The organism is Oribacterium sinus (genome assembly GCF_963553175.1).
GTDB classification, from domain to species: Bacteria; Bacillota; Clostridia; order Lachnospirales; family Lachnospiraceae; genus Oribacterium; species Oribacterium sinus_B.
Window position 1 is genome coordinate 1 of record NZ_CAUVME010000004.1, and the last position, 57,671, is coordinate 57,671.

The 57,671-nt window shown below is 40.1% G+C and carries 56 protein-coding genes and 1 pseudogene (1 of these 57 running past the window's edge); 44 read left to right on the forward strand and 13 right to left on the reverse strand.

The window, feature by feature from the left end:
• Window positions 1-258: 258 nt before the first annotated feature.
• From RYO92_RS01555 to RYO92_RS01565, 3 genes are all read right to left on the reverse strand, one after another.
• The gene (locus RYO92_RS01555) at window positions 259-447 is read right to left on the reverse strand and encodes a hypothetical protein (RefSeq protein ID WP_314834361.1); all 189 of its coding nucleotides are present in this window, start codon (window positions 445-447) and stop codon (window positions 259-261) included.
• 133 nt (window positions 448-580) lie between these two features.
• Window positions 581-724, reverse strand: coding sequence for an ABC transporter substrate-binding protein (locus RYO92_RS01560; protein WP_315369255.1), 144 nt, complete (start codon window positions 722-724; stop codon window positions 581-583).
• Window positions 725-1,077: 353 nt separating this feature from the next.
• Window positions 1,078-2,424, reverse strand: coding sequence for a putative ABC transporter permease (locus tag RYO92_RS01565; RefSeq protein WP_315369256.1), 1,347 nt, complete (start codon window positions 2,422-2,424; stop codon window positions 1,078-1,080).
• A gap of 333 nt (window positions 2,425-2,757) precedes the next feature.
• Between RYO92_RS01565 and RYO92_RS01570 the strand changes: the two genes are divergently transcribed.
• From RYO92_RS01570 to RYO92_RS01585, 4 genes are all read left to right on the forward strand, one after another.
• On the forward strand, window positions 2,758-3,594 hold the full coding sequence (locus RYO92_RS01570) for a 4Fe-4S binding protein (RefSeq protein WP_315369257.1): 837 nt from the start codon (window positions 2,758-2,760) through the stop codon (window positions 3,592-3,594).
• A gap of 257 nt (window positions 3,595-3,851) precedes the next feature.
• Window positions 3,852-4,139, forward strand: coding sequence for a type II toxin-antitoxin system RelB/DinJ family antitoxin (locus RYO92_RS01575; protein WP_315369258.1), 288 nt, complete (start codon window positions 3,852-3,854; stop codon window positions 4,137-4,139).
• Window positions 4,136-4,375: a type II toxin-antitoxin system Phd/YefM family antitoxin gene (locus RYO92_RS01580; RefSeq protein WP_315369259.1), complete on the forward strand. Its 240-nt coding sequence runs from the start codon at window positions 4,136-4,138 to the stop codon at window positions 4,373-4,375. Before RYO92_RS01575 ends, RYO92_RS01580 begins: the two co-directional genes overlap by 4 nt.
• A gap of 12 nt (window positions 4,376-4,387) precedes the next feature.
• Window positions 4,388-4,768, forward strand: a complete 381-nt coding sequence (locus RYO92_RS01585) for a C-GCAxxG-C-C family protein (protein ID WP_315369260.1) — start codon at window positions 4,388-4,390, stop codon at window positions 4,766-4,768.
• A 16-nt stretch (window positions 4,769-4,784) separates the two neighbouring features.
• Here RYO92_RS01585 and RYO92_RS01590 read toward each other — a convergent pair whose 3' ends face one another.
• Window positions 4,785-6,791 (reverse strand): leucine-rich repeat domain-containing protein, encoded by a 2,007-nt coding sequence (locus tag RYO92_RS01590; protein ID WP_315369261.1) that lies wholly within the window; start codon window positions 6,789-6,791, stop codon window positions 4,785-4,787.
• Between the two features lie 116 nt (window positions 6,792-6,907).
• Here RYO92_RS01590 and RYO92_RS01595 point away from each other — a divergent pair, with 116 nt between their 5' ends.
• On the forward strand, window positions 6,908-7,690 hold the full coding sequence (locus RYO92_RS01595; protein ID WP_315369262.1) for a hypothetical protein: 783 nt from the start codon (window positions 6,908-6,910) through the stop codon (window positions 7,688-7,690).
• Window positions 7,691-7,776: 86 nt separating this feature from the next.
• On the opposite strand, the gene RYO92_RS01600 is transcribed toward RYO92_RS01595, so the two are convergent.
• From RYO92_RS01600 to RYO92_RS01610, 3 genes are all read right to left on the reverse strand, one after another.
• Window positions 7,777-8,376, reverse strand: a complete 600-nt coding sequence (locus RYO92_RS01600) for a DNA-3-methyladenine glycosylase I (RefSeq protein ID WP_315369263.1) — start codon at window positions 8,374-8,376, stop codon at window positions 7,777-7,779.
• Window positions 8,377-8,542: 166 nt separating this feature from the next.
• The gene (locus tag RYO92_RS01605) at window positions 8,543-9,181 is read right to left on the reverse strand and encodes a DUF5067 domain-containing protein (RefSeq protein WP_315369264.1); all 639 of its coding nucleotides are present in this window, start codon (window positions 9,179-9,181) and stop codon (window positions 8,543-8,545) included.
• 158 nt (window positions 9,182-9,339) lie between these two features.
• Window positions 9,340-9,900 carry an Ltp family lipoprotein gene (locus RYO92_RS01610; RefSeq protein ID WP_315369265.1) on the reverse strand — a complete coding sequence of 187 codons (561 nt, stop codon included), beginning with the start codon at window positions 9,898-9,900 and terminating at the stop codon, window positions 9,340-9,342.
• Between the two features lie 306 nt (window positions 9,901-10,206).
• Between RYO92_RS01610 and RYO92_RS01615 the strand changes: the two genes are divergently transcribed.
• From RYO92_RS01615 to RYO92_RS01635, 5 genes are all read left to right on the forward strand, one after another.
• Complete coding sequence (locus RYO92_RS01615; protein ID WP_315369266.1) at window positions 10,207-10,689, forward strand: pyridoxamine 5'-phosphate oxidase family protein; 483 nt, start codon at window positions 10,207-10,209, stop codon at window positions 10,687-10,689.
• Window positions 10,690-10,721: 32 nt separating this feature from the next.
• Window positions 10,722-11,405: a class I SAM-dependent methyltransferase gene (locus tag RYO92_RS01620; RefSeq protein ID WP_315369267.1), complete on the forward strand. Its 684-nt coding sequence runs from the start codon at window positions 10,722-10,724 to the stop codon at window positions 11,403-11,405.
• Between the two features lie 249 nt (window positions 11,406-11,654).
• A complete protein-coding gene (locus RYO92_RS01625) occupies window positions 11,655-12,563 on the forward strand; it encodes a magnesium transporter CorA family protein (protein WP_308578556.1) in 909 nt (302 codons plus the stop codon).
• Window positions 12,564-12,673: 110 nt separating this feature from the next.
• The gene (locus RYO92_RS01630; protein WP_007157171.1) at window positions 12,674-13,228 is read left to right on the forward strand and encodes an RNA polymerase sigma factor; all 555 of its coding nucleotides are present in this window, start codon (window positions 12,674-12,676) and stop codon (window positions 13,226-13,228) included.
• A complete protein-coding gene (locus RYO92_RS01635) occupies window positions 13,225-14,046 on the forward strand; it encodes a DUF4367 domain-containing protein (RefSeq protein ID WP_007157170.1) in 822 nt (273 codons plus the stop codon). Before RYO92_RS01630 ends, RYO92_RS01635 begins: the two co-directional genes overlap by 4 nt.
• 148 nt (window positions 14,047-14,194) lie before the next feature.
• Here RYO92_RS01635 and RYO92_RS01640 read toward each other — a convergent pair whose 3' ends face one another.
• Window positions 14,195-14,389: a hypothetical protein gene (locus tag RYO92_RS01640; RefSeq protein WP_007157169.1), complete on the reverse strand. Its 195-nt coding sequence runs from the start codon at window positions 14,387-14,389 to the stop codon at window positions 14,195-14,197.
• A gap of 273 nt (window positions 14,390-14,662) precedes the next feature.
• On the opposite strand from RYO92_RS01640, the gene RYO92_RS01645 reads away from it, so the two are divergent.
• The 5 genes from RYO92_RS01645 to RYO92_RS01665 all read left to right on the forward strand — a co-directional run bounded on the left by RYO92_RS01645 (window position 14,663) and on the right by RYO92_RS01665 (window position 18,284).
• Window positions 14,663-15,163, forward strand: a complete 501-nt coding sequence (locus tag RYO92_RS01645; RefSeq protein ID WP_308578560.1) for a hypothetical protein — start codon at window positions 14,663-14,665, stop codon at window positions 15,161-15,163.
• Between the two features lie 212 nt (window positions 15,164-15,375).
• The gene (locus RYO92_RS01650; RefSeq protein WP_315369268.1) at window positions 15,376-15,795 is read left to right on the forward strand and encodes a hypothetical protein; all 420 of its coding nucleotides are present in this window, start codon (window positions 15,376-15,378) and stop codon (window positions 15,793-15,795) included.
• A 72-nt stretch (window positions 15,796-15,867) separates the two neighbouring features.
• On the forward strand, window positions 15,868-16,083 hold the full coding sequence (locus RYO92_RS01655; protein ID WP_304070570.1) for a type II toxin-antitoxin system Phd/YefM family antitoxin: 216 nt from the start codon (window positions 15,868-15,870) through the stop codon (window positions 16,081-16,083).
• Window positions 16,080-16,511, forward strand: a complete 432-nt coding sequence (locus RYO92_RS01660; protein WP_304070569.1) for a PIN domain-containing protein — start codon at window positions 16,080-16,082, stop codon at window positions 16,509-16,511. The genes RYO92_RS01655 and RYO92_RS01660 overlap by 4 nt, the downstream gene beginning before the upstream one ends.
• A 243-nt stretch (window positions 16,512-16,754) precedes the next feature.
• Window positions 16,755-18,284: a carbohydrate-binding domain-containing protein gene (locus RYO92_RS01665; protein WP_315369269.1), complete on the forward strand. Its 1,530-nt coding sequence runs from the start codon at window positions 16,755-16,757 to the stop codon at window positions 18,282-18,284.
• A gap of 219 nt (window positions 18,285-18,503) precedes the next feature.
• Here the strand turns inward: RYO92_RS01665 and RYO92_RS01670 are convergent, their stop codons facing one another.
• Together RYO92_RS01670 and RYO92_RS01675 are read right to left on the reverse strand one after the other, a co-directional pair.
• Window positions 18,504-19,499, reverse strand: coding sequence for a helix-turn-helix domain-containing protein (locus tag RYO92_RS01670; RefSeq protein ID WP_315369270.1), 996 nt, complete (start codon window positions 19,497-19,499; stop codon window positions 18,504-18,506).
• 199 nt (window positions 19,500-19,698) lie between these two features.
• Window positions 19,699-20,466 (reverse strand): nucleoside phosphorylase, encoded by a 768-nt coding sequence (locus RYO92_RS01675; protein WP_315369271.1) that lies wholly within the window; start codon window positions 20,464-20,466, stop codon window positions 19,699-19,701.
• Between the two features lie 304 nt (window positions 20,467-20,770).
• Here RYO92_RS01675 and RYO92_RS01680 point away from each other — a divergent pair, with 304 nt between their 5' ends.
• The 5 genes and pseudogenes from RYO92_RS01680 to RYO92_RS01700 all read left to right on the forward strand — a co-directional run bounded on the left by RYO92_RS01680 (window position 20,771) and on the right by RYO92_RS01700 (window position 27,062).
• Window positions 20,771-21,484 carry a metallophosphoesterase gene (locus RYO92_RS01680; RefSeq protein ID WP_315369272.1) on the forward strand — a complete coding sequence of 238 codons (714 nt, stop codon included), beginning with the start codon at window positions 20,771-20,773 and terminating at the stop codon, window positions 21,482-21,484.
• 488 nt (window positions 21,485-21,972) lie between these two features.
• Window positions 21,973-23,040 (forward strand): DNA cytosine methyltransferase, encoded by a 1,068-nt coding sequence (locus RYO92_RS01685; RefSeq protein WP_314327892.1) that lies wholly within the window; start codon window positions 21,973-21,975, stop codon window positions 23,038-23,040.
• Window positions 23,041-23,062: 22 nt separating this feature from the next.
• On the forward strand, window positions 23,063-24,718 hold the full coding sequence (locus tag RYO92_RS01690; RefSeq protein ID WP_315369273.1) for a restriction endonuclease FokI C-terminal domain-containing protein: 1,656 nt from the start codon (window positions 23,063-23,065) through the stop codon (window positions 24,716-24,718).
• Between the two features lie 300 nt (window positions 24,719-25,018).
• A pseudogene (locus RYO92_RS11155) lies at window positions 25,019-25,715 on the forward strand (HigA family addiction module antitoxin).
• Between the two features lie 99 nt (window positions 25,716-25,814).
• A complete protein-coding gene (locus RYO92_RS01700; protein ID WP_315369274.1) occupies window positions 25,815-27,062 on the forward strand; it encodes an MFS transporter in 1,248 nt (415 codons plus the stop codon).
• A 61-nt stretch (window positions 27,063-27,123) separates the two neighbouring features.
• Here RYO92_RS01700 and RYO92_RS01705 read toward each other — a convergent pair whose 3' ends face one another.
• Window positions 27,124-28,164, reverse strand: coding sequence for a nucleotidyl transferase AbiEii/AbiGii toxin family protein (locus RYO92_RS01705; protein WP_315369275.1), 1,041 nt, complete (start codon window positions 28,162-28,164; stop codon window positions 27,124-27,126).
• The gene (locus RYO92_RS01710; RefSeq protein WP_315369276.1) at window positions 28,161-28,904 is read right to left on the reverse strand and encodes a DUF6577 family protein; all 744 of its coding nucleotides are present in this window, start codon (window positions 28,902-28,904) and stop codon (window positions 28,161-28,163) included. The genes RYO92_RS01705 and RYO92_RS01710 overlap by 4 nt, the downstream gene beginning before the upstream one ends.
• A 256-nt stretch (window positions 28,905-29,160) precedes the next feature.
• Between RYO92_RS01710 and RYO92_RS01715 the strand changes: the two genes are divergently transcribed.
• From RYO92_RS01715 to RYO92_RS01820, 22 genes are all read left to right on the forward strand, one after another.
• Window positions 29,161-30,447, forward strand: a complete 1,287-nt coding sequence (locus RYO92_RS01715; RefSeq protein ID WP_315369277.1) for a bifunctional glycosyltransferase family 2/GtrA family protein — start codon at window positions 29,161-29,163, stop codon at window positions 30,445-30,447.
• Between the two features lie 15 nt (window positions 30,448-30,462).
• Window positions 30,463-31,839, forward strand: coding sequence for a phosphodiester glycosidase family protein (locus tag RYO92_RS01720; protein WP_315369278.1), 1,377 nt, complete (start codon window positions 30,463-30,465; stop codon window positions 31,837-31,839).
• A gap of 156 nt (window positions 31,840-31,995) precedes the next feature.
• Window positions 31,996-32,523 carry a hypothetical protein gene (locus RYO92_RS01725; RefSeq protein ID WP_315369279.1) on the forward strand — a complete coding sequence of 176 codons (528 nt, stop codon included), beginning with the start codon at window positions 31,996-31,998 and terminating at the stop codon, window positions 32,521-32,523.
• A 211-nt stretch (window positions 32,524-32,734) separates the two neighbouring features.
• Window positions 32,735-33,868, forward strand: coding sequence for a transglutaminase-like domain-containing protein (locus RYO92_RS01730; RefSeq protein ID WP_315369280.1), 1,134 nt, complete (start codon window positions 32,735-32,737; stop codon window positions 33,866-33,868).
• 354 nt (window positions 33,869-34,222) lie between these two features.
• A complete protein-coding gene (locus RYO92_RS01735) occupies window positions 34,223-35,080 on the forward strand; it encodes a YitT family protein (protein WP_315369281.1) in 858 nt (285 codons plus the stop codon).
• A 201-nt stretch (window positions 35,081-35,281) separates the two neighbouring features.
• A complete protein-coding gene (locus RYO92_RS01740) occupies window positions 35,282-35,869 on the forward strand; it encodes a type IV toxin-antitoxin system AbiEi family antitoxin domain-containing protein (RefSeq protein WP_315369282.1) in 588 nt (195 codons plus the stop codon).
• Window positions 35,866-36,150 (forward strand): hypothetical protein, encoded by a 285-nt coding sequence (locus RYO92_RS01745; protein ID WP_315369283.1) that lies wholly within the window; start codon window positions 35,866-35,868, stop codon window positions 36,148-36,150. Before RYO92_RS01740 ends, RYO92_RS01745 begins: the two co-directional genes overlap by 4 nt.
• 132 nt (window positions 36,151-36,282) lie before the next feature.
• The gene (locus tag RYO92_RS01750; protein WP_315369284.1) at window positions 36,283-36,750 is read left to right on the forward strand and encodes a low molecular weight protein-tyrosine-phosphatase; all 468 of its coding nucleotides are present in this window, start codon (window positions 36,283-36,285) and stop codon (window positions 36,748-36,750) included.
• A gap of 198 nt (window positions 36,751-36,948) precedes the next feature.
• Entirely contained in the window at window positions 36,949-38,292 is a 1,344-nt protein-coding gene (locus tag RYO92_RS01755; RefSeq protein ID WP_315369285.1) for an ABC transporter substrate-binding protein, read from the forward strand.
• An 82-nt stretch (window positions 38,293-38,374) separates the two neighbouring features.
• A complete protein-coding gene (locus tag RYO92_RS01760; RefSeq protein WP_315369286.1) occupies window positions 38,375-39,286 on the forward strand; it encodes a carbohydrate ABC transporter permease in 912 nt (303 codons plus the stop codon).
• 26 nt (window positions 39,287-39,312) lie between these two features.
• Window positions 39,313-40,194, forward strand: coding sequence for a carbohydrate ABC transporter permease (locus RYO92_RS01765; RefSeq protein WP_315369287.1), 882 nt, complete (start codon window positions 39,313-39,315; stop codon window positions 40,192-40,194).
• Between the two features lie 95 nt (window positions 40,195-40,289).
• Window positions 40,290-41,258: a BMP family protein gene (locus RYO92_RS01770; protein ID WP_315369327.1), complete on the forward strand. Its 969-nt coding sequence runs from the start codon at window positions 40,290-40,292 to the stop codon at window positions 41,256-41,258.
• 6 nt (window positions 41,259-41,264) lie between these two features.
• Window positions 41,265-42,956, forward strand: a complete 1,692-nt coding sequence (locus tag RYO92_RS01775) for a sensor histidine kinase (RefSeq protein ID WP_315369288.1) — start codon at window positions 41,265-41,267, stop codon at window positions 42,954-42,956.
• Window positions 42,934-43,683, forward strand: coding sequence for a response regulator transcription factor (locus tag RYO92_RS01780; RefSeq protein ID WP_314832854.1), 750 nt, complete (start codon window positions 42,934-42,936; stop codon window positions 43,681-43,683). The genes RYO92_RS01775 and RYO92_RS01780 overlap by 23 nt, the downstream gene beginning before the upstream one ends.
• Before the next feature lie 166 nt (window positions 43,684-43,849).
• A complete protein-coding gene (locus RYO92_RS01785) occupies window positions 43,850-44,896 on the forward strand; it encodes a BMP family protein (protein WP_314832855.1) in 1,047 nt (348 codons plus the stop codon).
• 66 nt (window positions 44,897-44,962) lie between these two features.
• Window positions 44,963-46,492: an ABC transporter ATP-binding protein gene (locus tag RYO92_RS01790; RefSeq protein WP_315369289.1), complete on the forward strand. Its 1,530-nt coding sequence runs from the start codon at window positions 44,963-44,965 to the stop codon at window positions 46,490-46,492.
• Window positions 46,493-47,563, forward strand: coding sequence for an ABC transporter permease (locus RYO92_RS01795; RefSeq protein ID WP_315369290.1), 1,071 nt, complete (start codon window positions 46,493-46,495; stop codon window positions 47,561-47,563).
• Window position 47,564: 1 nt separating this feature from the next.
• Window positions 47,565-48,485, forward strand: coding sequence for an ABC transporter permease (locus RYO92_RS01800; protein ID WP_315369291.1), 921 nt, complete (start codon window positions 47,565-47,567; stop codon window positions 48,483-48,485).
• 74 nt (window positions 48,486-48,559) lie between these two features.
• Window positions 48,560-49,933, forward strand: coding sequence for an extracellular solute-binding protein (locus tag RYO92_RS01805; protein ID WP_315369292.1), 1,374 nt, complete (start codon window positions 48,560-48,562; stop codon window positions 49,931-49,933).
• A 31-nt stretch (window positions 49,934-49,964) separates the two neighbouring features.
• Window positions 49,965-50,876: a carbohydrate ABC transporter permease gene (locus RYO92_RS01810; protein ID WP_315369294.1), complete on the forward strand. Its 912-nt coding sequence runs from the start codon at window positions 49,965-49,967 to the stop codon at window positions 50,874-50,876.
• Between the two features lie 2 nt (window positions 50,877-50,878).
• Window positions 50,879-51,709, forward strand: coding sequence for a carbohydrate ABC transporter permease (locus tag RYO92_RS01815; RefSeq protein WP_007157132.1), 831 nt, complete (start codon window positions 50,879-50,881; stop codon window positions 51,707-51,709).
• A gap of 17 nt (window positions 51,710-51,726) precedes the next feature.
• Complete coding sequence (locus tag RYO92_RS01820) at window positions 51,727-53,553, forward strand: glycoside hydrolase family 2 protein (RefSeq protein ID WP_315369295.1); 1,827 nt, start codon at window positions 51,727-51,729, stop codon at window positions 53,551-53,553.
• 80 nt (window positions 53,554-53,633) lie between these two features.
• Here RYO92_RS01820 and RYO92_RS01825 read toward each other — a convergent pair whose 3' ends face one another.
• Window positions 53,634-55,610, reverse strand: coding sequence for a PfkB family carbohydrate kinase (locus RYO92_RS01825; RefSeq protein ID WP_315369296.1), 1,977 nt, complete (start codon window positions 55,608-55,610; stop codon window positions 53,634-53,636).
• 390 nt (window positions 55,611-56,000) lie between these two features.
• On the opposite strand from RYO92_RS01825, the gene RYO92_RS01830 reads away from it, so the two are divergent.
• Together RYO92_RS01830 and RYO92_RS01835 are read left to right on the forward strand one after the other, a co-directional pair.
• Window positions 56,001-57,128: a BMP family lipoprotein gene (locus RYO92_RS01830; RefSeq protein ID WP_315369297.1), complete on the forward strand. Its 1,128-nt coding sequence runs from the start codon at window positions 56,001-56,003 to the stop codon at window positions 57,126-57,128.
• A 78-nt stretch (window positions 57,129-57,206) separates the two neighbouring features.
• Window positions 57,207-57,671, forward strand: the start of a protein-coding gene (locus RYO92_RS01835; RefSeq protein ID WP_315369298.1) for an ABC transporter ATP-binding protein. The gene runs 1,164 nt beyond the window's last position; 465 of the gene's 1,629 nt are visible here — the first part of the coding sequence; its start codon is at window positions 57,207-57,209; the stop codon falls past the right edge of the window.

The window sequence follows — 57,671 nt, forward strand, 5'->3', positions numbered from 1 at the left end:
CATTTTTATGACAAGCTTTTACTGGTTTCTAAGGAATTAAATACTCCTTCAGCCAAGAAGATGGCGGAGAAAAGGGATAAACTCATGAAGGATTTTCTGAAGGAGTGGAGAGCGGAAATGAATTAAACATTGAAACTGTAAAATAGTTTAATTTTCCGGTTCATTTTTTAAATAATTCTGAATGAATTCCAAGACGGTAGAGCATAAGGACAAGCTTAAAATCTTTCTTAAACAGATTAGTAAACTTGACTTCGTATTTCATACTTCCAAAGCCGCCTTGAGATCATCCATAGTTTTATAGGATTTTACGCTACTATCTAAGGCAATACGCCGCCCCTCTTTAATGGCGGCTATAGTTACATCATTTAGTCTAAGCTCAGAAAAAAGCTGATTCGCCTGTTCAGGATTTTCTTTATTACTTTCAATATTTAGTTTTGTGTTCGCCATTGAAGGAACCTCCATTCCAACTGCACATTGTTAGTTTTAGGTTCTTAGCTTTGCAGAGCATATTCTTCACCGAATGCATCAGCACCTTTCGCATTACCGGAGACAATTTCTATATCTTTTAGAGAAGACAGGATTAGAGATTATATTTCTCCTTTAATTTGCGCATGGTCTCGGCTCCATTTTCGGTATTTCCCTCTTTTAGATTCTTAAGCCCCTCTAAAACATCTTTTGCTTCATACATCTTTTGTATGGTTTTCTCATAGTATTCAATATCCATAAGCACAAGCCCTCGTAACTGTTTTGCAATTCATCCCTATTTTTTCCTTATTTTCCGGATTGTATCAGCTCCACGCGAAGTCAGAACTTTTTTGCAGACTCTTTATAGGATCCTTGTCCACCCAGTTTTTATGGGTTTCCAGAATAAGCCCTTCCACCTCGTTTTTTTCGCAATCTCAGCCAAGTTCTTTAAATCCATATTGCCATAGCCAAGTTCCATTTCATCTTCTTTTAAAATCGGGTAATATAGGGGCCCTTTTTTCTGGAACCTCTGTTGGTGATATGCCAAAGCTTCATTCGGCTTCTCAGTTTTTCCATTAGGATAGGAACATCTACTTCGGTATCAGCCGTTGGCTATTCGCCAAGAAAATTCATATTAGGCCAAAGGGCACGGACTACATTTTCCGGATACTCCTGATCTATAAAGCTTTCTATAGCATTTCTTGGCTCCGGATGTTCTTTTCGGTCCGTGGCTCTTACCATGACCATGGCGGTAACCATGGAGTCGGAAAGGAAGAATAGGGTAATGGCTATTGCCAACACGGAACCTAAGATAGGCGGTATCTTTTCAATAAATCGGGAAATAGGGGGATAGGCGTAATGAAACCAAAGCACGGAAACAATACCCCAAAAAATCATAAACAAGAGATTGGTTCTTCCATCTATGTTAAATGGCATGTAGGAATAGTCCCAAAACTTCATACCGAAGAAAACTTCAGTGAATACGGAGCAGAGATATTCAAATGCTCCACCAAAGAAGAATCCGGCAATGAAGATGGAAAGATTATTTTGCTTTTTGACCTTGCTAAGTACCAGCGTTAGGATAACCGCGCCTAAACCCCAGACAATACTGAATGGACCGAGCACCAAACTAGAACGCCGCATCAGGACGTGGGCTGTCAGAAAGACATAGACGGTTTCGATGATATCTCCCATAAAAGAGGTAATGAGAAGCATCCAAATCAGTTTATAAAAGTGAATTCCTTCGGCAAAAATAATTCCTTGTTGTTGCAGGCGTTGATCGGAGGCGGCAATTCCTGCAGATGGAGAAGCTCCATGCTCTACAGAGTTTTCTTCATTTTCTGCTAAAAGACTTGGATATTGGCGGTAAATTCTATTCCAAATACCTCGGGAAATCCATTCTCCTAATCGCAGTTTTCTATTGTGAGCCAAAATTTCTTCCCGCTTTATGTAGTATTTTCTGGGAAGAAGATAGAGCAAGACAATATCGGAAACAAGGGAAAGCAAGAGGAGAGCAGCAAGAAGGTGAACAAGAGAAAGTGGAAGCAAAGAGACCACAGAAAAAAGAAGCGGGTGGAAGCTCTTTAGCAGGACATATCCCGGAATAGTAAGGAGTATAGAGTAAGCAGCAGAGATTTTCAGATTTCCCTTTGGGAAAATTTCCCGGCTGTTCTTATTTTGATAAAATTTATGTAGAAAAAATAAAGATATGTTGTTTGTAAAAATACCATAAAGAAAGGTCATAAACAGTAATCCCGGAGTGCTGACCCTTTTTCCGGAGGATAGGAAAATCAAGAAAATCATGATTAGTGCAGGTTGAACCAAGATTGGAAGATTTAAAATTCCAAAATTTCTGTAGCACTGTTCCTTTAGGCTTACAAAAATAGTGGCGGTAATCCAGGCCAAAAAGCCATAAAAGAAAAAATATAAGACCAGGTCAGTTCCTGAAAATAATGGCATACCCCTTACACTCCTTTTTGTTTATTACTTTTAAAAATTTTTTAAAAGATTACTTTTATACAGTTTAGATATTCCCCAGTTCATAAATTATATGAAATAGAATAATATTTGTCAAGACATCGTAGTGTTACCTATTATAAGGATTTGGTTTAGTAGCTTTGGGATTCCGGTGTTTATTCGCTAGAACTTGAAAATAAGAAAGAATAGGCATACACTTTATCAGGACAAATTTTCTGCAATATATTTTGTCCTATAACTCAGATTAGTCCTATAGCTTGGTTTTAGCCTTTAGGACGCAAAACAGAATGGATTTACACGGGAGAGGAGTTTTATTTGCGCAATTTCTTGAAAAAATATGCTTTGGTGCTTCTGATTGGCGGTGTTTTCGAAGCTGTGGCAATTAGCCTTTGGCTTACGAAGCATAATCTTTTTTATCTTTTCAACTTTAGTTATATCGGAATCTCCTTATCCTTAGGAATTTTTCTGCTCGGAAGAAAATATCCCTATGCCCGTCGTGTGGTACAGCTTCTGGTTGGACTCTATATGCTCGTTTATTTAGGGCTTATCAACCGGGAAAATATGCAAATTGAGGGATTTTGGTACTACTTGCTCACCGGTGTTTTCGAGGCGGCTACCATTCATTACGCGGTGGCAAAAATCTTCGGACCTCTGATTTTCGGAAGAGGCTTCTGCGGTTATGCCTGTTGGACTGCCATGGTTTTGGATTTTCTGCCTTATAAAACAAGAGAGCTTCCCCGGAAAAATATCGGATGGATTCGTTATCTGACTTTTGCTTTATCTTTCCTCTTTGTTTCCGCCCTGTTTCTGATGAAAGTGGGGAATCTGGAAAGGATTATGTTTTGGGCATTTCTCCTTGGAAATCTTGCTTATTATCTTGTGGGGATAGCACTGGCCTTTCTTTTCAAGGATAATCGGGCTTTCTGCAAATACATCTGTCCGGTTACCGTATTTCTAAAGCCAATGAGTTATTTTTCTTTGGTACGAATTCGTTGTGATGAGACGAAATGCATTTCCTGCGGAAAATGCAAGAAGGTTTGCCCCATGGATGTGGAGATGACCGACAATTCCAGGAAGAGAAAAAACGGGACGGACTGTATCCTGTGTATGGAATGCGTAAAGGTCTGCCCGAAGGGAGCGCTGTTAGGATAATGCCTTATCTTATAATTCACTGAAACCATTTATTAAAAATAGAAATGCAACAGTATGATATGCAAAAGTATGTTATTGCATAATACGATATTGCATTTTGTTCTGTTTCATGGATTATCTAATTTAAAAGTGCTTTATAGTTTTGATTTTTGCTTACAAAGCACTGAATTTATTATAGAAATGAATGCTAATCATTGCGAAATGCATTCATTATTGTTATATTTCATATAGAAGAATGTAGATAGGAGGTGGAAACAATGGCTACAATTACAGTACGAATTAATGACGAGGATAAAAAAGTATTAGACCAAGTGGTAGAAGAGATGGGCTTGAATTATTCCACATTTTACAGTATTTATACGAAGAAAGTTTTACGAGAAAGACGAATCCCTTTTGAAGTATCTGCCAGTGTGGATCCATTCTATTCAGAAAGCAATATGCGTTCAATGAAAAAATCTATAAAGGAATTGCGTGAGGGGAAAGGCAGGGCGCATGAGCTCATAGAGGTGGATGATGAGATAAGAATACAAGGAGATAAGCAATGACTTCAATCAGTATTACCAAGGCAAGAGCAAAGCTTAATCAGATTGTTTCAGAAGTAAATGAATCTTCTCAGCCAATCACGATTACCAACAATAGAGGGAAAAATGCGGTATTGATTGGAGAAGAGGATTGGAAAGCCATTCAGGAAACTTTGTACTTGAATAGTATTCCGGGTATGAGCCAAAGTATTTTGGCATCAAAGGAAGAAGAAATTTCCTATCGTTCATCCTTTAAATAAATAGGAGAAATCATGAAACAATCTTTAGAAGAAAAACAGACATTAGCGATGGAAGGCTTAGCGGCAGGAAAGAACTGCGGTCAGCTGGTGCTGCTTGCCTATCAAGAGGAATTAAATCTTTCTGAGGAGCTTCTGCTTTCTCTATCCGCAGGGCTTATTGAGGGATTGGGAACATTAGAGGGAACCTGCGGCGCACTCATTGGAGCAAATTTGGTTTTGGCTATGAAAAATAAGGGAAATCCAATGGTGCAGGTGGAGGCCGCCCATCTTTTTCAGGACTTTGTTGAGCGTTGTGGAGCCAGCATTTGCAAAGACTTAAGAGGCATAGGTAAAGAAAAGCCTCTTTGCAGCTGCGAAGATTGTATCAAAGAGGCGATTGCTTTACTGTATTAAGTTTTAGAGAAGTTTATTAAAACTGATCCACAATTTCCACGCTATCCGGCAGGAGCTCCATATTCACAATGGAGTTTCCGGATAGCTTTACTTTTTTCAGATTGGGTAAATTCCGTAGTGCACTGATATCGGTAATATAGTTATCGGAAATGTCCAGCTCTTCCAGAGTGCTGAGTCCCTCTAAACAATCCAGATTCTCCAACTTATTTCCACGAAGTCCAAGCTTTTTTATCGCTTTAAAATGGGAGAGAAAGGCTTTGGCATTGGCCGTGAAATTATCGGAATCATCATCCAGGTTTTTGATTTCTGCCTGGGTGAGAATCAAGGTCTCCGTAGTGTTGTTATCTTCCATCTTACTAAGGGATAGGGGAATCTGAGGCGTGTGAGCTGAATCAATGACATTTTCATCAAAAATCAGCTCCTTTACTTTGATACCGGAGAATAGCCCGCGATAGTCTCTCGAAGTATCTAAAGAATCTCCCAGAATACTTAGTTTTTCAAGGCTTGGTAAGTCTTCTAAAACATTTTCCCAGTCGTTAGAAATATAATCCATGGAACCGGAAATTATCAGAGTGCTTAAAGAGTTCATTCCACGAAGGGGTTCGGCGCTGATCTCGTCACCGTCCAGAAAACAGTAGAGACTCTTAATCGAGGGCATATGAGCAAAATGACTGAGATACCTGGAGTTACAAAGGACTTCTTCCAAGGCAGTTAAATTCTGCAAATCCGGCAGGGAAAAGTCGTAAAGGAGAACGCCCAGGTGCAGGCTTTGTAAAGCGCTGAGACCGGCAATGGCCTTTCCGTCCGTTAATTCATAACAGCTGTCAATGGAAAGCGTGTTTAATGAGGGGTGGTTGGCTAAACCGTCTAAAGAGAGTATCGGTACGCTCTCGAGTTCAAGAGACTTTAACTTAGGCATATTTTGGGTAAAGTTTAAATCCTTTACGGACATTACATGGGATAAGCTGAGATTCTCTATCTGGGGCATGCCGGAGAGGACGGAGATATTTTCCAAGGGGGTATCGGAGGGACCCGACAGACTCAGAGTTTTACAATTGCTTAAAGTGGCTAAAGGAGCTAAATCCGCAGAGGTGTAAAGGGATAAATTCTCTAAGTTAGGAAAGTGTCTTAAAAAAAGCAGTCCTCCCTCATAGTCAGAATCCACCCTGATGGAAAGGCTTTTCAGGGAAGAAAAGGGTGTGAAAATATCCGTGATATCTTTTGTTTCGTCAGAGGAAATGCTGTAGGGAACAACGTCATCACGGAGGTAAATACCGCTAAGACCGAGTATCTGTTCCGGATTTGCCAAGCTTAGCAAAAGCTCTCTGAAACTTTCCGAATTGTTTCCTATAGCGGCAAAGTATTTTAACTCTTTAAGATTTTTTAAATCCTGATTATCGCTACTGTCACTATCAAAGTCCAGGCCTTGTCCCAGTGCCAGATTCTCCAAACCGGTGAAGGGCTGAAGCTCCTGTCGAGAAATGCTTTCCGTAGCAGGAAAATAAAGGGTCTTTTCTTCCACGGGATTTCCCTCTTCATCCAGCTTCTCCGCATAAGAAAAACACCAGTTTTCTTCATCTAAATCTTTTGAGATGGACAGGAATTTTAAGGAATTATAGTCTTCCCCTGTAACTTGAGAAAGATTCTTGGAAAATGCCTTCTCCACAAAGGAAATCACTACCGGATCCTGCACCGTGCTACGATATTGGTCGGTGGGAAGCTCTATACCGCTAGGAGAAAAGACTGTTCTTAGTAAAACAAACAGAAGGATTGACATTACCACTACTACAGTGCCCACTGCACAGCTTTGCAAAACGTATTTGCCTCGTACATTGTTTGGAACAGTTCTTTCCTTATTATAATTCACATTTTTTATGGTGATATTTTGGGTAATATCCGGCTTATGAGGCTCCAAATAGACCTTGGTATTACAGAATTTACACTGTACAAAGCCTTCCTTCATTCCCTCAGGAACGGATAATTGACCATTGCAGTTAGGACATTGGATTTTGGTGATTTTCATGGATTTTCCTCTTGCTATTTTTAACTTATATTTTGTAAAATGAATATTATTTTATAAACAAATTAAGTTTACATAATGACTAAGTGATAAGCAAGAGGAGAATAGGAGGAAATCAAATGAGAAGTGTTTTGGGGGATCGTAAGGCGGTATTTGATGCGGGAGGACGGAAGCTTTGTATTACGGAAGAAGGAATTTCAGTGGAAGGGAAGAAGCCCTTTACTCTTTCTTTTTCCGAGGTGGGAGCCATTCTTCCCATGCGATATTGCAACTCCAATATGCTCTATTCTCTGATTTTTAGGGATCTTCAGGGGAAAAATATCAGTCTTCCGGATTTAGAGACAGATACCAAGGCAAATGGTAGAGGGCATAATATTGCGGAAACCAAGACGCTCTTACTTGCATTTGCAAGAAATAAGCTGGGGGCTGAATTTCCCAATAGCATCGATAGCCTGGATCTTCCCATCGGCTTTAATTTAAAGGAAAAGGAGATTCGCCTTTCCGGAGGACATATTACCGGAGCAAAGCATAGCATTCCTTTAACTGCGATTAGACGAGTGAAAATGGTGACCAACGGTACCATTTCCAACTTAGGCATTTATACCAAGGAAAAGGGCGGCTTCTTTGATTTTCCGGATATGAGCATTCCTGCAAATGAATTGACCCTTCCTATCTTGGAGGCTGCCATGACCAGAAATACAGGAGTCGGTATTGACTTTAGTAGGGGAGACGGATTTGCGCAAAAAACTTCCGAGTTTATGATTATTCGTTTCTTAAGTGCCGATTTTTTCATTAATGAAGATGGTAGTTTCTCCGCTGAATGGCAAGAGAGGGCATATGACAGAATTTCTGCCTACGGATATGAGGAGGATACCTTGCTGGAGCAGGCTATATTGCTCTAGAAAGATATTATTTTGGGAAAAACTTGTGTTCATAGCTATAGCCTGCATACAAAGATAGCATTATGAGAGTAGTATTACACCACTTATCAGCAGGAAAATGTCTCCTCCACCTCTTGATAGGGATATGCCCTGCGGAGTACCTGATAGCAGGGGCAGTCTTCTTCGTGGTCGTTAATGACACCGCAGGCTTGTAAAAATGAATAGACAATGACGGGGCCGGTATACTGAAAGCCCCGTTTTTTTAAATCCTTACTGATTGCTTCGGAAAGAGCATTTTTGGCAGGCATTTCTCCCTTTTCATGTCCTTGATAACAAAGACTCTTTCCGCCGGAAAAGCTCCAAAGGTAAGCGTCAAAGCTTCCCTCTTCTTTTTGCAGGGCTAAAAATGCCTTGGCATTTTGAATCATGGCTCTGATTTTTCGCTCCGATCGAATCATATTTTCCGTATGCATGATTCTTTCAATATCTTCTTTCGTGAATGCTGCGAGCTTTTCCGGGGAAAAGTTTGCAAAACAGCTTCGAAGAGTTTCTCTTTTTCGAAGAATCAAGGCCCAGCTAAGACCGGCCTGCATGGATTCCAAAAGCAAATATTCAAAGAGCTTTTGATCATCATGGGTGGGTACGCCCCACTCCTTATCGTGATAAGAAATCATTTCCGCACTGCTGTTTTTCCATTGACAAGCCATAATGCCTCCTTTTTATAGGATTATAACAGAATCCGGTTTAAAGTTGATAGGGAAGTGCAGTAATGGTTTGAATACAAAAGGATGTTGCCCCCTTTTAAATAGAGAGCAACATCCTTTTGTATTCAAGTTATTTTGTTTAATACAATCTATACAGATATCATTTCCATTACTTCTGTAAATCAAGAGTTGCCGTTTGTGTAGGAAATTTATCATTCCAACTATGCTTTCGAACGTAAAGACTAACAGGACTTCTGTCTTTTAATTTAAATGCTCTATAAACTTTTGCACTGTATCCATTTTGGACTTTGGCACTAAGATCCCAGGGATAGGATATTTCTGAAGAAGATATTCCGGTAGTTTCTAATTGCACTCCATTTTGATATGCCTCAATTTCAATACTAGACCATCCCGGGGTTACAGGTTTTTGCTCTTTGTTGCTAAACTCATAAAGAAGAACAAGAGATTCTTCATCACTGAAATTTTCCTGTATCCAATGATCTACATATTTTACTGTGTATTCATCCATTTGGTAGTCAAAAAGTGGTGCTTTTTCATTAATCCACGCGCCATCTGCTCCAACTTTATAACCATCCGGAGTGGTGGTATTTGTCAGCATATAGCCATCTGCACCAAGATAGTAGTCCTTGCCGTTATCCTTATACCATTCATTTTTCTTGTAAGTTCCATCGCCATTGTCTACCCACCAGCCTTTTGCATCTTGTTTCCAAACTGTAGCATAACTACTTATGGATACAAACTGTGATAAAGCAATAGCTAAAGCAATACCGGATATGCATTTTTTCATATAAGCCCCCATTCAATAATGAATTTTCTTAAATAATAATACATGCTTGTACAAATATCAATACATTAGAAAAAATAAATCTACTTATATGTTAGATTTGTAGTCTCTAAGCCTTATGTAGCTGTTTTTTCAAAAGGAAAAGAAAGGTAAAGTAGGGCCTATTTTAGCCCTACTTTTAAAGTCGCCTTTTCCGCCTCTTTCTTTGTAAACCCTTCATTCATCAGGGCATCTATTAAATCTTCTTTGGAGGTCACTCCGTCCTCCATGTATTCTTTTGCAACAATCTCAGCTTGTTCTATCCAGTTCACGTTAATGTGGCTCAGGGCAAAATCCGCTTCCTCTTCTGTGAAGTGGTCGAAGAGCAACTGTGCTTTTAGTTTTTCTTTGGAAAACCCGATTTTATGCTTGCAATATTCTTTCGCTTTCTTTCGTGCCTCTTGATTCCAATCTATATTGAGATACTCTAGGGCGAACTTTGCATCTTCAGAATCGATATTCTCTACAGAAAGCATTTGCAATAATTCTGTTTGAGATAAGTGCATAGTATCAAGATAGTCTTTTGCAGTTTGGATAGCCTGTAATTGATTTTCGTTTAGGCTTTCCAATGGGGGCTTGGTAGTTTCTTCGCTTGATGATTCCTTACCTGTCGTGACATTATTCTTACTCATTTCTTTGGAATCCGCAGAACTCTTTTCCGGGTTAATTTCTTTGGAATCCACAGAACTGCTCTCTATGCTTTCTGAAGAGACCTTCGAAGAACTCTCTACAGTATTCCCTTCTTGATTCTGCTTTGTACAGGACATCATAATGAAGAGAAGGAAAATCGGAGCAAGTCGGGCGAGGTATCTGGAAGCATGACTCATTTTTATAATTCCTTTCGTGTGAGAGAATAGAGAGGTTTCTTCATTTTCATAAGAACAAGTTATATGAATTACGGTATAATGTTCTTATGGTAATCTTTACTTTCTTATTAGGCAAGAACAAGTGTGGATGTAAAAAAGAGTTTTGAGAGAAATGGAGAAACAATGGAAGAATTTAAAAAAATGAGACGGTTTAAGCAGGAAATTTCTAAAGAAGAGTGTATTAAAGTTTTACGGGAAGCTCCCAGAGGAGTCATGGCTTTTCATGGGGAAAATGATTATCCCTACGCTATTCCCCTAAACCAGTTTTATGATGAGGAAGACGGAAAGCTCTATTTTCACGGTGCGAAAGAAGGATTGAAATTGGATTTGCTTGCTAAAAACAATAAGGTTTGCTTCACCATCATGGACTCCGGATTCAAAAAAGAAGGAGAATGGCCTTGGTATATTCGTTCCGTACTTTGCCTTGGAAGGGTGGAAGCTGTAGAGAATCAGGAGAAGGTGATAGAACAATGCAGAAAGCTGGCGGAAAAATTCTATCCGACGAAGGAGTCTATCGAGAAAGAAATAGAAAAAGCCGGGGCAAGAGTCAATATGCTTTGCATGACGATTGACAGAATGACCGGAAAGCTGGTGAAGGAATCTTAAGTCGGGTTTGAATTTTATGGAAGGAGGAGAAAATGAGTCGAAAGGAAGAAATTCAAAATGCCTATCAATCCGTGGGCAATCATACCGGCTTTTATGACGGAATGATGACCTATGGAAATTTGGCAGGAAAGTTATTATGCCGATTGGTATGGAACATGGATAAGGAGAAAAATCTTTATTATCGGAATAAGGTCTTATCCTCCATTCCTAAGGACTTTTCCGGAAGGCTTTTGGAAATTCCTGTGGGTACGGGAATCATGACTCTTCCCTTATATAAGGGGCTTCATAATGCAGAGATTGTCTGTATGGACTATGCGCCGGAAATGATGGAGCCGGCAAAGGATAGGGCGGCTTTACTGGGTATAGAGAATATTCATTTTCAACAGGGAGATGTGGGAGACCTTCCTTTTCAAACGGAAAGCTTTGATATCGTTTTATCCATGAATGGTTTCCATGTTTTTCCGGACAAGGAAGCGGCTTATCAGGAGGTGTTCCGCGTATTAAAACCGGGAGGGATTTTCTGCGGTTGTTTTTATGTGGAAGGGGGCGTAAAAAGAGCCGACTGGTTTGCCAAGCATATTTATGTTCCAAAAGGTCTGTTTACACCACCCTTTGAGACGGAAGAAAGTTTAAGAAAGCGGCTTATGAAAAGCTACACAGAGGTTTCCGTAGAAAGAGTGGAAACGGTGGCCTGCTTTTCCTGTGTAAAAAAATAAATTCATGATTGTGACCATTCCTTTCTGTTCTCCGTCTTAATGGGAGAAGGGAGCTAAGGCAAGGCGGAAATTTTGTCTACAGAAGATGTGGATTTTGGCGTATAATGGGGAGGTATAAAAATGTTTTGTCCTATCGCCGGAAGAGCATAGGAGAAGTCGGGAAAACTTAAGTTTGTCTCAAAGCATGTCTCCAAGAATGGAGAATAGCAGAAAGAATTCCTGATTTTTAGAGTAGAAATAGGGGAAAATATGCTTGTTACGAAAAAGCTAAGCAACGATAATACATGGATTAATATTAACTCGGATGAAATTACAAAGCATTCCAAAGTATACGAGGAATATGATATTGATCCGAAAACGCTGGAGTATGCTTTGGATGAAAATGAGCATGCCCACATGGATTATGATCGGGAGGACGGAACCGTTACCTTCATTTACAGTGTTTTGGATCTGGAAAAGGATAAGGAATATTATGAGACGGTTCCTCTGACTTTTATTGTGCAAAAAAATCGACTGGTGACCATCAGTAATGAGGACAATGTATATATCATTCAGAAGATGTGCGATTATGTGGATGGAAAAGAGAATCTTTCGATTTATACCTTACTCTTTGCAAGCTTGGAAATGATTTCCAATGCCTACTATCCGATTATTGAGCGTTTGGATAAGCAGAAGGATGAGATTAACCATTTGCTTCGGCAGAAAACCACGAAGAAGAATCTCTATGCTCTTTCCGACTTGGAGGTGGGCATGATTTATTTACGATCCGCCGCTACGCAAAATCGTCTTTTGCTGGAGCATATCCAGGCTCATGCCATTTATCGTAGCTTTGATGAAGAGGAGTCTGCACAGTTTGATGATGCCATGGTGGAGGCCAGACAGCTGGTGTCCATGACGGAGCTTCTTTCTACCGTGGCTCGTCAGCTTTTGGACTCCTACAACAACATTTTGAACAATGACTTAAATAACAACTTGAGCACCCTGACTATTTTTGAAATTTTGCTGAGTGTCCTGGCGGTAATTACAGGCTTCTTCGGAATGAATGTTCCTCTCCCTCTGATGAATGAGCGAAAAGCCTGGGTATTAATTTGTGCTGTGAGTGCACTCATTTGGATAGCCCTAACCTGGGTAATGCGCTGGATTATTAAACGCAGATAAATGAATGGATAGAAAGTAAGGAATAAAACGTATTTGAAGCCGGGATTGGGAAATGAAGCATTGGGAATATAGCTTTAGGAACGTAAAATCATAGATAAGGATTCAGAAGGATGGAAGACCAAAAGATTATCGCCCTGTATTTTCAAAGGGCGGAGACTGCGATTTTAGAAACCAAAAAGAAATACAGCCGCTTACTCCTTTCCATTTCCTATGGCATTTTAAAAATCATGGCGGATGCGGAGGAGTGTGAGAATGACACTTATTTAAAGACCTGGAATGCCATTCCGCCGAAACAGCCGGAGAATCTGCCGGCTTTTTTGTCGAAGATCGTCCGGAATCTTTCTTTAGATCGTTACGACAGTTTGCATGCGGAAAAGCGTGGGGGAGGAGAAGTTCCCCTGGTGCTGGAAGAGCTGTCGGAAGTCCTTCCGGATAAGGGGGCGATTCCGGGAGAGGGTAATGAGCTGTCGGAACTAATGGACTCTTTTTTGCATACATTAAAGCCGGAGAGCAGAAATATTTTTATGAGAAGATATTGGTTTATGGATTCCGTATCCGAGATTGCGGAGGCATCCGGTTTTGGTCTTAGTAAGGTGAAAATGAGTTTAAGCCGCACACGGGAGCAGCTTAAGCTTTTCTTAGAGCAGGAGGGATATCGTTTATGAAAGAGGACAGCAAGCGACTGCTTCGGGGAATGACAGAGGTAAGTGAGCAATATATTTTGGAAGCGGAGGCATTTTACCAAAAGAAGGATGAAAAGAACGTTGATAGAGAAAACGCAGTAAAAGAAACTAAAGAAAAAGAAAGCATAGAAAAAGAAAAGAAGATTATCAAAATGCAGGAAGCTAAGAAGAGGAAATTTATTACCATTCCTCGGGTTTTAGGATTTACTGCTTCCATAGCTGCGGCCTGCTTTGTTTGCTATATCGGAGTATTCATGTTTTTAGCTCCCAGAGCAGCCAAACCAAGCTCTGTAATGCTGGAGGGAGCACAAGGGGAGGACTCCGGTGGAACACAGGATAAAGCGGAAGAATTTGCCGCAGAGGGCGGAGAACTGAAAGAGAACTCTGCCGGGATCACGGCTAAGGGACGGAGCGTAGAAGAAGTTGCGTCCATGCAGCAGGCTACAGAACTTACCGGTTTTACCATGCGTATTCCTGAGGGAAAAGCTCCTTATACAGAAAAAACCATCAGTGTAATCGGAGAGGATATGATTGAAGTGGCCTATTCTAAGGAAGAGCCTTCTGCGGTAGGATATTCCATCCGAAAAGCAAGAGCTGAAGGAGACATTAGCGGAGATTATACGGAGTATACAGAAAGCAAAGAAGTGGATTCCGAGGGAAGAAAAGTCACTTTAAAGGGTGAAGCCGGAAGATATTCCCTGGCATTATGGGAAGAAAATGGCTTCAGCTATGCGGTAAATGCACAGGAGAAGCCAATGACGGAAGAGGAGATTTTAGAAATTGTAAAGGCGGTGGAGTAAGAGACTCGTCAAGGCAATGGAGGAGCGTAAAAAATCGGACGGCGAATTTTCACCGTCCGATTTTTTATGAAATATTGTAGAAGCTAAACGTTTCTTAAAGCAATATCATCCTTGAGGCTATATTGCTTTTGATACTTTGGCACTATCATTAGCCCCAGAAGTAATGTCCGGTAATTAAAGAATAAATGCCCATAACTGCTACAACGGCACAAGCTATAATTTGCAATGGACGAATGCGTACGCTTGTTCCGTTTTCATGAGCTTGTTTAATCATAAGAATCTGCCCTACGCACATTACCAAGCAGACAAGAGTAACGATAATAGTCATGGTTTGCTGGTTCATTTTACTTCCCCCTAAAAATTAAAGTGATTTGTTTATTCCCTTAAAAAAGAAAATATTAATTTTAATCCTTAAGAATTGTAAGCAGAATACTAATGTCTGTCAAGAGAAATCTTAATCTTTTACGGAAGCTAATTGACTTCTTAGATGATGAATTTATAATAGTTTTGCATGTATAGGATAGAGAATTTTTCCTATCCCGTAAGTGAGATTATGGAGAAGAAGTAAACGTTACTGTTTATCAATATTTGTAGCAGCTTTCAGGAGGAAAACAAGATGAATCAGACTATTATGATTGTAGCCGGTGTGGTAGTTGTGTGGGCAGTTTTATTTGTTGTCATGATGAGCTTTCAAAAAAAGCGTAAGGCAGGGGAACAGCAATTTAATGCGGATAATGCGTATAAGGCACTCTTACATTTGTACTGCGATCATGTTGCTATTGACGGAAACAGCCTTTCCGCATTTTCCCATACGCAGGGAGAATATATGCAGACTATCGTAGCCTTGGAGCCGGGTCAGCATAGATTGGAAGGTATTTTCCGCTCTACAGAGGCAGGCGTTACAGGCAATAAGAATTTGGTCAGTGAAAAGCTTAGTATTGATATCGATTTGGAAGCAGGGCATGTTTATTCTGCAGCTATGTATTTTTATTCCGCAGAAGATAGAAACGAGTATTACAAGGGGCAGACCGGAAAGGCTATTGCAGAGGTTCCTCTTTCCATTGTTAAGGGCAGTGACCAGGTTAAGGCCTATGTCATTGTGTATGAAGAGCAATAAAAGTAGCTGGAGAAAGTGGTGGCTTCATGTGGAAAATAAAGTCTAATACTTATTTAGATGAAAATGGATCCTGCCACTGGCAAATTAGGTACTATTCGCCCAATCCGATTTCTTCTTTCTTTGGTCTTCTTTTCTTACTGGGAATATTTTTTCTGATATATAGGCAATTGGGCTTAGATAAGAGTGTGTGGCTTCTGTATGGACTGCTCACTATGTATTCCGCCTTTTGCGTATGGGATATCTACAAATGTTTCTTTCTTACTTATATTGTGGAAGCAATTCTGTATGAAGAGGAGATAGTACTTCTCTACCATAAGGGGGAAAGTCGGAGGATTCCCTATACGGAAATAGGATTTGTGGATTTTCAACTCCATGAGGGGGTGGGAAGTAAGATACATTTTTCGCCCCACTTTAGCCTTTACAAGAAGGACAGCACGTCAAAGATTCTGGATTCCGTGTTGTATAAAAACGGGTATTTGCTTTTTACAGGAGAAGTAGAGCTTCTGGAGGATTATCTTAGGATTAAAGAAATTCTGGCGGAAAAGGGAAAACATTGTGTGGAACCAAGAGAAACCGAAGAGTGTTTTCGAAGAGGAAGGCTTACTATACAAGCTAGAAGAGATATTGGATAAGAAAAGAATCGTACGATTTTCATTGCGGAAATTGTACGATTCTTTTATACTAAGAAAAAAGGAGGAACAACGATGTCTATTACTGCAACGGAGCTAAAGTTAAATTTAAGTAAGTACTTATTACTGGCGGAGAAAGAAGATATTTGCATTACAAAGAATGGCAGACCGATTGCTAAATTAGTTTCACCGTATCAAGACAAATTAAAACTCGTAGACGAGTTATTTTCCAGTGTACCTTCTGATTTAAACTTAGAAGAAGCTCGCAAGGAGAGAATGAATCAGATATGAAGATATTATTAGATACCTGTATCGTGATAGATTTTTTGCAGGGAAGGGAACCCTTTGCAGAGGATGCCTATCAAATTTTTCGCCTTTTAGCAACAGAGATATTCTCCGCTTATATTACTGCAAAGTCAACAACAGACATTTACTACTTAACAAGACGATGCACACATAGTGACGAAGAAGCGAAGGACAAGTTGAATCGTTTATTGGGAGTTTTAAGAGTGGCAGATACTTTGTCTGAGGACATTTTTAATGCCTTGATTTCTGAGACAAAGGATTTTGAAGATGCGGTAATGATGGAGACGGCTCTTCGAATAAAGGCAGATGGTATAGTGACCAGAAATACAAAAGACTATAAGAACTCTTCCGTTAAAGTATATACACCGAAAGAGTTTATAAAATGTTGTGAGGAAAGTTTTTACAAAACTTAGAAATAAAAAGAATACTTTAGTTCTATTTTAGGAGCCCAAAAGGCTTCTTTTTTATGCCTAAAGAATATTAAGTGAAATAATGAGGACATTTTGTATTGTAGACGTAATAAAAATCTAAAAACGGATAAATATGCAATAAAATGCAAATTCATACATTTTACACATTTCATACACAAGCTGAACATAAGTTTCTGCGATAGTAGGGCGTGTAAAGAGCAACCTAATCACAGAAAAGAGGACAGTATGAAAAAGAATAAAAATAAAATGAGTATATGGCTGGCGGCAATGGCGATGAGCATGTCCATCGTAGGATGTTCCAATGCAAAGACTGCTACAACAGCGGCAGCAACTACGGCCCAGAGCACAGAGGCGGTGGCAACGAACACCTCCGCAAAAACAACGGCAAGTTATTCCGAGGAAGACTTAAATACTTCTTATTCCGACTCGGATACCAAGATTGAGTTGAGCAGCGGAAACGCCAAGATTACCGGAGAGGGTGCAAGCTACACGGATGGCAATATTGTCATTACCAAGGCCGGAACCTATGTCTTTAGCGGAGAGTTCAACGGACAGATCATTACGGAGGTGGGAGACGAAGACCTGGTACACATCGTTTTCAACGGCGTAAATATCACAAACACGACTTCCTCCGTCATTAACGCAGCTACCGGACGTAAGATTGTGTTGACCTTAGTGGACGGCACTACCAACACCATAACAGATAGCGCAACATATAATTACGCGGAGGGAGAGGATGAGCCGGATGCAACCCTCTTTGTAAAGCAGGATTTGACCATTAACGGAAACGGAACTTTGAATATCAGCTCCAACTATGCAACAGCCCTTAAGGCAAAGGACAATCTCATTATCTTAGGCGGAAAGCTGAATATTGAATCGGGAGGAAAGGCCATCAAGGGAACCGACTCCGTTACCATTGAAAATGCGGATATCACCATCAATGTAGAGGATGACGGTATTACCACAGACGGAGCCTTGGTCATCAACAGCGGAACCATTAAGATGGAGAAGGTTGGAGAAGGATTGGAGGCTGTTACCATTGATATTAACGGCGGAACCATTGATATTGTGGCGAGCGATGACGGTATCAATGCCCGTGGTCTGATTGACGACAGCGCCACCGATGAGGAAAAGGAAGCTTACGGAGAAGAAAATCAGGCAGATACTTATTTCCGTATTACAGCCGGTACGGTAAATGTGACAGCCGGCGGAGATGGAATCGACTCCAACGGTCAGGTCTATATCGAAGGCGGCACCTTAAATGTTTCCGGACCTGCTTCCGGACCGGATGTGGCTTTAGACTTTAACGGAAAGGCAACCATTACCGGCGGAACCTTTATCAGTACCGGTGTGCAGGAAATGTTTGAATCCTTTGACAGCAGTTCCACCCAGAACTTTATCAATGTGTTCTACTCTACTGCAGTAAGTGGCGGAACAGAGGTGAAGGTGACAGACAAGAGTGGAAATGTGGTACTTAGCTACACACCGACCAACGACTTTACGGCAGTGATTCTTTCCTCTGATAAGCTTGTGACAGGAGAGACCTATACTGTAAGTGCGGGCAGCAATAGCGAAGAAATCACGATTTCTGCAGGAGAGAATACCATAGGGGAGCAAAGCAGCGGCATGGGCTTTGGCGGTGGAAACGGTGCTCCTCCAAGTGGAGCTCCCGGGGAAAATGGCGGTACACCACCTAGCGGAAACGGCTCTATGGGACAGCCACCGGAGAAGCCGACAGATGCTAATGGAAATTAACTGACTATGCCGGAGCCACCAAGTGGTCAGGGAAGTAATAGTGAAAGCAACTAATATCGTTTAGGGAAATAAATACCCCCGAAATACTTATAATCCAATACTTTGGAGAAAAGTATTCCGGGGGTGCTTTTTAGAAAAGAATATAGACTGAAGAAGGGATGAAAAATGGGATTTCCTCGAATCAGTATATTCTCAAAGAAGAGCTATTTAGACAAGGCACTAAATCTTCGATCTAAAGGAATTGACAATGCCGCGTATTGCGCCATAGCCCACTCCGGCTACCGGCCAAATAATCCAGCTGATATCCCAACGCCGTGTAATAAAGCTGTAGGCCAGATAGATAGCCGTTACCGAGCACCAGTAAATTTGCCCGACGGTTTCATTTTTGTGCTCGTCCATCTTTTTCTCTCTTCTATAATCCCCTTGCTCTAAAAGCATGTTCATGGAATCCCAAATAATATTCGTTTTGACAATCAGAAACACGCCAACGGCCACAAAAAGCAGAAGGAAAGGCACGGCAAGAGCGGTATGGAGATCATCTTCTCCATAAATAATCATACTGATAAAGATGGGACTTGCCGCAATGATGCAAAGAAAAATACCTAAAATCATCTGAGAAGTATAAGTTCCCTGGTAACGGGATTTTTTCTCCTGCACCATACCATTTACCCCGTAAGCAGTATTCAGAAGCTCTTTTTCTATATAATGGAATCGATCCCCTTCAATGGAGTTTTTGATAAATAAGGCTACTCCTGCTCCTGCCAAAAGAAAGAGGAAGAGCACACCGATACCTACGGATTTTCCTTCTGAGAGAGGAAGAAGAGAACTTTCCTGAAGAGTGCTTAAAACAATCAATAGGCTGGGGGAAAGGATACAAAGAAATACGCCCAGAGCAATCTGGGAAGCTGCTTGATTCTTGTGTTCCAGAAAGGCATTGGCCTCCTCCATGGAAACAGGAACTTCCTTTAGGGAGGATTCCGTATCAATCTTTGGAGCTTCTCCCGGGCTGTCCAGCTCAATCTCATCCTTTAAGAGGTAATCCGTACTGACGGAAAAGACCTCGGACAACTTCAAAATCTTATTCATATCCGGAATGGACTGGGCGCCCTCCCATTTGGAAATGGACTGTCTGCTGACCTCCAGCTTCTCCGCCAGATCCTCCTGAGACCAACCGTTTTTCTTTCTTAATTCTATAATCTTGTCTGCCAGTATCATACTCTGCTCCTTTTATGATTTTCAGTGTTTACCGGAATTTCCCTTCTCGGAAAATGTCTTGGTTCACTCCGTCTTTACGTCTCCCATACTAGTAAAAAATGCGGTTGCAGGGAAGAAAGAGGGCTTGTCAATTTGACAACCGACGGTTGCAAAGCCTTGATTTTCCGTGGAAAAACGTCATTTTCCGGAAAAGCAAGTTCTACATTTCCAAAACCGATTCAATGCTTAGACGAAGGGCGATTTCCCGGGAACCAATACCGAAGGAACGCATATCGTGTTCCTCTACATTTGCCAAAGAATCTCCGGTGTAGAGCAGACTACCCCATTGAATATCCCGCATCTTTGCCACGGCTGCCAGGGCGGAACACTCCATTTCCACAACGGTACAAGCTTCCGACTTTCTATATTCCACCTTTTCTTTGGTTTCCCGGAAAAATCCGTCGGTGGACCAGGTAATTACCTCTTCATAGGGCAAATGATGGGAGCGCAGAATCTTTTCGATAGCCTTTCTTGGGGCTTCCTCTATGTCCACGAAGCGGGAGGGAGGAAGATAATGGTAGGAAGTGCCTTCGTCTCGCAGTGCTTTTTTCGGAACCAGAAAAACGCCTTCCTCCTTATGAACCAATACACCGCAGGAACCACTGCTGATGACTTTTTTCACTCCATGGGCAATGAGCCAATCCAGAATCTGTGCGGCAGGGGCTGCACCTACAGGGGCCTGCACCAAGAGGAAGGGAATTCCATTTTCCTCCAATAAAAAAATGGGATATTGCATGGTGGCGGAGAGAAAATGGGTCAGTACCTTTCCGCCATGCTGTAAGGCATATTTTTCAACCGTGTCCTGTAAAAAGGCAAAAACGGCCCTCTCCGGAAAATGCACATCCAGCACTTCGTGACCCGGCTCTAAAACAGCACTGGGATCGGAATCAAATTCTAAGATGGGGATTTCGTGTTTTTGAATACTCATTTTGGCCTCAATTTTCTCTTTTTAAAAGTGTTTTATGGTAAAATAATAGCAATATTTTTTTATAAAGTCCTAGTATACATGGGAAAATAAGATATTCGCAAGAAGGAAAATGCTAAGGAAATTTAAATATTTAAATTGTAATGGAAGCATACGTGTCTTGGATAGAAAAATACTTATCCGACTATAACACGGACTTTTATTATCAGTCTCGAGAGTATATTGCTTTGTGCTATAGAGAAGGGGAAATTGTGGAGTAGAAAAGGCTGTAGAGCAGAAAAGCTGTTGAGTAGAGGAGTGGGATAATATGAAAGTACTGGTCATACCGGATGTGCATTTAAAAACTTGGATATTTGATAAGGCGGAAAATGTCTTAAAGTCGGGTAAGGCAGATCTGGCAGTCTGTCTTATGGACATGCCGGACGACTGGGATATGGAAGTTCAGATTGATCGGTACAGAGCAATCTACGACAGGGCTATTGCATTTGCCAAGGACTATCCGGATACCCTTTGGTGCTACGGAAACCATGACCTAAGCTATCCCTGGGGACGACTGGAAAGCGGCTATTCTCCTTATGCAGAGCGGACGGTGATGGAAAAACTGGAAGAGCTGGAAAAGAGCCTGAAAGATTCCTCTCAGATCAACATTATGCATAGAATAGGTCGAGTTTTGTTCTCCCATGCAGGTCTTAGCACGGAATTTGTAAAAAGTCTAAACAAGAAACTCTTGGATGCGGATATAGATGAAGTCCTTCATTCGGTAAATACTGCTTCTCAGGATAAGCTATGGAATGATGAATCGCCCCTTTGGCTAAGAGCATTGGATGTACGGAGAAAGGCATTTCGAGGGGGAAAATATAAGCAGGTTGTGGGTCATACTCCGGTGGAAAAAATCATGGAGCAGGGAGGAATGATCTTTACAGATGTTTTCTCCACAGATAGGGAAGGTACGCAGATTGGGGAATCTGCCATGGTGGTGATAGATTCTGAGACGGGGGAGTATGAGGTGGTAGAGGTCTAAGAAAAGAGCTGGAAAAAAATAAATGCTTTTCTAAGTAATATAGGCCTGAAATCGAGGCACGCTCTCGCTAAACTCGCCCAACGGGTAGGGTACTAAGCGAAAAACTGCTGGGCATTCGTTTTTCGCAAGTACCCGCGGGCTCAGATTGCCCCTCTTTCAGGCCTATATTACCGAAAAGCTATTTAATATTGATTTTTCACAGTCCTTTTCTTATCCTATGAGGACCTTGCTGGGAGTAAATAGGCAAGTGAAAAGACTAAAGTTAATAAAGAAAATAATATATGTGTACGAATTTTTGGAGTTTATCTTTTGAAAATAAACTTAGTAGTAACTACGATATGTTGTTTTTTGTTCGGGTGTGAAATGATACAATGAAAAAGCATCTTTGAATTTCAGTATTATTTAAAAGGGTGCTTTTATCTATTAAATGCCGGCGGCATTATCCGCTGTGAACGTTGGGAACACGTATAAGCCTAGGAGGAGACAAAATGTCAAAAGAAGTGTTTAGACTGGGAGAGTTGTTCTGTGGCCCAGGAGGAATTGCTTGTGGAGCACATAATGCGAAGAGTGATGATGGTGAGAAGTCTATAGTTCATGCTTGGGCAAATGATTTTGATACAGATACATGTGAAACATACATAAAGAATATATGTCATGGAGATGGGGCTTCTGTATATTGTAGGGATGTTAGAGAACTTGATATTCCGGCTCTGGGACCAATAGATGCTTTTGCATACGGATTTCCGTGTAATTCGTTTTCTCATGTGGGAGAACATCAGGGGCTGGAAAACGATAAATTTGGGCAACTTTATACATATGGGGTTGAAGTACTAAAATATTATCAACCTAAGTGGTTTCTCGCCGAAAATGTAACAGGTATGCGATCAGCAGGGGATGGTAGTCATTTTCAAATAATATTAAATGACTTGGCTAAAGCTGGTTATAAGTTAGTAACAAATATGTATAAATTTGAGGAATATGGAGTACCACAAACACGTCATAGGATTATTATTGTTGGGATTCGTAATGATTTGGATGCTAAAGGAATCAAGTTCAAGGTGCCGTCACCAGAATTATATAGACATTGTGATATTACTTCCGGAACTGCATTATCAAATATTCCTGATGATGCTCCAAATAATGAAATTCGTAAATTACAGGATACTGTTAAACTGCGCCTTTCTTACATTAAACCGGGACAAAATATATGGCAGGCAGAAAATATACCTCCAGAGTTAATGATTAAGACAAGAACAAAAATCAGCCAAATTTATAGAAAACTTGATCCGAACAAGCCATCTTATACTGTAACAGCTGCAGGTGGCGGTGGAACTTATATGTATCATTGGTCAGAGGAACAGAGAGAACTTACTAATAGAGAACGTGCTAGGATACAGACGTTTCCAGATGATTTTGAATTTATTGGAAAATATTCTTCAGTTAGAAAACAGATTGGAATGGCTGTGCCTCCAAAAGGAGCTGAGATAATATTTAGTGCTATTTTAAATACTTTTGCCGGAATAGATTATCCGTCTGTAGAACCAAGTTTCTCGTAATTTATGACTAGAGGAGATGACTATGCTGAATTATTGGTGGGTGACGCGACCTAAAAGAAAACTTGATAGTGTACCGGAAGTTCTTGCTACCTTTGCTGATATTTCTTTGAATCAAGAATGGTCTGGGCAACGTGGTACCCAAATGGCATATGAGGATGCACTTGAAAAAGCAGGTCTAAAACGTGTTGGAGCTCGCCGTGACCAATCTGGTTCTGGCGGTAGAACCTATGTGGCGTGGCTCGTTTCATTGGGATTGATTTTCAATCATGCCAAGACGGGAAATATTAAATTAACATTGGCAGGAGAAGCCATCATGAATGGAGATTCTCCTGTAGATGTTTTAAAACAGCAGGTACTGAAATATCAGTTTCCATCTTCTTTTTCTATGGGAAGAGGCGTTCAAGTAAGTGAACGCTTTAAAATTCGTCCTTTCCGCTTTTTACTAAGACTCTTATCAGATGATAGATTAGAACGCTATTTGACACAGGATGAAATAGCTAAGATAATTGCAGTGGATGCAGAGAATGAGAAAGAATCAGTTTATGAGATGGTTGTTCAAAAGATTCTTCGATTTCGTGAGGTAGGCGATAAATGCTTAGATTCCAATTTTTATGAACTATATAAGCCTAGTCGTGGGGAGGTTAACCCTGACCACCCTTTCAGCCATTTACAGGATATGGCTAACACAATGATAAATTGGATTGAGTATATTCAGTTGGCAAAACGAAATGAGGATAGAAATTTAGTTATTTTAGAAGAAAAACAGGCTGAAGTGGATGCTATCTTATCATCTCATTTGCCTTTTATAGATAGACCAACAGATCATGAATTTTTCCAAAGAAAATATGGACTTGACCCGAAACATCGTAAAGACATTAGAAATTTAGAAAAGACTCAGACTGTAACTGCTCGTATAATTGCTGAACAGAAAATTAGAACTGCTTATATCAAAACATCACTTATGAAGCCCATTACTGGAATAACGCCAGGACTAATTTCGGAAATAACTGAGGAAACGGGTATTTCATCAGATTTAGTTGAAGAGATCTTAAACAAAGTATATCCTCATGGTGCTGTGGGAGCTTTTTTATCGTCATATTTTGAAATGGCATTTAAAGGACGTGAAGAATGTACAGAATTTGAAGTGGCCACAACAGAACTATTTAAAGATGTATTTGGCTACAATGCAAAGCATCTTGGACAAACAGGGAGTAAATCTGCTCCTGATATTTTGTTACTTTCTGATTCTGAAGGCTACCAAGCGATAGTTGATAATAAGGCATATAGCAAGTATAGCATTAGTGGAGACCATCATAACCGTATGGTGCATAACTATCTAAAACGTATTCAGTCTTATAGTTCTAGTCCATTTCCTATTGGCTTTTTTACGTATATTGCAGGTGGCTTTGGAAAGTCTATTGATAAACAGATACAAGATGAAGTGAAGGAAAGTGGTATACATGGCTCCGGTATTACCATATCTAATTTTATCAAGATGATTGAAAACCATCAAAATGGAGTACGTAAGTACAGTCATAGAGATTTAAGAAGTATTTTTAGCCTTGATCGTCAAGTGGCGTTAAAAGATGTATGTGAGAATAGTTTTACTAATGATGTATATGGACTAGAGCTTTGGAAAAATACAAAAGTTGCTGATTCTTCTGGGTTTATACACTGATATTAACTTTGGACATTTTTTGTTCCTGATTTCATGAGACTTAATTTGTAGGAGCATTAGGAGCATACAAAATCAGACCAAGTTTAAGTAAGGAAATGTACTAAATGTCTACTCGTTTTAAAACAGTATTATTGGTAGGTGTAACCCATTGACGAATAACCGTAAAGGTCAATATGCAGTTGATTTAGTTCATCCGTATAGAATGGTATTTGAAAAACATGGTAATAAGATACAGGTAGCTCATATTATGGAGATAGTGGATTACCATTAGAAAAGTGAAATGGAATAGGGGGTAGCACTATGGTGAGAAGTCGTAGCGTTATTGCAACACCGCCCGGAGCGACGATAAAAGAGCAGCTTAAGGACAGAGGAATGAGTCAAAAAGAGTTTGCTGCGGGAATGGATATGTCTGAAAAGCATATCAGTAAGCTTATCAATGGAGAAGTACAGTTAACTCCGGAGGTAGCTGTTAGATTGGAGATGGTGCTTGGAGTACCTGCAAAGTTTTGGAATAATTTAGAGGCGATATACAGAGAAAAATTAATAAAGCCCGAAGCTTAAAAGTATGCTTGCAGAGTGCGGAATTGCACTTGTTTTTTTGCCGCATTTACAAGGCTCATTTTTACAAGGAGCTTCCTTTATGGACGGGAAGAAGATTGTTGTAGGATTAACTGCGAGAGGAAAAGACGCGGATAAGTTTTGGTTCAGTCTATTTCATGAACTAGCGCATATCGTTTTAGGACATATAAGTCAATTGAATGGAACATCAGAGGATGATGAGAAAGCTGCAAATTCTTGGTCCGGGGACACATTAATCCCGGGCAATGATTTTGCTGAATTTGTTGACCGTAAGAGCTTTTCCGCATCAAGTATACGTGCGTTCGCTGAGAAGCAAGGCATTGCACCTGGGATTGTGGTTGGAAGATTGCAAAACGAAGGATGCATTAAGCATAATATGTTGAATGAATTAAAGGATCATTATAAAGTCGTTGTATAGTTTTTAAGAGAAGGCTATAAAATTCCTTATCGGGATTATACTTTTAATAAAATACTATTGTCGGGTATTGTGGAAGAAAATAGGTATGCAGAGGGAAATATGACAACAACAAAACTTTGGAATCGAAATTTCAGCTTGGTGATTCTTGCGTCTACGATGGGTACTATCGGGGGAATTGCAGGAGGTTTTGCGCTGGCATTCCTGGTTTTCGATGAAACCGGGAGCACTTTGGCATCCGCTCTAATTCTCGCAATACAGCTTCTTCCCTTCCTGTTTATTCCTATCGTCATTGCGCCTATTATGGATCGACTTCCGAGAAAGACTTTTTTGGTCATGGGAGATGTTGCAAATTCCTTTTTGATTTTCGGCATGGGACTATGGTTATTGTTTTTTGACTTTTCCTACATTGGGTATCTCGCGCTGTCTTTGCTTCTGGCCTGTCTCGGATCGGTAGACGAGTTGGCCTTCACCAGTATTTATCCGGAATTAATCCCGAAAGGAGCTGAGCAAAAGGGTTACGCGGTATCTTCCATGCTTTATCCGGTTTTAACGGTGATTATGACTCCGTTTGCCGCGGTACTTTTGGACACGTTCGGTGTGGCATGGATTCTGATTGCGCAGGGCGGACTATCGCTTCTTGCCGCTATCACGGAGAGTTTTATTCGTCTGGATGAAACGGAACGTCATGATTCTACGACCTATTCTCTTCAGGCATGGGTCTCGGACATACGGGAGGCGGTACAGTATTTAAAGAAAGAACGCGGCCTTTTAGGTCTTTATGAATATATGGCGGTGAGCAATGGTGTTACCTGTGCCTATTCTCCCCTTCTCATCGCTTTTTTCCGTACTTTTCCGGGATTCACGGCGGCAATGTATGCCGCATTTTCCGTGGTAGAGTTTATAGGAAGGTCCATCGGCAGTGCATTACAATATCGAATTAAAATTCCGGATAAGAAGAAGTTCGGTTTTGTGTTTTTTGTCTATCAAACATATTCCGCGATGGATATGTGTTTGCTCTGGCTTCCTTATCCTTTGATGCTTTTAAACAGAGGAATTTGCGGCTTTCTCGGGAGTAACAGCGCCATCATAAGAGATGCAGCAGTACAGAGGTATATTCCGGAGAGACTCCGGTCTCGGGTCAATGCTTTCCAGGGGGTTCTGGTTACAGCCGGCTGCAGTGCATTTTCTTTGGTGATGGGCTTTCTCGGAGAGATTCTGGATTATCGGTGGTGCATTATGATTGGTGGAACGTTCACCTTACTGGCCGGTTTTGTTCTGATTTTAGTCAGGCAAAAAGAGGTTCGCAGGCTCTATGAGCCGGACATCAGTGAGGGGACTGGAAATTAGGGACGTTTTAAATTCGGGCCAAAGCTATTTCCAATAAAGCTACAAATTATATTTTCCAGTGCTATTCTTGAAGAATTTCAATTGCTTTTACGACATGAGCAAAGCCTTGTATATCAAATTTTCTAAGTTTTGACAGTTTTGAATACTTAGAGTTTCCTATTTCTGCTTTTATATAGGATGGATAGTCTTCAATTGCTTCATAAGGGATATTTTTTAAAAGACATGCTGCTATATGCATGACTTTACAAGCCATAACTGCAGCTTTTTCTGCAGAAAAACGTTCAGCATATACGTGTGTGACAATGCTTTTTATTCCTCGCAAATACTTATCGTAATCTTTTCCGTATTGACCTCTTGAGGCAATGGATACAGCGGCTTCCAGTGTATCGCGAAGAACATTTTCTTCGTTGGTAGCGATTCCTCTATACTGTATCTCAGATAAAACGGTTCTAGTGTAAGATTTACGGATATCTTCAAAGTTGTCGATAAAATCCACCAGTGTTGCTACATCATACATTTGCTTAATGATTTCCAGTTCTTTATCTACGCCGAAAGGAATTCCAGTTGTATGAGGAGCAAATGCTGTTAGTTTATCTCCAAGAATACAATCTATGCTTGGAACTCTAACTTCATAGTAAGGCTCTTCCGTAATAATCAAATTATTTTTTATTGGCTTCTGAATAATATTGGAATAGTGATTTTCCTCAAATAGGATGTCTAACAAAATGTAAAAAGGAGCCTCGGATTTGAGAGGAGAGTTATAGTAGTATTTATAGTGTCGTTTTTCAATGCTATTTTTTCCTTTTCGGATTTGACACTCAATTTTTTTAAAAGGAAATATTTTTCCGGCTTCATCCAGATAATGCTCTATATCTATTCCCGGAGAAACGATGATATCGATATCCGTAGATAAACGCCTGGGGTGATCCAAGAGCAGCATCAGACTGGTTCCTCCCTTAAAGACAAAGGGCATCTTAACCCTGCATAGAGCTTCAAGAAGTCCGAAGGCATAAATGCTTCTTTCTAAAATGAAACTGTCCACCATTTGATTTTTCTTTAAACTAAGTACGTGTTCCAATGTGAAGTTATCTCTTGTTATCATACATCACCAACCTTCAGCTCGATGTTCGTTTTATTTTGAAGGAATTCCCGTAGTTCTCTTTCTTTGTTTCTGCGTCGTGCGTACCGAAACATTTTTACTTGATCGACTTCGTATAATGAAAAAATAGCCTCCAAAGCCGCCGGATAATCTCCGAAAGAGAGCATGTCCTTTAGCCGCTTGTTAGCAAATAAATCAACTATCAGTTTTTCAATTGCCAGTTGATGCTGATTATTCCTTCCTTTTGGAGATTCACTAATTAGACGATCGATGATTATGCTGTTATCGATGCCATAGCGAAGAATCTGGTTTAAATCAGGTTTTAGAAGTACTTTTCCCGCAAATTCAGATACTATTCGTTCGAATACAAATTCGCATCCGTCCTTTTCTACCTCAAGGAAGATGTAATTGCGGCCAATCTGATGATTGAGAAATTCATTCAGCCAGCTGAATTCCCAAATTCTGTATTCAATCAAAGGAAATTCCTCATCCATAATAGAAATTATTTGCAAGGAAATATCGGAGTATTGATTTTCATATTTTATCGTATTCGCTGAATCTATGACTTTTCTATATTGGTTTCGTCCGATATGTTCGAGTTTTGAATTTTCAATCATGTATGAAAGTAATCCTTTAAGTTGCCCTTCACGAAAAAGAGGATTGCTTTTTTGTGCCAGCTTTAAGATATCCTGTCTTGAAATGGTATAGTCAGGCAACGTATCCCTAAGTAAATAATCCTTCATTCAGACCTCTTTTCTATAGCGGCAAATTCTTGTTTTTTTGCCGTTATGGTTCACTATATAATATATCGTTAACTAGTGAGAACACAATACCATATCGGCAAATTTTATTTTTTTTGCCGATATGGCTAAAGCTGATTTTTTTCTTCTTTTTCAGCTTCATTTCAGTTTTTTCTCCTATACTCCAGCCATGAAAGGAATTGAAGCAAGTGCTTCCAACTTTCATTCAGGAAACTAAAGCAGACAAGGAGGGATAAGCATGAAAAAGAGGATTGCCTTAATACCGGCTTATAAACCAAATATACAGTTATTGGAATTTGTAAAAGGAATTGAAGAACATGGAATGGATTGCCTGATTGTAAATGATGGTTCGGGAGAGGAGTATTTGTCTCTCTTCCATAAGATAGAAAGGGAAACGGAGGCCAGAGTGCTGTCCTTCCCGGAAAATAGAGGAAAGGGTGCCGCTTTAAAGGCGGGACTGGAATATTTGCAGAAGGAAAATGTGGGACTGCAAGGGGATTTCACCATTATCACCTTGGATGCGGACGGACAACATTTGCTGAAGGACGCCCTCAACTTACTTTCTGTAGCAGAGGAAAAAAAAGATACTCTGATTCTTGGCAGCAGAACCCAGTCCAAGGATTCTCCTCTTCGTTCCAGAATCGGAAACGGAATTACCAAGGAGGTTTTCAATCTGTGCACAGGGGTAGAGGTAAAGGATACCCAGACAGGGATGAGAGCGTTTTCCGGCAAGATGATTCCGGAAATGTTGGATATTCCGGGGGAACGTTATGAGTATGAAATGAATGTGCTTTTGTATTTGGCAAAGGAAGGAGTGCCTATGGAAGAAGTACCTATTGAAACGGTATATATCAATGACAATGCGGAAAGCCATTTTGATACGGTGAAGGATTCCTATCGGATCTACAAGCAGATTTTAAAATTCTCTGCCAGCTCCTTAGTATCCTTCCTGGCGGATTTCTTGCTCTACAGTTTCTTCTTCCTGATTACAGGAGGACTGTTTGTATCGAATTTCCTGGCAAGAGTCATTTCCCTACACATAAATTTTTTCTTAAACAAGACCATGGTATTTTCCACGGATGGAGAGAAGGAAGATATTGCAGAAAGCAAAAAGAGGATGGAAAACGCTAGAGCGCAGAAGGGAACTAAGTGGAATCTATCCGCACTAAAGAGCTTTAAGAAGGAAGAGTACCTTTCCTATCTAGGACTGGCGGCATTTATCTTCTTAATTAACAGCTTTATTTTATCGGGAATTGTAGGAAGCTTGGGAATGAATCCTTACCTGGCGAAGATTTTAACGGAAGGCTTGTTGTTCTGCCTGTCCTACTTCGTGCAAAAGAAATGGATTTTCGAAAAGAAAAATAGCAAGAAAGCAGGGGTGAAGGAGAAAGAACTTATGAGATCCCGTGGATTAACAAAGATAGAAGATTCTACGGCATTTTCTGAAAAAAAGGATGAGGAATTAGCAGTTTTTGAAGAAGTCGTAAAAGAGAAAAACAAGCAGATTATGCAGGTACAGGCATAAGGAAAGGATAAAATAATGAGAAAGTTTAACGGAAAAAAAGCAGGAATTATATGCGGTGTGGCATTGGCTTCATTTACCTCCTATGCCCTCCTGGATACCTTCGTAATCCCTCACCCTATGCAGACGGTGTCGGGACAGAACTTAGATTCCAACGGGCTGTCTATAAATGAAGAGGAGAGTACAGAGGCGGAAAATGCCTATGCAGCTAATCAGGATCAGGACGGTTTAAGTTCCAATAACTCCGGACAAAGTGGCTTTAATCAAGATGATTCCGGGCAAAATGGATTTAAGCAAGACGGCTATCATCAGGATGGCGAGAATAACGAGAATTACGATGAAAACAGCTCCGATCAGAGCTTTGGCGGAAATGGTGGATTCGATAATGGACAGGGCTTCGGTGTACCCGGAAATGGCGGACCGGGCGGACATGGTCCAGGTGGCCCGGGACGGGGAGGACAGGGTAGACCCGGTGGCGGAAAGAGAAATTCCGCGAATAATTCTTCTAACAACAGCTCAGGAAACTCTTCCAAGAATAATTCCGGTAAAGCAAATTCTAACGGAAACTCGGGCAGCACCGGATCCGAAACGAAATCTACTACGAAATCCACTACGAAATCTGCTACGAATTCCTCCGGTAGTACAAGCAGCACAAGTTCCGGAACGGTAATCGGCACGTACTCTGATAGTAAGAGCAAAATTACCGTAACTCAGTATAGAGCCTATGATAGTAATATTTATGTGGCAGATGTGGAGGTAACAGACGGAACAAGTATTCTTTCCGCATTTGCAAATAATACCTATGGAAGAAACATTACCGACACTACTTCCGATATGGCAGAGGAAAACAATGCGGTTTTAGCGATTAACGGAGACTACTACGGGGCAAGACAGAGCGGGTATGTGATTCGAAACGGTGTGGTGTACAGAAGTCAGGGAAGTAACGGAGAAGATATGGTGATTTCTAAGGACGGAAGCTTTTCCTTCATTTCCGAATCCGACACCACTACAGACTCTCTGATACAGAAGCAGGCTTGGCAGGTTCTTTCCTTTGGACCGGTTTTGGTAGAGAACGGACAGGTAGCCGTTTCGGAAAATGATGAGGTAGGTATGGCGATGGCCAGCAACCCAAGAACAGCCATCGGCACTGTGGCTAAGAACCATTATCTCTTTGTGGTATCTGACGGAAGAACTTCTGAAAGTGCGGGATTAAGCCTTTACGAGTTGGCGAACTTTATGAAGTCTTTAGGAGCGACAAATGTCTATAACTTGGATGGCGGTGGATCCTCCACCATGGTGTTCCAGGGAGAGGTAGTCAATAACCCCACCACCAATGGAAACAAGATTTCCGAGAGAGCAGTCAGCGATATCTTATATATCGGAAAGAGCTCATAAGATAGGGAATTCTACGGAAACCAACATAATGATATGAAAATCAAGTTAAAGTTATAAAAGTGGTTAAGATACGAAAATCAGTAAAAATACGAAATGTAAACTAAAGATATGGAAATCAGTATAAAGATATGAAAATCAGTATAGAGGAGATATCAAATGGAAAAGAATCAAGTTATTTATTATCATTCGGCAAGTCGTCAGGACAATGCTGAAGAAAGGATGGAGACGATGCAGAGCAGGCAGAATATTTCTGACAATGGAACGAGTCAGTTATCCTGGAAATCGCTTCTTCCCATTACTTTGACCACGGTTTTTGTCTTTGTCTTCGCAAAGATTTACGGACTTTTCTCCCATGGAGTCAGCTCAGCTTTCATGAGCTATGCCTTTTTACTCCCATTAACCCTCATTTTCCTTCCAAAGTTTATCAACCTATGCACAGGCAATCGCCTTTGGAATTTTTCTTTGGAAAATGGGGATGAGGCAGGGGAAAAGAAGCTATTCTTCACCTCTTTGGCATTCTTCCTTTGGAAGAGCGGCGTGGCGGTACTTACGGTAGGCTCCATCTATAAAGGGGTATTGGACATATACGGAACCAGCGGCACTTTTGAATGGATTTACTTGGTGGTGGGAATTTTGGCATTAGTGTCCGGAGGAATCGGTGCTTTATTGGCAAAGAAAGAATAAGCTGTAAGGGAAAATGGAAAAGGGCTTGTCGTGTAAGATAAGCTCTTTTTTCGCGGTGGCAGTGTGGTTTAAGACTATAATAATGGATTGGTGTTTATAGGCCTATGCAATAAAACTGATAATTTATAAAATAATCCAATTTCTCTCCTGTGGTTCTCTGGCGTATACTCTTCTTCGTTACAGCTTAAAAGAGTGGCTTAAGGAGGAAAAAATGAGAAAAAGCTTAAAGTTCGTGTTGCTCTTGGGAACAGTAGGAGTGCTGATGGCTGCCTGCGGAAATAAGGCATCAAGTAATGTGGAGAGCACTGCAAAGGGTACCGAGCAAAGTAAGGAATCTGTTGCTGCTACAGAGAAGAGCACAGAGAAGGCAACAGAAAAGGCAGAGGTTTCCGAAAAGAAGATGGTAGAGGGAACGGTAAACAATACCATTGACTTATCCAAGTATGAAAAAGGAAAGAAGGTTCGCCTTTGGATTCCTGTGCCGCAAAGCAGTGAGTATCAGACTGTTGAGGACGTAAAGTATGATGCCGGAAATGCTAAGGCGGAAATGAATACAGACGACTGGGGCAATCAGATGCTTTATGTGGAATGGGATGAAAATGCCGAGCCCGCCGATAGAGTGGTTAAGCTGGATTTACAGGTAAAGAGAGAAGAAATTGTTAGCCCTGAATTCAAGGAGGATGAGAAGGCGGAGCTTCCGGAGGATGTGAAGAAGTATCTGGAGCCTTCCAAGAACCTTCCCTTAAATGACCAGGTGAAGAACAAGGCCGCGGAAGTAACCGAAGGAAAGACCACAGATTTAGAAAAGGCAAGAACTATCTATGACTGGGTTATTGCCAATATGAATCGAGATGAGAGCGTGAAGGGTTGTGGTGAGGGAGACGTTTGTGCTCTTTTGGACACAACTATGTCCGGAAAATGTACCGATATCAACTCCATGTTTGTAGCCCTTTGCCGTGCATCCGGAATTCCTGCCAGAGAGCATTTTGGAATCCGTATCAATGCGGAGGATATCACCAAGAATCAGCACTGCTGGGCAGAGTTTTATTTAAAGGGAACCGGTTGGGTTTCCGCAGATCCCGCCGATGTGTTAAAGGCTGTTTTAAAGAATAATTGGACAAAAGATCAGGCAGAAACCAAGGAGAAGCAGGAATACTACTTTGGTAACTGCGATGCAGAGCGTATGATTTTGTCCGATGGAAGAGACCTTACCTTGAACCCTGCACAGGATGGAGAGGCTTTAAATGATTTCGGCTATCCATACGCAGAGGTTGACGGAGTAAAGCTTGATAACTACACTCCGGATCAATTCGTTTATACCTACAGCTTTGCAAAGAAGGCATAATCGGGGAAAGAAAAGCGTACAAATCAGAATGCTTCTATTGAAAAGCTTCTACTGAAAAGCTTCTACTGAAACACTTCTGTTGAAACACGCTACTAAACAGTATCAAAAACATGTAAAAAAGCATTTCCATTTTCTTTCTGTATAGAGGTTTTGGAGATGCTTTTTTCTTTTTAGAAAAGTCTTGGAAGAGATGCCTTTCTTTCAGAAAGTGAATATCAATAGAGTAAAGATTTTTTCAGTTGATAAAGAAATAAAAAAAGAGTAATCAATACCCCTTCGTGAACATTCGCAGGTCTTTTTTCCGCTACAATAGAGTGCTATACTGGTAGCAGAATTCCAAAGGGGGACGACAAAATGAATACAGCGCTTTCTGCAAAAGTGAAGGATATTATCATGGTGAATGTGGGCATAGTCATAGTGGCTGCCGCAGTCTTTTTCTTTCAGGTGCCCAGTCATGTGGCAGTATCTTCGATTTCCGGTCTGGCCATTGTGCTTCATCATTTTCTACCCTTTTCTGTGGCGACTTTAGTGATGGCTTTAAATATTATCCTGCTGATCATGTCCTATTTTTTTGTGAGTCACGCATTTGCCTATAAAACAGCCTATGGCACCATCATGCTGCCGGCGGTGTTGCTTTTATTTGAAAAGCTTTTTCCCAATAATCAATCCTTAACAGGGGATGTTTTTTTAGATGTGGTAGCTTACATTTTCTTTGTCAGCATCGGACTTTCTATTCTCTTTAATCGAAATACCTGTTCAGGAGGCTTGGATGTGGTAGCAAAGATGATGCAGAAATATCTACACATGGATGTGGGACAAGCCATGGGACTTGCGGGGCTTTGCATTTCCCTCCTATCCATCTTTGCCTTTGATGCAAAAAGCGTGATTTTATCGGTGTTAGGCACCTACTTTAATGGCATCCTTTTGGACCATTTTATCTTTGGACAGACCATTAAAAAGAGAGTTTGCGTGATTACCACCGAGGAAAAGGCGGCTATTCTTACAGAATTTATTTTGAATCGCATCCATAGCGGCATGAGTATCTATGACATTATGGGAGCCTACAGTCATGAGATGAAGAAGGAGATTGTGGCGGTAGTGGATCGGCAGGAATATCAGAAGCTGATGGCCTTTTTGGAGAAGGAAGATCCGAAGGCGTTTATTACCGTTTATAATGTGGCGGAGATTCATTATACGCCGAAGAAGTGGTAGGAAAAATAGTAGAGTTGATGAGTTGCAGGCAGGGGAAATAAGAATTTCTTAGACATTTCACTTAGGCATTTCAACGCTTATTGACACGGAAATATAAAAAGACTAATATGAATTTAAACAAAATGCGGCACAATCCAAAATATGCCGCATTTTGTTTAAAAAAAGATATGCATATGGATAATAGATGTAGAGGTAGTTGAGATGGAAAAATATTCAAAAGTTTCCAACGACCAATTGATTTTTTCAATTCAAGAACTAAAAGATAAAGGCTTGTCATATTACAAAATCAGCCAATTGGTTAAACAAGGAATCTTCATAAAACTAAATAAGAAATATTATGAAAATACGAATTTTGATGGAGAAGAGTCTGACTTCTATTATGCTTATGCGTATGTGCCAAATGGCGTTATTTGTCTTCTGAGTGCCGCTGTTTATTATAACCTGTCTACTTATCGTCCGGATGCCATAGATATAGCAATTCCAAGAAAAGCAAGGGTGTCGACTCTTCCGGAATGGCCGGTATTAAATATATACTATTTTACAGAGGAACGTTTTTCTGTAGGTGCAGAAATCATAGAAGTTGGTAATAATAAGTTTCGTATTTATGATATAGAGAAAACAGTTGCGGATATCGTGTTTTATAGAGAAAAAACGGGTGTTGAGGAAACAAAGGAGGTTCTTAGCAATTATCTTCATAGAAAAGATCGTAATTTAAATAAGCTGATTAGATATGCAGAAATGCTTAAGTGTAAGGATATTATAAACAAGTATCTGGAGGTACTGGTATGATAAGTGCAATATCGGTAAAAGACAGGTTGAAGAAGCAGGCGATTAATCACCGTGGTACTTCGTTTGATGATATTGCTGCTTTTGAGAATGGATTCACAGATGATGAAACAAGGCTGATGAGATGGAATTCATTTGTGAAAAAGAAAAAAGCCTTAGTAAAACTTGGTTTTGAAGAAACTGTACAATTGTTAAAAATTCTACTGTTCCCCATCGTGGATGCTATAAAAAAGGATGAGTTATTTGAGCATTCTTGGAGTCACGAGAAAAAGATGTGGAGCTAATTGTGCCAAAAAGTGACATCTTGCACTAATTTACCTTATTTCTCTAATATTTCAAAATAATGTAGTTTTTGAGAAAGCGCAGAAAACCTTGCAAAACAGGGCAATCCACGGCACTTTAGGAGGGAAAACACTATGTTAAAAATCTGTTTCGTCTGCCACGGCAACATTTGCCGCAGCCCTATGGCGGAATTTCTGTTTAAAAGAATTTTGGAGGAGCATGGGAGAACAGAAGAATTTCAAGTATCTTCCAAAGCCACCTCTTCGGAGGAAATTTATCGTGGACAGGGGAATCCTGTCTATCCTCCGGTACGGGAAATTCTGGAAGGCCTGGGAATTGATTGCAATAAAAAAAGAGCCTGCCAATTGCAAAAAGAAGACTATGAAAATTATGATTATTTCATAGGGATGGATGAAAGAAATCGGGAGAATATGAGTCGGATTTTAGGCGGAGACCCCAAAGGCAAGGTTTCCCTCCTTGGAGATTATACCGACCATCCTCATCCCATTGCCGACCCTTGGTATAGCGGGGAATTTCAGGCCTGTTATGAAGATATCCTAGAGGGATGTAGGGGACTATGGGAACAGATTAAAGAGAAGTAAAAGAAGCCGGTGCTGTAGAAATACAGTGCCGACTTCTTTTATTTTTTGTTTAAACCTGTGCGAGTTGTGTTTGCTTGTGTGTTTTGCCTAAAATACATGGGAATATTTTGTATTTTTGCTTATTGAAAACTTACATAAGTAGGGTATAATGCAGATAGTTATTTGTTCAGAATATACAAGAAAGATGGGAGGAAAACAATGAAAAAGAGAGTTTTATCCGCGGTATTGGCCCTTTCCTTAGGGGCAACTTTACTGGCTTGCGGAGCAAAGACAGAGGGAAATGCCGGAGATGCATCTGCTAAGGCGGAGGAGGGAAAGTCCGAAGCCGCTGCGGGAGAAGAGAAGGCAAAGGGCAGTGGAGAAACCTTGACTGTTCTTTATATGTCCGGCGTTTATGCAGATGCGGCTAAGTCTATGGTGGCTGAGTTTGAAGAGAAAACCGGTGCTAAGGTGGAAGTTATCGACATGCCATACACCGAGCTTCACCAGAAGATGCTTTTGGACTTTACCAGCGGTGCAGGAACCTATGATGTGATTGATGTAGCCAGCCAGTGGGACGGAGAATTTGCGCCTTACCTTACAGACTTACAGCCTTATATGGAGAAGGACGGCGTAAAGGCGGAGGACTTTATTGACAATGTTATTGCAAACTCCGGAAAGTGGCAGGACAAGTACATCGGAATTCCCAATGCTTCCACACCACAGCTTTTTGCTTACCGTACCGACATTTTCCCGAACGGACTTCCGGATACTTGGGAAGCGTACAGAGAAGAACTAAAGAAGGTAACCAAGAAGGATGAAGGCTTCTACGGTGCTTCCATCTCCGGTATCACCGGGCAGCTGGGCGGCGTTTTTGACTATGTGCTTTGGTCTAACGGTGGTGCATGGGCGGATGAGGATTGGAAGGTTACCATTGATTCTCCCGAAACCAGAAAGTCCTTAGAGCATTTGAATGCTTTACAGGAATCTTTGGATCCAAACTGGTTAAACTGGGGAACCGATCAGTCCATTCAGGCTTTCTTAAACGGAGATGCAGCAGTTTGTGAGACCTGGCCTACATTAGGTTTGGTACAGGATGCTGACAATCCTGAAAAGTCCAAGGTAGTAGGAAAATGGGCATTGTCCGTAATTCCAAAGGAGAAGACAGGAATCACCCTTCTTTCCGCATGGGACTGCGCAATTCCGGAAGGCTCCAAGAACAAGGATTTGGCTTGGGAGTGGATCAAGATGTACACCAGCTTAGACAAGCAAAAAGAATTCTATGACAACCACGGCATTCTTTCTCCAAGAAAGGCTTTCTGGGAAGAGGATGGCATCAAGGGAACTTATATGGATACCGTTCGTGAGGCTTTGGACACTGCAAATATGTGGTGGAGAGTGGCTGCTTCCACACAGGTGGACACCAGCTTTAACACTTTGATTTCCGCTTACCTTTCCGGACAAAGCGATTTGGATACTACCGTAAAGGAAATGAAGGCTGCCGTGGAAGAAGCATTGCAGCAGGCACCTCCTGAAGAGGGAACCAAGAACTATAATCATTAATCTATTTTGTAGAGAAGTATTTTTGCTTGTCTCAAAAAAACAGTTTTAAAAAGAATATGCTAGAAAGTTAGAGGAATACAGTATGAATGGCACAGAAATAAGAAAAGGAAATAGGGGTAGAGGAGAAAGGCTGTGGTCTTGGCTTTTCCTGCTTCCTACCATTTTATTCTTAGGCTTTACGGCCTTGTTACCCCTACTGTATTCCCTCTATCTCAGTTTATTTCAATACAAAATCAATCTTCCCAATGCCGTTCCCAAGTTCATCGGCATTGGGAATTATCTTCGGATGCTTCAGGACAAAAACTTGGGGGTGAGTGTGGGGAACACGGTTCTTTTTGCGGTAGTTTCCGTATCTTTAGAGTTGGTTTTAGGGCTTTTGGCCGCTATGATGCTTTGCGGTACCAAAAGAATTTATCGCATTTTTACTTCATTACTCTTGATTCCCATGATTATGGCTCCGGTGGCCATCGGTACTTTATTTCGAATGATGCTGGACGGCAGTACGGGAATCATTAATTACCTCTTGCATTTTGTGGGTGTACCCCAAATGAACTGGTTGAGTAATCCGAAAACTGCTATGCCTGCGGTGATTTTTGTCAATGTGTGGCAGTTGATTCCCTGGGTATGCATCATTACCATGGCAGGACTAAAGTCCCTTCCCCAAGATGCGCTGGAAGCTGCCAGGGTGGACGGGGCGAAGAATCGCCATATCTTTTTCCAAATCGTGCTTCCTATGATTAGTCCTTTACTGATTATTGTACTCATGCTTCGCTTTGTAGATGCCTTTAAGGTGTTTGACACCATCTATACTATGACCAACGGCGGTCCGGGAAATGCTACGGAAATGCTACCGAACTACATTTACAAGCAAGGCTTGAAGTTCTTTGATGCCGGCTATACGGCGGCTCTGGCTATGGCCTTCGTTTTCTCTATGACCATTATCAGTTTCCTTTTCCTTCGTTGGAGAAGACATGTGGAAGAGAAAGTTTTGTAATCTGAGAAGTAGAAAGGAAGAAGATTATGGCTAGAAAGCAAAGAATGGATGCAAATGATTCTATGGTGCATGAAATATTGGGAAATGTGTGGGGAAGGCCTTTTCGTATAGTGTTTACCGCTGTGCTGATGTTGCTGGTTTTATTTCCCTTATACTGGCTTTTTTCCAGTGCTTTTAAAATTAGGGCGGAGTATTTGGCGAATCCGCCTCTTTTGATTCCCCATGTTTTCACCATGGAAAATATTAAAATGGTACTGTCCATGAATGGTCTTGGACGACAGTTTATGAATTCCATGATTGTCAGTCTTAGCTCCACCGCTATTTCTTTGCTTTTTGGCTCTATGGCCGCTTATAGTCTGGTGCGAGGAAAGTTCTCCAACCTTACCCGTCAGATTTTTGGCCTGTGGTTTATGATTCAGAAAATGTATCCGGCTATTGCTACAGCAATTCCCATCTACCTTGTGATGCGAAAGCTACAGCTTATTGATACCCTGCCGGCTTTGATTATTATGAATACCAGCTTTAACCTGCCATTGGTTATCTGGCTGATGATGGGCTTCTTCGCCCAGGTGCCTATTGAGATGGAGGAATCTGCCAGAATTGACGGATGCCATTTCCTAAGTCGCTTCTTCTATGTGGTTTTTCCGGTAACAAAGTCCGGCATTGTGGCGGCAGGAATCCTAGCCTTTGTGGGAGCCTGGAATGAATTCCTCTTTGCAGTTATTTTAAGTATCAATAAGTCTAAGACATTGCCTGTGGTTATTGCGGGATTTATCACTGATAAGGGCTTGGATTGGGGACCAATGGCGGCAACTTCTCTAATTAGCTTGTTACCGGTTTTGGTACTGGTATACCTTTGCCAGAAACAGTTCGTGGAAGGACTGGCCATGGGAGCGGTGAAGGGGTAGAAGAAGGTGAATCATAATACGAGCGGGCAATAAGGTGGATATTCTTTATGAGAACTAATAGTCGAAAAGTGATGATTAAATATTTTTGTGCATTAATGATTTTGACTATTTTGTTTCTTTATCTTATTTGCTATCGATTTTCTGTACAAAGGACTTATTCACAAAAAGTCATTGTCCTCCTCTCCGGTTCTGAGGAGGATATGAGCTGGAACAAGGCAAATATTGATGGCATTAAATCCTATAATGCAAAAAATGATCAGCGAATAGAATATATCGAGAACATAGCAGAGAAAGATTTTGAACGTAAGGTTTTACAATATGCTGATCAGGGATATGGTCTCATTATCGGGGCAGGCGCACAATTTAATGATGTTATAGAAGCTACAGCGCCTCAATATAAAAATACCTTGTTTTGTATTATCAATGGTTCGTTTTTAAATCAAAAGAATATAGTCTCTGTTCAAATTAAAGAGGAGGAAGCAGCCTATATTGCTTCCTGTATAGCCGGGAAACTAACGAAAACAGGAGTGTTTGCAAATATTGCAGGATTTCCGAATGAGCCAATGAAGAAAATGTTGGACATTTATGAGAAAAATGCTGTTCGCGTTGCCCGGGAAAGAGGGCTTGGTCAGGCTCACTGTCTAAGGGCCTATACCAACAGTTGGGATAATATTGACTTAGGATATAAAATTACAGAACAAGTGTTAGAAGAAAATGCAGACATTGTTCTGGTATATGCTAATAAGGTTTGGCAAGGAAGCCTTCAGGCGCTTCAAGAAGAACCGGGCAAAGCAAATATGATTGGAATTGCTACGAATCAGTGCTCTATAGATGAGAATATTGTTTTGGCATCTGTTATATTTGATTTTGATAAAGTTTACGCATGGATTATGGACGAATATAAAAAGGGACATCTTGGCAAGCAAAGGGTATATTCACTGGGAATGAGCCAAGATCTATTTCACGTGCAATATAGTAAGAAAATACGAGGACAAGTAATAGAGGAAATTGATACCGTACAAAAAGACTTGAAAGCAGGACGGATTAACTTGGGCAAGGAGTAGTAACAAATGAGTCTTTGGAAAAAAATGTCATTCACAATTATTGCGGTTATTGTACTTATTACCGGGCTTTGTGGAGTGATTTCTTACAGAACGGTACAAAGTGTAATTATTCAAAATAAAAAAGAAGAAATGGGAAATATGCTGAACCTTATTGATATGAATATAACGCAGCATATAGAAACATTAGATAGATTGATTGACGTTATTAGTGATTTGGTGTTTGCCCCCAATAAAATGATTAATGAGACAGGAGTAAAGATATTTGGAGAAACGGAGCTTTTTATTTTAGAACAGGAAATTAATGTTTTTCCTTCGGTTAAAAATTTATATGCTTTGAATCAACAAGATGAAATTTTTTACCAATATAAGATGAGTCAAATTTCTTTAGAAGAACTTTTCGTTCAATTGGGTGAGGATAAAGTAAAGCAAAATAAAAATATATGGATCAGCCTAGAGGACGGATCCATCTTTTTACTTAGAACTATATGGGTGGAAGGGGAAAAGAAGGGATCAATTGTTCTGGAGTTTAACCCCGAAATATTTATGCAATTACTGATTAATAATTTAAGTACTTTTCATCATCAAATTACTCTTATTACAGATAAAAATGGGAAGGTGATTTGTTCGAATACCAGTGTGCCGGCAGAGTATCTTAATATAGTAAAAGAACGATATGATACCGGAGAACATACCTTTCAATTTAACTGGAGTAACGTTAGCTATTTTGCTTGTGGTCAATACAATGGCATTACCGGATGGAGGCTATTTTCTATTGTTGCTACGAAAGACATTTTTCCGCAATTACAACTGTTAAAAAATAGAGTAATCACAATTACTGCTATATCCGTGCTTATGGGATTTCTAATCAGCTTTCTTCTTGCATGGACGATAACTAAGCCATTGAAAGAGCTTTCCAAGGCCATGGAGAAAGCACAAAGTGGTAACTTTGACATTCAGGTTCATACGAATCAAAAGGATGAAATTGGAAGCTTAATTCAATCCTATAATTTTATGCTGGGTGAAATTAAAAGGCTTATTCATGTGGTTACGGAAGAAAAGATGGCGCAGAAGACAGCAGAATTAAATGCTTTGCAAGCGCAAATCAACCCTCATTTTTTGTACAATACTTTAGATACTATCAATTGGATGCTTTTAGCAAGAGGAGAGGACGATATTAGCGATTTAATTGTTCGTTTGGGAGAATTGTTAAAGTACTCTATATCAGGTGCAAATACATTAGTGCCTTTGCAAGAAGAAGTAAGATACATTAGAAATTATTTAGAAATTCAGAAGTGTAGAATGGAGGAGCGTTTGGAATATGCTATTTCCATAGAGGAAGCATGCAATGCGTATCCTTGTCCTAAACTTCTCTTGCAGCCTCTTGTAGAAAATGCAATAAAACATGGCTTAGAACCTTTGGTGCGGGGAGGTAAAGTTTGTATTATTGCAGTAATAGATCAAGGAGAGTTGAAAATTTCTGTTATTGATGATGGGCAAGGAATGGAAGCAGAAAAGATACAAGATATACTTTTGGATAAGGGTGTTGGTCTTAATAATGTGGAGAAACGAATCAAATTAATTTACGGACAGAGCTATGGTTTGAGAATTCATTCTCAAAAGAATAATGGGACCACAGTGGAAATTCATCTGCCGTTAATAGTAGAGGAGATTTTTCATGAAAATTATGATTGTAGATGATGAACCTAAAATTAGACAGGGACTCAGGACTTTACTTTCCGGTCAAGAAGGAATGGAAGTAGTGGGGGCTTATGAAAGTGCTATTTCTGCATTGCTCGCCATTTCGGAGAAAAACCCTGATGTTCTCATTACAGATATAAGAATGCCTGAGTGTAATGGATTGGATTTTATAGAAAAAATAAGAGAGAAAGATGAGCGCATAAAGATTATTATCCTTAGTGGCTATAGCGAGTTTTCTTATGCACAGCGGGCTATCAAATATGGGGTATATAGATATCTCACAAAGCCGACTAATCCAAGAGAACTTCTTATGGCTTTAAGAGAGCTTGGTTTTAATACACGAAAGAATGATGGAGAAGCAGTTGGAAAAAATGTATTTTCAGAAAATTTTGAGGTGGGAAATTATTTAGTTAGAGAAGCGATGAATTATATTGAAGTGCATTATGCAGAAAAAATAGGACTCAAGAGTATAGCAGATGTTTTGCATATTTCTCCAAACTATTTATCGGACTTGTTTCGCTTACATTTGAAAGATAATTTTTCAGATTATCTTTTGGCTTTTCGATTAAAAAAAGCTTGTTTGTTTTTGGAGTTGCCACAATATAAAGTGGCAGATGTTTCTCAAATGGTTGGGTTTAAAGACGCGACTTATTTTAGTACAGTATTTAAAAAAGCATACAATGCTACTCCATTGGAGTACAAAAATACTGCAAAAAAACCATATTAATGATATATTTTTCGAAAAATGTATACATAATATATGTAAAATAAATAAAAGTGATAAAATATATGTAGAAAACAAATAAAATCAGTAACTTATCATGTATTCAATAAAAAACAAAATAGATATACTGTTCATAAATACAAGTACAGAAAAAAAGGAGGGTTACCTTATGAAAAAGAATCGTTTGTTTTTTTCTGCAACCTTAGCATTATTGGCATCTATGATGGTTGCTTGCGGCGGTGGAGCTGCAAAATCTGAGTCGAAGGTCGAGAATGGTGAACAACAGAATGCCGAGAAGACAGATTCAGAATATTCTGACATGAAGATTGTTTTAATTCTTCCCGGAAGCATAGATGATCAGAGCTGGAATGCCAGCAATAATGCCGGAGCAAAACAATGCGATAAAGAACTGGGAACCAAGATTGAGGTGGTTGAGTCTGTTCCTGTAGAGGAATTTGAGCAGACCTTCACAGAATACGGTGAAAAGGGATATGACCTGGTAATGGCTGCTGGAAGTCAGTTTGATGAAGCTTGTGCAGCAGTAGCGCCTCAATATGAAAAGACAGTTTACACCATTATCAATGGAACCAAGAGTGATTCGGATAATATGGTTCCGGTTTTCCCAAAAGAATATGAAGGTTCCTATATTGCGGGAGTCATTGCCGGATACACTACGGAGAATGGAAACTTTGCAACTATGGGAGGAGAGTCTAATCTGGCCATGGTACACCTTTTGGATACTTATGAAGGGATAGCTGTGGCAACCGCAAAAGAAAGGGGATTAGCGGATGCAAAGGCAAATCGTTCATTCTTGAATACCTGGACCGATGTATCCATCGGAAAGGCAATGGCTTCACAAATGATTGATAATGGCGCTGATACAGTGTTCTGCTACTCCAACGAGGCGACTTCCGGCGCAATTCAGGCAACAGCTGAAAAAAAGGCAAAATTCGTAGGATTTGCAGCGAACAAGAATGAGGAAAGTGATTGTGTAGTGGCATCCGTAAGCATGAACTGGGCCAATGTATATCCTTGGATTATTAAGGGCATCAAAAGTGGAGAATTAAAAGGTGCTCAAGAGGTGGGAGTAAAAGAAGGTGTGTTTGAAACTATCTTTACTGACCAGTGCTCTGAGGAATGTAAGAAGGCAGTTGAGAAAGCTACAGAAGAAATTACAAATGGAAAAATAGACTTTAAGCAGTATTTTTCTGAATAGATTTATAAAAAGGCAGTGTTAATCTAACGCTGCCTTTTTCATAAAAATCCTTAGGAGATGCATTATATGGGAAAAAATATTATTGTTGAATTAAAACATATCAACAAACGTTTTGCCAAGGTTTTGGCAAATGATGATGTATCTATGGTGATTAAAGAGGGAGAAGTAGTTGCTCTCTTAGGGGAGAATGGTGCCGGAAAAAGTACCATCATGAAAATCTTATACGGACTTTACCATGCCACAGAAGGAGAGATTTTCATTAATCAGAAAAAGGTAGAAATTCGCTCTCCTAAAGAGGCGATGGCTTGTGGAATTGCTATGATTCAACAGCACTTTTCCTTGGTAGAGGCACATACGGTTACCGAGAATATAATATTGGGGCATTGCAAAGGTAGGATTGATTTCACAGAAAAAGAAAAAGAGATTCAAGCCCTTGCTGACCAATATCACTTTGATGTTCCTGCAGGGGAATTGGTGAAGAATTTGACGGTTGGTGCACAGCAAAAAGTTGAAATTTTAAAGGCACTCTACCTAAATGCAAAAATTATTATTATGGATGAACCCACAGCAGTACTTACACCCCAGGAAGCGGATGTGTTAATGGGATTTGTCCGAGACTATGTAGCGAAGGGAAATTCGATTGTATTTATTACCCATAAGATGAAAGAGGTTTTAGAAGTATCGGATCGAATCATTGTACTGCGAAATGGAAAAATAAGTGGAACGATAGAAGAAGGGGAGATTCGGACGGTTAAAGAGTCAGAGTTAGTCAATCTGATGATTGGACATGACTTGGAAATTATAAAAGCGCCAACAATGACGGGGACAGATAATCGGAAAAATAGATTAGAGGTAGAACATGTATCTTTAAAATCTAAAGATAATATTCCATTACTGGATAATGTTTCATTTTCGATTAAAGAAGGAGAAATTCTTGGTTTTGCAGGTGTTTCCGGAAATGGACAGCAGGAACTTTGCGAAGCGATTTATGGTGCAAGAAAACTTCATGCAGGAAAGGTGATTCTTGACGGAGAAGAGATTAGCCAATTAGCGGTAAAAGAAAGAATCGAAAAGGGAATAGGATACTTAGCGTCGGATCGTTACAGGTATGGAATGATTTCCGGAATGACACTCTCTGAGAATATTCTTTTAAAAGCCAGTTATCTTAAAAACTGGGTTAAAAATGGAATCATAAAATGGAAAGAATTGAACAATTATACGGAGAATATTATTCAGGAATATAAGGTTAAGGCTCCTGACCATGAAGTTGTGATTGGTAGCTTGTCCGGGGGGAATCAACAAAAAGTTGTCGTGGCCAGAGAAGTGGATAGAGGAGAAAATTTGATTATATTTGATCAACCTACAAGAGGCTTAGACCTTGGGGCGATTAACTATGTACACAAAACCATTATGAGAGAAAAGAGTAAGGGAAAGAGCATTTTACTGGTATCAACAGAGCTATCGGAAATCTTTGCTCTTTCTGATAGGATTGCTATTTTATACAAAGGGAAAATCATGGGGATTTTTCAAAATGGGGAGCTTAGCACAGAACAGATAGGATTGTTAATGGCAGGCTATGAATTAAAGGAGGCGTAAATGAAAAAGAAAGAGATTCTTTGTGATTTTTTACTTTGGATTCTTTTCGCAATCCTTTTAGGTCTGACAATCAGCTTTAGTTTTTTACCTTTATTATCAGTGAATCCTTTTCAGGCTCTTACGGTAATGTTTTCAGAAACATTTTCCAGCACATATAATATGGGAAATATTCTGATTAAAACGGCTCCTCTTATTTTAACCGGTTTGGCTTTTACGTTCACCTATAAAGCGAATCTGTATAATATTGGAGCGCAGGGGCAGTTCTATTCCGGCTGCATTTGTGCATCGGCAGTATCTTTAGCACTGGGAGGGAAACTTCCAGGACCAATTGTAATTCTTTTGGCAGGAATGGCTGCTATTTTGGGCGGTGCTGTTGTTGGATTTATAATTGGATTTTTAAAGGCAAAATTCAATGCTAATGAATTTTTGATTAGTATGATGTCCACCTATGTTATCCAATATGTTATGCAGTTATTGCTCAGAACCAGTTTACAGGAATCAAAACATGAGTATTTGAAAACAGACTATTTGGATAAAAGCACCTGGCTGCCAAAAATCATTCCGGGCACCTCTGTTTCCTTGGGAATTGTGATTTCTTTGCTGGTTGCGGTATTGGTTTGGTATGTACTTTATAAGACTTCTTTAGGATTTAGAATTCGGGCAACCGGTTTAAATCAGGATGCTGCCAGAATGTCCGGAATCAGTCCTCAACAGCAATATATGCTTGCCTTCGCCATTAGTGGTGCTATTGCAGGACTTGCAGGACTGGTGGAAATCAATGGAATGCAGCATATGCTTCTTACTGGTTTTGATACGCAGATAGGATCTTACGGAATCGGAATCGCTATTTTAGCCAATGCTCACCCACTTGCGGTTGTACCGGCTTCTCTACTATTTGGCTTTTTGCAAGTTGGAGGAACGGCATTGGGACATTCAACGGATGCTCCTGCCAGTGTAATTGATCTGCTACAGGGTTTTGTAATGCTCTTTGTGCTTATGTCTTTCTACTTTAGAAGAAAGGCTGAATTAAATAAGCTTAAGAAAAAGAGAATCGTGACAGAGGAGGCCTAGAATGAACAATATAACAAGCCTTTTGGCAAGAGCATTTTTTATGAGTACCCCTCTTATTCTTGGTGCGCTTGGAGAGGTGATTGCAGAGAGAACAGGAATGATGGTTACCGCTGTAGAGGGAATATTTCTCATCGGGGCATGGGGAGGATTCATAGGAGCATATATTAGTGGGAATCTATATCTTGGTTTTTTGCTGGCTATGGTGTGTGGCCTCATGGTTGCGCTTCTCTATGCTTTAACCACTGTATATATGAACCAGCATCAAATTGTAATGGGAACAGCAATTTCCATTTTGGTAACAGGGTTTTGTACTTTTTTCTATCGAGTTATTTTTGGCATTCAAACCACCCCTTTGAAAGTAGAGGTACTTTCCACAATACAGATCCCTATACTAAGTCAAATCCCTTTTGTTGGTAAAATTCTATTTTCCCAAAATATTATTACCTATCTGGCATATCTATTGATTCCGATTATTTTATTTGTGATGAATCATACAGCATTGGGGCTTACCCTTAGATCCTGTGGAGAGAATCCGGAAGCCGTTGATACCGCAGGAATAGATATATTAAAGATTCGTTTTGCGGCAGTAGCCGTCGCCGGTTGTTTGGGAGGAATTGCAGGTGCGTACTACTCTTTATGTAATGTGGGGATGTATACATCTGAAATCATTAGTGGGCGCGGTTGGATTGCTTTTGGAATTTGCTTTTTAGGAAACTGGAACCCGGTAGGAGCACTGATTTTCGGCACTGTATTTGGCGTATCAGAGGCTATTGGAGTTTATGTAAAATCTTTGGGGGTGAGCACCATGCCCAGTGAACTCTTTAGTGCACTGCCTTATGTTTTAGTGATTGTTCTAACGGTTTGTAGGAAAGATCTCAGAGCGCCAAATAAGCTGGGACAGAATTATGTGAAAGAGAATTAGTGTATAGAGTTTTGGCATCCATACCAAGCATTTGCTTGGTACAACAATATTTTCATAACAAAGGAGGATATGGTATGAAAAGAAAAGAACGTCTATTTCTAAGTCTTTCACTTGTGGCAGGAATGGCATTGTCCGCATGTGGAGGAGCTGCACAAGAGGCCAAAGACTCTGCTTCACAAGCTCAGATGGAGACAAAAGCTGAAGAAGCAGGGAAAACAGAAGAGACAACAAATGGAAACGGAACAGTGGATAACCCTGAAGAGGTTACTGTTCCTGCGGGTACTTTAAGTTTTTGGTCCTTATTTACAGGAGGAGATGGAGATTGGTTTAAACAAATAAAAGATCAATATAATCAAACTAATCCTAAAAATCCGGTGGAGATCATTACGCTTGTCTGGGATGATTATTATACGAAATTACAGACTGCTGTAGCTGCGGGAAAAGGCCCGGATATTGGTATCTCTCATGTTTCTAAACTATATGAGCTTTCCCAGAGCGGTGTTGCGGAGCCATTAGATGATTATTTGAAGAAACTGAACATTGATTTATCAAAGGACTATCAGAAATCCAGTCTTGACTCCGTAAGCATTGATGGAAAAATCTATGCCATTCCTTTGGATACTCATGCTGAGGTAATGTATTACAACACCAGCCTTCTGGAAGAAGCGGGAGTTACGGAAGAGGAACTTCTTAATGTGAAGGATATGGAGGGATTTAAGGATATTTTAAAGCGATGCAAAGAAAAATTACCTGCTGAAATATCTCCATTGGGATTAACACAGTCCGGCGATGATCCCTTTAGAACTTGGTATGCAATTTATTTCCAAATGGGTGGAAAGGATTTCATCAATGCAGAAGGAAAGAATACAATAGATGTAGAGATTGGTAAAAAAGCGCTGGAGGAATTAGAAGTACTTTATAAAGAGGGCTATATTCTTCCCGGTATTGATGATAGTCAGGCTTTATTCCAATCCGGCAAAGCGGCTATACTTTTTGGCGGCACTTGGTTAACCGGAGCGTACGAGCAGACGGAAAATCTTAAGTTCAATAACACAACTTTTCCACAATTATTTGGCGATAAGCCATATTGTTGGGCAGATTCCCATACTTTGATTCTTCCCAAAAAAGAAAAAAGAACAGAAGAAGAGACTTTGTCTGCAGTTCAATTTATGGTATATGCGTCAAAAGACGGAGGTATCGTTTGGGCAGGATCCGGACAAATTCCCTCTGCAAATGAAGCTAACCAGAGTGAAGAGTATAAAAAACTCAAAGGATATAATGTGATTTCTGAGTTAGAGTATGCGAAATATGCACCAAAGAGTGAACATTATTATGGCGGAATGAAAAAAGATTTGATGGATGCAGTAGGCGCATATTTAACAGGAAACAGTTCCTTAGATGAAGCCGGAACTGCTCTTAAAGAGGCTGTGGAAAATAATTTGGATTAAACGTAAACCATCAAAGAATAGTAGGTAAACTATGAATAGATTGCTATCTGCTCCATATAACAAACATAAAATAGGGAAAAAGCAAGCTGTGGCAATATTATTTATTATGCCTTTCTTCGTGCTCTATTCTATCTTTACAATCTTCCCTGTTTTTCAAGGGATATATGTCAGTTTATGCAATTGGAATTTGATGGGAAAGGCCAGTTTTGTTGGTATAGAAAATTATAAAAAGATGATGCAGGATAAGAATTTCTACTTATCCTGCATCCACACTGTAAAATTTGTGATTTTTTCTGTACCATTCTTGGTTATTTTATCATTTATCCTTGCATTATTGGCAAACAGAGCCGTTTGCTTCCGACGCTTTTTAAGGACGGCATATTACTTACCCGGAGTGCTATCAGTTTCTGTTGCCTCTTATTTGGCCAGTTTTGTTTTTGCACCTTACCGTGGCTTACTAAATGGCCTTTTGCGGTCTTTTCATTTATTGAATAGTCAGAAGGAGATTTTATGGTTACAAGATTCCAATAAAGTGTGGTTTAGCTTAGTGGCTATGACTTTATGGTGGACTATAGGTTTTTCTATGTTGCTATACTTAGCTGCTTTACAGGATATACCGGAGGTTTTGTATGATGCTGCAAAAGTAGATGGTGCGGCACCGCTCCAAATATTTTGGAAGATTACTGTACCACTGTTAAAACCAACAATTTTCCTTGTGATGATGCTCCAAATTATTGCCAGCTTTAAAGTTTTTGGACAAATTCATTTAATGACAGGTGGAGGACCGGCTAATACTACGCGCTCTTTAATACAATACATATATCAACAAGCATTTGAAAAGAATAAATTAGGCTATGCTTCTGCAATGTCGTATTTCTTATTTGTTGTTTTATGTCTATTGGTATTTATTCAAAGACGTTTTGGAAGACAAGAGGAAGGTTAAGTATGAGAAATAGAACGAAAACAATACAAAGCAATCTTATTTCTGCACTTTCCTTACTTATCGCTTTAATTATGCTTTCTCCGATTATTTGGGGGCTGTTTTGTTCCATTCAATACGAAGGAAAGCAATTTCATAATGTGTTTTCTTGGTTTACACCACCCTATACATTACAAAATTATCCTCAGGTTTTATTGAAAACAGGAGTGTTTCGATGGTTCTGTAATAGCCTGATTGTCGCTGTGGTGACTACTGCATTGTCTGTTCTTGTGTCTACATTAGCGGCGTATAGCATAGCTCATATTTCCTTTAAAGGAAGTGGCTTTTTCTATTTTTATTTCCTTATTGGTATTCTGGTTCCCAGTGAGGCAACGATTATTCCTTTATTTGTATTAATGAGCAAATTAAAGCTAATTGATAGCTATAGCGGTTTGATTTTGCCATCTGTGGCCAGTTCTATGAATTTTGTAATCACTTATAGCTTTTTTAGGTCACTACCAAGAGAACTTTTTGAGGCAGTACGAATCGATGGAGGTGGGGAATGGATAATTTACACTAAAGTCGTCCTTCCGCTTTCAAGACCAATCATTGCGACAATTGCTATCATGAGTTTCATCGCAAGTTGGAATAATTATATTTGGCCACTACTTTGTGTATTTAGCGAAAAACTATATACGCTACCCATCGGAATTCCGACGTTGATTAAGATAGAGCGACCTGATTTTGTCATTCCAATGTGTATAAACATGGTGGCTTCTTTGCCGATGATTATTTTATATCTAATATTTGAAAAGCAAATTGTGCAAGGAATTAGTACGGGTGGTATCAAAGGATAAAGGAAAAGGAGAATAGCATGAAACATATTGAAAATTATCCCAGACCACAATTAGTAAGAGACTCGTGGATAGAACTAAATGGGGAATGGGACTTTGCTTTTGACAATGAAACAATCGGAGAAAAAAGCCATTGGGAGATGGGGATACCGCTAGCAGAAAAGAGAAAAATTTTAGTTCCCTTTAGTCCGGAAACAAAAGAAAGTGGAGTACATATTCAGAATCATTCCGGATATTTATGGTATCAGAGAATGCTGCCTGTTAATAAGAAGGAGCTGGAGGGAAAACGATTTATTCTGCATTTTGAGGGCGTAGATTATTTGAGTAAGGTTTATATTAATGGAAAGCAAGTTGGGCAGCATTGCGGTGGCTATTCTCGTTTCTCATTTGATGTGACAGAATACATTGAAGATAAAGAGAATATATTGACTGTTTTAGCTATTGATTCTTCGAATATGGAGCAACCTAGGGGCAAGCAAAGATGGGAACAGTATAGTTATGCTTGCTGGTATGTACAAACTTCCGGAATTTGGAAAAGTGTTTGGGGAGAAGTTGTTAATCAAAGATATATTAAAGATGTTAAAATCACACCACAGCTATATGAACATACAGTAGAAATAGAAGGACTTGTTGAAGATGCTTGTTTGCTTTCTGTTGAAACAAAGCCATCTAAATGTCCATTGTTTGCCAATGTGAAAGTGAAGTATCAGAATATAGATGTGACAGAGGTTCAAGCGATAGTTCAAGAAGGAAGATTTAAGTTAAAAGTCTATTTGGATAATCCTGCTATAGATCCATTTTTGGTGAAGAGATGGAGTCCTCAGGAGCCTAATCTGTACGATTTGGAGATTAAAATCAAGGAAGAAGATGGAGTGTTAGACTCCGTTTTCAGCTATTTTGGGCTCCGAGAAATAAGGATAGAAGAGGGGAAGTTCCTACTAAATGGCTGTCCATTATACCAAAGGCTGATATTGGATCAGGGGTATTGGAAGGATACAGGATTAACGCCAAAGGACGAAGAAACTTTACTACATGACTTGCAAAAGATTAAAGAAATGGGCTTTAATGGAGTAAGAAAACATCAGAAGATAGAGGACGAGAGATTCCTTTACTTATGCGATACTATGGGTATATTGGTATGGAGTGAATTCCCATCAAATTATCGCTTCAATCAAGAAAGCATTATGGCTTTTACTAAAGAATGGATGGAGGCAGTAAAACAAAATTATAATCATCCCTCTATCATTGCTTGGACGCCTTTCAACGAATCATGGGGAGTATTTGAAATTGAAAAGGAAAAAGCGGAACAGTATTTGACAGAAGGGATATACTATTTGACAAAATCTTTGGATCCATATAGGCCTGTAATCTCTAATGATGGTTGGGAGCACACCAAAACGGATTTGTTGACACTTCATGACTATACGGAAAGAGGTGAGGATTTCTATAAGAGATACAGTGCTTTTATAGAGCAAATGAAGACTACGGAAGAATATCATTGTGGATTTAAATCAGCATTTTCCAATGGATATCAATATGATAAGCAACCAATATTGCTCACTGAGTATGGTGGAATAGCATTTTCCACAAAGGAAAAAGAACAGTGGGGATATGGCAATACTGTAGAAACAGAAGAAGCATTTTTGGAAAGATATGAATCCATAACAAAGGCCATAATAGAACTTCCGTTCTTCCAAGGTTTTTGTTATACACAGTTAACGGATGTGGAGCAGGAAGTAAATGGACTGTTGGATGAAAATCATGAATATAAAGTGTCCCCTGAGGCGATTAGAAAAATTAATCTTACCAGGCCATCTGACGGAAGGTTAATTCATTTATTCGACTAAGATATAAGAAGGTTGGAGGCTAAAAAAGCACATTTACCAAGAGGTAAGTGTGCTTTTTTTGATAGCATGCAAAATATTTATTATTCCAAAATCTCCGGCTCTTCCGTTGCGATATAAGCTTCCAAACTATTCTTATCCACTAGGGAGGGAGCGGCTCCTTCTCTTGTGACACTTAGTGCTGCTGCGTAAGTTGCAATACGGATAGCTTGATCCATAGGATAGTCTAGAAGAAGATAAGAAGCTAGGGCACTGATAAAGGCATCGGCTGCTCCTGTGGTATCGATTGCTTTAACTTCTTTGGCGGTATACAGCCCTAATATTCCTTTTCCTTTGGCGAAAAGTCCTTGTTTTCCCAGTGTTATAATCACCATATTTGCCCCTTTTTTTAGAAAGTAATCGGCACACTGTTCTAAGAGGGCTTTATCGCAAGCTTCTTTTGCCTGCATTTTCTGTAGCTTTTTGGAAAGCTGAGATTCTTCCGTAGATAAAAGAATCTGTGCCTCCTCTAAATTGGGGAGGAAGATATCTGTTAAGGCAAGGATTTCCGGGTCTATTTGCCTTATGGAGGAAGGCTTCAATAGGACAGGGAGCTTGTAGTTTTTTGCTAAACGACAAGCAGTCAAGATCGTATCCTGCGGAACTTCAGTATTTAGAAGGCATAGATGACTGTCTTTGAAGATGGGAAGTGCCTCTTCAACATGTTTCTTACTGACACACTCATTGGCCCCGGAAAGGATGGAGATGATAGAATCTCCGTTGTTATTTAGGAAAATATATCCCTTGCCGGTTGATTCTCCGTGGATACGCTTCAGATAAGCAGTATTGACACCTGCTTGCTTTGCGCTTTCGTATATGGTATCTGCTTCCAAATCATCTCCAACAAGCCCTATAATGCTGGCGTGATGCCCCAATTTGCTCACTCCGATGGCTTGGTTCATCCCTTTTCCTCCTAAATAGTTGGAAGAATGACTGGTCTTGGCTGCCATTCCCGGGCTGGGAAGCTCTCGAAAAAATAGGTAGGAATCAATATTTACACTTCCCAACACAAGAACTTTTTTTCTTTGAGTCATGGCAGGGATGGAAATAGATTTGGTGTGGTTTAAATGATAGTCCGGCTGAAAATGCGTTCGCTCCTGTTCTGTATTTTCGGAATGCTCAAGGTGCTTAATCAGGCAGGTGCCAAGGTATTCTCCAAATTCTTCAAAGGGGATTAGTAGGGCTGAAATTTCGGAGAAGTTATGAATATTGCTTTGATGTTTGCATAAGGTAAGTAAGGAAAAGTCATTGGGAATATGCAAATGACGGCTTAGTAATCTTTGATAGATTTGAAAGCCGCTTTGGAAGTGCAGGGTTAGTACAGCACTAATACTCCCGCAGGAAATATGGCGGTAAAATTTTTCGTTATCTTTACTGAAAATGAATTCTTCCGTAAAAGGAATGGCATTTTGATACAGACAGCTTTTGAAACCTTCAATAAATTCATTTCGAATAGGACTTTCCTTTTCTGCCACAAGGGCGATTTTGGAATGTCCTGCTTGAACCAGATTTTGGGTCAAGAATTCCGCCATACTTTTATAGGAAATGGTAGGCAGAAAATCCGGACCGGGAATATCTTCTTCTGTACTGAAAAGAAAGTAGGGTTTTTTACTTTGCTTAAGTTGTGCATTAACTTCGGAAGATGGCTTGGAATTGATAGGATTAAACAGAATGCCGTCCACATTGCTGGAAGCAAGCAAGGATAGATTTTTTAATTCTTGCGTTTTGTTTAAATGGCTTTCCAGCACTGTTATGCCATAACCGTAGGAACGGGCAACATTCATTAAACCTTTCAGGAGCCTGTCGTCGGGAATACAGTCTCGAAAGATAACCCCGAAAATACTGGTTTTTTCGGGATATTGTGTTCGCACAAAAGAGTAAGGTTTGTAATTATGAATTTTTGCAAGGGAAAGGACATGCTCTCTTGTTTGTGGGCTGATATTTGCGTCTTTATGATTCAAAATTTTGGAAACGGTAGATACAGACACACCGGCTAATTGAGCAAATTCTTTAATGGTCATACTTTTTCTCCTACTTTAACACTTGTGCTTATCATATAATAAACTTAAGGAATTTAGAACCTTTGTTTTCGTTTTCAGGTGGAGCCTAATATTTTGGAACTTGTTATAATTGTAAGAAACAGACAAAAAAATAAGAGGGAATTGGACGAAAGCAAAAAATAATCTTTTGACGAAAGAGATATGCAGTGCGAAACATGTGCATATTGTATATAAATGAAGCCAAGTTTAGTTTAAATAAGATAAATTTATTGGGCGAAACATATTGATATTGACATAAATATTCCAATTGATATATCTTATGAATAAGAAAATAAGTATAGGAAAACAGTTTCCTATACAAATAATCTAGGTGATGCAAAAGTGTATATTTGTGAAGGAGGAAAAAAGAGAATGAAAAAATGTCTGAGTGTAATTCTGGCAAGCTTGTTAAGCTGTTCCTTATTGCTGGGATGCGGAAAGTCTGCAAATGAGGTGGCAGAGTCCAATGCGAACAAAACCGAGGCTACACAGGCTGATTCTAAGGAGGAAAAGTCTTCTGATAAGTCTGATTCCAAAGAGAAGAAGGGGGTTCGTGTTTGTATCGTTTATACAGGTAACTTAGGAGATAAGTCCTACAATGACTCTTGCAATGCCGGTGCGAAGAAGGCAGTTGAGGATTTCGGCATTGAATTAAAGTCTCTTGAAGGCACTACGGCACAGGAATGGGAAGCGAATTTAGTGGCTGCCTGCGAAGAAGGCTATGATCTGATTATTGGTGCGTCTTCCAATATCGCTGATTACATTACAGAGCATGCTCCTAACTATCCGGATGTTAAGTTTGCGGTAATTGATACAACCGTTGATCTTGATAACGTGGAATCCATCAGCTTTGCCCAGAATCAGGGTTCTTTCCTTGCCGGTGCTGCAGCAGCTATGTTTACACAGAAAACTGATATTCCTAATGTAAATGATGCACATGTAATCGGATGGGTTGGCGGAATGGATATTCCTGTACTCCATGATTTCTATACAGGATATGAGCAGGGCGCAAAGTACATCGATCCGGATGTTACTATTTTGCAGGCTTTTGCAGGTTCTTGGACAGATCCGTTAAAGGGAAAAGAATTAACTCTTGCACAGTATGAGCAGGGAGCTGATATTGTTATGAATGTGGCTTCCGGAACAGGAACAGGAATTTTGGAAGCGGCAAAGGAAGCGGATAAGTATGCTATCGGCGTAGACTTAAACCAGGATGCTGACCAGCCCGGACATGTGGTAACTTCCATGGTGAAGAGAGTAGATAATGCGTGCTATCTTGTTATTCAGTCTGTTGTTGAGGGGACATTTAAGGGCGGTTCCACCCAGTATCTGTCTTTGGCAGAGGGCGGTGTGAGCTTAACTGATTTCGCAGAGATCAAGAAGTCTTTGGGAGAGAAGTTCCCACAGGATATCGTAGACAAGTGCGAAGAACTGTCCAAGAAGATTATCTCCGGTGAGATTGTAGTGGAAAATTATGAAGGTTTCGGTCCGAAAGCATAAAGCCTGAAACTTTGTGTCGGGCATGGGACTCTTTAGGGCTCCCATGCCCTTTCTTTATCAGTTAAATGAGGGAGAGTAATGAGTGAATTTGTTGTAGAAATGAAAAACATCGTAAAATCCTTTGGAGAAGTGCATGCCGTAAAAGATGGACAATTCAACCTGATTAAGGGAGAAATTCATTCATTAATCGGAGAAAACGGAGCAGGAAAGTCTACTATGATGAAACTGCTTTACGGTATGTACCCCATAGATTCCGGTGAGATTATTGTTAAGGGACAGTCCATGGGCAAGTTAGATCCCAAGTTGGCCATTCAACATGGGATTGGAATGGTTCATCAGGAATTTATGCTCGTCAATGATTTGACTGTGTTGGAAAATGTTATTTTAGGTTTTGAGCCTAAAAAGGGACTACAGATTGACTTCGATAAGGCAAGAAAAGAGATTCAACACTTTATTGACCAATACAACATGGAGATTCAGCTGGACAAAAAGGTTAGCCAGATTTCCGTGGGAGAAGCACAGCGTGTAGAAATCATCAAAACC

Excerpts from the sequence above, each read along its gene's own strand:
- RYO92_RS01830 (WP_315369297.1), top strand. The coding sequence starts at position 56,001 with ATGAAAAAATGTCTGAGTGTAATTCTGGCAAGCTTGTTAAGCTGTTCC.
- RYO92_RS01805 (WP_315369292.1), top strand. The coding sequence starts at position 48,560 with ATGAAAAGAAAAGAACGTCTATTTCTAAGTCTTTCACTTGTGGCAGGA.
- RYO92_RS01675 (WP_315369271.1), bottom strand. The coding sequence starts at position 20,466 with ATGAGTATTCAAAAACACGAAATCCCCATCTTAGAATTTGATTCCGAT.
- RYO92_RS01595 (WP_315369262.1), top strand. The coding sequence starts at position 6,908 with ATGAGAAGTGTTTTGGGGGATCGTAAGGCGGTATTTGATGCGGGAGGA.
- RYO92_RS01800 (WP_315369291.1), top strand. The coding sequence starts at position 47,565 with ATGAACAATATAACAAGCCTTTTGGCAAGAGCATTTTTTATGAGTACC.
- RYO92_RS01720 (WP_315369278.1), top strand. The coding sequence starts at position 30,463 with ATGAGAAAGTTTAACGGAAAAAAAGCAGGAATTATATGCGGTGTGGCA.
- RYO92_RS01750 (WP_315369284.1), top strand. The coding sequence starts at position 36,283 with ATGTTAAAAATCTGTTTCGTCTGCCACGGCAACATTTGCCGCAGCCCT.
- RYO92_RS01690 (WP_315369273.1), top strand. The coding sequence starts at position 23,063 with ATGCTGAATTATTGGTGGGTGACGCGACCTAAAAGAAAACTTGATAGT.
- RYO92_RS01645 (WP_308578560.1), top strand. The coding sequence starts at position 14,663 with ATGAATCAGACTATTATGATTGTAGCCGGTGTGGTAGTTGTGTGGGCA.
- RYO92_RS01760 (WP_315369286.1), top strand. The coding sequence starts at position 38,375 with ATGAATGGCACAGAAATAAGAAAAGGAAATAGGGGTAGAGGAGAAAGG.
- RYO92_RS01635 (WP_007157170.1), top strand. The coding sequence starts at position 13,225 with ATGAAAGAGGACAGCAAGCGACTGCTTCGGGGAATGACAGAGGTAAGT.
- RYO92_RS01575 (WP_315369258.1), top strand. The coding sequence starts at position 3,852 with ATGGCTACAATTACAGTACGAATTAATGACGAGGATAAAAAAGTATTA.
- RYO92_RS01745 (WP_315369283.1), top strand. The coding sequence starts at position 35,866 with ATGATAAGTGCAATATCGGTAAAAGACAGGTTGAAGAAGCAGGCGATT.
- RYO92_RS01685 (WP_314327892.1), top strand. The coding sequence starts at position 21,973 with ATGTCAAAAGAAGTGTTTAGACTGGGAGAGTTGTTCTGTGGCCCAGGA.
- RYO92_RS01790 (WP_315369289.1), top strand. The coding sequence starts at position 44,963 with ATGGGAAAAAATATTATTGTTGAATTAAAACATATCAACAAACGTTTT.
- RYO92_RS01630 (WP_007157171.1), top strand. The coding sequence starts at position 12,674 with ATGGAAGACCAAAAGATTATCGCCCTGTATTTTCAAAGGGCGGAGACT.
- RYO92_RS01590 (WP_315369261.1), bottom strand. The coding sequence starts at position 6,791 with ATGAAAATCACCAAAATCCAATGTCCTAACTGCAATGGTCAATTATCC.
- RYO92_RS01730 (WP_315369280.1), top strand. The coding sequence starts at position 32,735 with ATGAGAAAAAGCTTAAAGTTCGTGTTGCTCTTGGGAACAGTAGGAGTG.
- RYO92_RS01785 (WP_314832855.1), top strand. The coding sequence starts at position 43,850 with ATGAAAAAGAATCGTTTGTTTTTTTCTGCAACCTTAGCATTATTGGCA.
- RYO92_RS01560 (WP_315369255.1), bottom strand. The coding sequence starts at position 724 with ATGGATATTGAATACTATGAGAAAACCATACAAAAGATGTATGAAGCA.
- RYO92_RS01625 (WP_308578556.1), top strand. The coding sequence starts at position 11,655 with ATGCTTGTTACGAAAAAGCTAAGCAACGATAATACATGGATTAATATT.
- RYO92_RS01775 (WP_315369288.1), top strand. The coding sequence starts at position 41,265 with ATGAGTCTTTGGAAAAAAATGTCATTCACAATTATTGCGGTTATTGTA.
- RYO92_RS01680 (WP_315369272.1), top strand. The coding sequence starts at position 20,771 with ATGAAAGTACTGGTCATACCGGATGTGCATTTAAAAACTTGGATATTT.
- RYO92_RS01810 (WP_315369294.1), top strand. The coding sequence starts at position 49,965 with ATGAATAGATTGCTATCTGCTCCATATAACAAACATAAAATAGGGAAA.
- RYO92_RS01765 (WP_315369287.1), top strand. The coding sequence starts at position 39,313 with ATGGCTAGAAAGCAAAGAATGGATGCAAATGATTCTATGGTGCATGAA.
- RYO92_RS01795 (WP_315369290.1), top strand. The coding sequence starts at position 46,493 with ATGAAAAAGAAAGAGATTCTTTGTGATTTTTTACTTTGGATTCTTTTC.
- RYO92_RS01735 (WP_315369281.1), top strand. The coding sequence starts at position 34,223 with ATGAATACAGCGCTTTCTGCAAAAGTGAAGGATATTATCATGGTGAAT.
- RYO92_RS01670 (WP_315369270.1), bottom strand. The coding sequence starts at position 19,499 with ATGATACTGGCAGACAAGATTATAGAATTAAGAAAGAAAAACGGTTGG.
- RYO92_RS01705 (WP_315369275.1), bottom strand. The coding sequence starts at position 28,164 with ATGATAACAAGAGATAACTTCACATTGGAACACGTACTTAGTTTAAAG.
- RYO92_RS01815 (WP_007157132.1), top strand. The coding sequence starts at position 50,879 with ATGAGAAATAGAACGAAAACAATACAAAGCAATCTTATTTCTGCACTT.
- RYO92_RS01650 (WP_315369268.1), top strand. The coding sequence starts at position 15,376 with ATGTATTCCGCCTTTTGCGTATGGGATATCTACAAATGTTTCTTTCTT.
- RYO92_RS01710 (WP_315369276.1), bottom strand. The coding sequence starts at position 28,904 with ATGAAGGATTATTTACTTAGGGATACGTTGCCTGACTATACCATTTCA.
- RYO92_RS01620 (WP_315369267.1), top strand. The coding sequence starts at position 10,722 with ATGAGTCGAAAGGAAGAAATTCAAAATGCCTATCAATCCGTGGGCAAT.
- RYO92_RS01565 (WP_315369256.1), bottom strand. The coding sequence starts at position 2,424 with ATGCCATTATTTTCAGGAACTGACCTGGTCTTATATTTTTTCTTTTAT.
- RYO92_RS01700 (WP_315369274.1), top strand. The coding sequence starts at position 25,815 with ATGACAACAACAAAACTTTGGAATCGAAATTTCAGCTTGGTGATTCTT.
- RYO92_RS01600 (WP_315369263.1), bottom strand. The coding sequence starts at position 8,376 with ATGGCTTGTCAATGGAAAAACAGCAGTGCGGAAATGATTTCTTATCAC.
- RYO92_RS01605 (WP_315369264.1), bottom strand. The coding sequence starts at position 9,181 with ATGAAAAAATGCATATCCGGTATTGCTTTAGCTATTGCTTTATCACAG.
- RYO92_RS01715 (WP_315369277.1), top strand. The coding sequence starts at position 29,161 with ATGAAAAAGAGGATTGCCTTAATACCGGCTTATAAACCAAATATACAG.
- RYO92_RS01640 (WP_007157169.1), bottom strand. The coding sequence starts at position 14,389 with ATGAACCAGCAAACCATGACTATTATCGTTACTCTTGTCTGCTTGGTA.
- RYO92_RS01820 (WP_315369295.1), top strand. The coding sequence starts at position 51,727 with ATGAAACATATTGAAAATTATCCCAGACCACAATTAGTAAGAGACTCG.
- RYO92_RS01780 (WP_314832854.1), top strand. The coding sequence starts at position 42,934 with ATGAAAATTATGATTGTAGATGATGAACCTAAAATTAGACAGGGACTC.
- RYO92_RS01770 (WP_315369327.1), top strand. The coding sequence starts at position 40,290 with ATGATTTTGACTATTTTGTTTCTTTATCTTATTTGCTATCGATTTTCT.
- RYO92_RS01660 (WP_304070569.1), top strand. The coding sequence starts at position 16,080 with ATGAAGATATTATTAGATACCTGTATCGTGATAGATTTTTTGCAGGGA.
- RYO92_RS01655 (WP_304070570.1), top strand. The coding sequence starts at position 15,868 with ATGTCTATTACTGCAACGGAGCTAAAGTTAAATTTAAGTAAGTACTTA.
- RYO92_RS01665 (WP_315369269.1), top strand. The coding sequence starts at position 16,755 with ATGAAAAAGAATAAAAATAAAATGAGTATATGGCTGGCGGCAATGGCG.
- RYO92_RS01725 (WP_315369279.1), top strand. The coding sequence starts at position 31,996 with ATGGAAAAGAATCAAGTTATTTATTATCATTCGGCAAGTCGTCAGGAC.
- RYO92_RS01580 (WP_315369259.1), top strand. The coding sequence starts at position 4,136 with ATGACTTCAATCAGTATTACCAAGGCAAGAGCAAAGCTTAATCAGATT.
- RYO92_RS01755 (WP_315369285.1), top strand. The coding sequence starts at position 36,949 with ATGAAAAAGAGAGTTTTATCCGCGGTATTGGCCCTTTCCTTAGGGGCA.
- RYO92_RS01615 (WP_315369266.1), top strand. The coding sequence starts at position 10,207 with ATGGAAGAATTTAAAAAAATGAGACGGTTTAAGCAGGAAATTTCTAAA.
- RYO92_RS01585 (WP_315369260.1), top strand. The coding sequence starts at position 4,388 with ATGAAACAATCTTTAGAAGAAAAACAGACATTAGCGATGGAAGGCTTA.
- RYO92_RS01555 (WP_314834361.1), bottom strand. The coding sequence starts at position 447 with ATGGCGAACACAAAACTAAATATTGAAAGTAATAAAGAAAATCCTGAA.
- RYO92_RS01825 (WP_315369296.1), bottom strand. The coding sequence starts at position 55,610 with ATGACCATTAAAGAATTTGCTCAATTAGCCGGTGTGTCTGTATCTACC.
- RYO92_RS01740 (WP_315369282.1), top strand. The coding sequence starts at position 35,282 with ATGGAAAAATATTCAAAAGTTTCCAACGACCAATTGATTTTTTCAATT.